Source organism: Brenneria izbisi, assembly GCF_025840185.1.
GTDB lineage: Bacteria > Pseudomonadota > Gammaproteobacteria > Enterobacterales > Enterobacteriaceae > Brenneria > Brenneria izbisi.
The window spans coordinates 230,687-288,357 of sequence record NZ_JAMPJU010000004.1; the positions used below are offsets into that span (position 1 = coordinate 230,687).

The window sequence follows — 57,671 nt, forward strand, 5'->3', positions numbered from 1 at the left end:
CGCACGCTGAAGCTGGCGCAAGGCAGTACGGTTGAACAGGCAATCATCGCGTCAGGGTTACTGGAACTGCGGCGTGATATCGATCTGCAAAGCAATAAAGTCGGCATTTACAGTCGCACGGTAAAACTGACGGATGTGTTAAATGATGGCGATCGCGTCGAGATCTATCGTCCTCTGATTGCCGATCCGAAAGAACTGCGCCGCCAGCGTGCTGAGCGCTCAAAAAAATAAGGCACTGTGTGCCTTATTGCTGTCGCCAGCCACCGGGTAGCCAAATCCTAGCTTATCAATCCGAGTCATTTACTCTCTCTGTGCGGGCGACCAACAAAATCGTGACGGATTAGTTCAGTGCCGGTTTGTTATCGATATTGATCAGCGCGCCGTCACCACTGAACGTCAGCGTTAACGTTTGCTGTTTTACTGACTCATGACCAGGCTGCTGGCGGAATATATAAAACCAGGTATCACTGCCGAACGGATCCTGCATCATGGGCGTACCCAGGGTATAAGCGACCTGTTGTTTGGTCATCCCGGTGTGAATTTTTGCGACGTCACCCGGTGCCAGATAGTTTCCCTGATTGATGTCTGGCCGATAGACCACTTTTTCCAATGTGGAACAACCGGCAGTCAGCATAACAACAACCACCGCAGCGACGACAGTCAGCGTTTTACAGCGCATAGTGATTTCATTCCTTAAGGGCATAGGTTGCCGATGATAATAGACCTTGCCTGACTTGAAAACCTGCAAGACCCCAGTATGACCTCAGGATTGCAAAAAAGTTGAGCTTTTTTACCTGTCATTGGCTTTGCAAACTGTTGTGACCCGTCAGGTTTATGCCGCCAGCAACTCTTTGGCATTTGCCAGCGTATGTTTGGTGACGGCGCTGCCGCCGAGTAAGCGTGCGAGTTCCTGTAGCCGTGCACGTTTGTCCAGCGGCTGCATCAGTGTTTCGGTTGCCGCGCCGTCTGTTTGCTTGCTGACAAAGAAATGGTGATGACCGCAACCTGCAACTTGTGGCAGGTGAGTGACACACATGACCTGTGTTGACTCCCCAAGCTGACGCAGCATTTTACCGACAATCGCCGCCGTCGGGCCGCTGATACCCACATCGACTTCATCAAAAATCAATGCCGGCGTATCCATTTTACGCGCGGTGATGACCTGAATAATCAGGGCAATACGTGACAGTTCCCCGCCCGACGCCACTTTCGCCAGTGATTGATGAGGTTGGCCTGGGTTGGTGGTGACGCAGAACTCAATGTTGTCGGCGCCGCTGGCGGTCAGGTATTCAGGAGTGAATTTCACGTCGATAGTGAAGTGGCCGTGCGGCATGGCCAGTTCATGCATATTGGCGGTGATAAGCCGCGCCAATTCGCCGGCATGATGCTGCCGGCGAATATGCAATTGTTCCGCGGCATGTAATGCCTGTTGATGATAGGCGCTGACTGCCGCGCTGAGCGTTTCATGGTCGCTTTCCTGTTGTTCCAGCAAGCGTTGCTCCTCCAACAGTTGCTGATAGAATGCGGGTAAGGCTTCCGGCGCGACATGGTGCTTACGAGCTAACGCCAGTTGGCGGGATAATCGTTGTTCAAGTTCGTATAGCCGGATGGGATCGAGATCCATCTGATCGCTATAGTGACGCAGTTCATCACTGGCTTCACTGATTTGGATCCCGGCTTCTTCGAGCATATTGAGCACGCCCGACAGTTTTTCATCCATGCTGATCAACTCACCAAGCTGGTTTTTTACGTTGTAGAGCATGCTGAGTATGTTCTGCTCTTCATTTTCGCTGAGCAATTGCAATGTTTGCTGGCTCAATGACAGTAACTGACCACTGTTCGACAGCCGCTTGTATTCGACATCAATCTGTTCATATTCGCCAGACTGAGGGGCGAATTCATTCAGTTCTTTCAATTGGTATTGCAGAAGTTCACGACGTGCTTCCCGCTCGATTGCCGCCTGCTGCAATTGCGCCAGTTCACGGCAGCTTTGATGCCATTGCTGCCAGATTTGCTGCATTGCCCGCAGCAAGTCGGGTTCGTCCGCATAGGCATCCAGCAGATGCTTTTGATGATCGGGTTTGAGCAGTAACTGGTGAGCGTGCTGGCCGTGAAGCTGAATCAGCGCTTGACCGAGTTCGCGCAACTGTGACAAAGGTACGGCTGTACCGTTGATAAAGCCGCGCGAACGCCCATCCGCGCCAATTACCCGTCGCAGCAGACATTCATTGCTGTCATCAAGTTGATTTTCCTCCAGCCATTGGCGCGCGGTGGGCGTATCGGCCAGAGAAAAACGGGCGCAAATATCGGCACGCGCCGCGCCGGGCCTGACCATGCTGGCGTCGGCGCGATTTCCCAGACAAAGGCCGAGGGCATCAATGGCAATGGATTTCCCGGCGCCGGTTTCGCCGGTAATCACGCTCATTCCTGCCTGAAAATCAATTTCCAATTCGCGCACGATGGCGAAGTTACTGATAGTGAGTTGCGCCAGCATGATGGTTTCCTGTATGTAATGACAATATGTAATTACATACAGTATAAACTGGTTTTATATACAGTAAAGTGGTGTGCGAAAATTTTAGAATAATTTTTTTGACCAGCCGAGTTTTGTGCTTAACGTATTGAAATAGCTGTAGTTTTTTGGGTGAATTAGATTCAGGTGATGCGCGCTGCGACGGATGAGCACCTCTTCACCTTGTTGCACCGGGAGTGAAATCTGGCTGTCGCAACTGATTTCCAGGTCATGGGTGATATGGGAAAACTTCAATCGAATCGTACTATTGTTGCTGATAACCAGCGGACGGGCCGAAAGCGTGTGGGGGAACATCGGCACCAGTGCAATGGCATCAAGCGAAGGGGTGAGGATCGGGCCGCCGCCGGAGAGTGAATAAGCGGTCGAACCGGTGGGCGTAGAGATGATCAAACCATCCGAACGCTGCGAAAACGCAAAGTTGTCGTCAATATAGACTTCAAATTCGATCATGTGCGCTACTTTGCCGGGATGGAGCACCACTTCGTTGATGGCGGTGCTGATGCTGTTTGGTTGGTCGGCGCGGCAGATATGCGCTTCCAGCATAAAACGTTGTTCGCTCAGATAATGGCCGTCAAGCACTTCCGAAAGCTGTTGCTGGGCGTGGTCAGGATCGAGGTCGGTCAGAAATCCGAGGTTGCCGCGATTAACGCCAATGACCTTGATGCCATAGCGGGACAGAACGCGGGCGGCGCCGAGCATATTGCCATCGCCGCCGACCACTACGGCGAGATCGGCGCGTTGTCCGATATCGGCCAGGCTGCCGGTTGGCGCGCCTTGCAGATTCAATTCACTGGCAATCTGTTGTTCAATCAGTACCGAATAACCTTTGCCGGTAAGCCAGTGATAAAGCATTTCATGGGTAGCCAGCGCGGTAGGATGTCGTGGATGGCCGACGATACCAATACAATTAAACGGTTTATTCATTGCTGTTATTATCCCAAGCGTGGTGTGCCGACGGTCTGCGGGACCAATATGTGACTGGTTCCCTTGAAACCCCGGTTTTGATCCCCATAATAGCAACTAGCGAGATTAATGCTAAACCGCGGAGAATTTCATGAGTAGTAAAGAACAGAACACGCCTGACGAGCAAGTCTTGGATCAAATGGATGCAGCAAAAGGGCCGCAGGAGGAAGTCGTGCCTGAGACGACAGCAGACGTAGCGGACCCGCGTGATGAGCGTATTGCGGAATTGGAAGCACAACTGAGCGAACTACAGCAGCGTGAACGCGATAGCGTACTGCGCGTCCGTGCCGAAGCCGATAATATTCGTCGTCGTGCGGAGATGGACATTGAGAAAGCCCATAAATTCGCGGTGGAGAAATTCGCCAGCGAAATGCTGCCGGTGATTGATAATCTTGAGCGTGCATTGGATATGGCGGACAAATCCAATGATGCGCTGGTATCAATGGTTGAAGGTGTTGAACTAACGCTGAAATCCCTGCTGGATGCTGTGCACAAGTTTGGCATTGAAGTCATTGGGGACGTGAACGTGCCGTTCAACCCGGAAGTGCATCAGGCGATGACCATGCTGGAATCGACTGATCATCAGCCTAACTATGTCATGATGGTGATGCAGAAAGGCTATACGCTCAATGGACGTCTGCTGCGTCCTGCTATGGTGGCCGTCTCCAAAGCGAAAGAGTAATTTTTCTCGCGTTTCCTCAATTGCTTCACGTCATTATCAACCCCATGCTTCAGGCGTGGGGTTTTTGTTTATATATTGTTAATATTTATTTGTTAAAAAAGGTGTTTTTGATTTAGCGATGGCTCATCATCTTTAGCTATTGGAAGAATTGGTATTGTCACTCTAGATGCGCTTGATAATCATTATCATTTGTGTGAGAGTGGATAAAACAATAGCGTTAGAAGGGACATACTATGCCGAATAGCCGTGTCGTCGGGTCAGTCAGTCGTACATCAAGAAAGGTCAAACTTTCTTTGATGGGGCCTGCGTTTATTGCGGCGATTGGGTACATTGATCCGGGTAACTTCGCCACCAATATCCAGTCTGGTGCGGCTTATGGCTATACCCTGCTGTGGGTGGTGGTGTGGGCCAACATCATGGCCATGCTGATTCAATTACTGTCCGCCAAACTTGGGATCGCAACCGGTAAAAATCTGGCTGAACTGATCCGCGATCGTTTTCCCCGGCCCGCAGTCTGGGCCTATTGGGTGCAGGCCGAGATTATCGCGATGGCAACCGATCTGGCTGAATTCATTGGCGCCGCCATTGGCTTCAAACTGTTGTTGGGCGTATCGTTGCTTGAAGGCGCTATCCTGACGGCTATCGCCACTCTGTTGATTTTAATGCTGCAAAAACGTGGGCAAAAGCCGCTGGAAATGGTGATTGGCGGGTTGCTGTTGTTTGTGGCTGCGGCTTATATCGTTGAACTGGTTTTCTCTCGCCCTGAGTTATCCGCGCTGGCCAAGGGGATCGCCATCCCCAGCCTGCCGACGTCGGAGGCGGTGTTGCTGGCGGCGGGGGTGCTGGGCGCCACCATCATGCCGCATGTGATTTATCTGCATTCTTCTCTGACGCAACATGAGGGAAAACATACCCGCGCGGAGCGTTATGCGGCGACCAAGGTTGATGTCGCTGTCGCCATGACGATTGCCGGTTTTGTTAATCTGGCGATGATGGCGACGGCAGCGGCGGCCTTTCACTTTAGCGGTAATCAGGATATTGCCGATCTCGATCAGGCTTATCTGACGCTTGAACCCTTATTGGGACAAGCCGCCGCCACTATTTTCGGGCTAAGTCTGGTGGTGGCGGGATTGTCCTCGACGGTTGTCGGCACGCTGGCCGGGCAAGTGGTCATGCAGGGATTTGTACATTTCCATATTCCGTTGTGGGTGCGGCGGGTAGTCACGATGTTGCCATCGTTCATCGTTATTCTTTCTGGTATGGACCCGACCCGCGTGCTGGTCATGAGCCAGGTGGTGCTGAGTTTCGGTATTGCGCTGGCGCTGGTTCCGCTGCTGGCTTTTACCGGCGACCGGACGCTAATGGGCGAGATGGTGAACGGTAAATGGATTCAGCGTATTGGTAAGGTGATTGTTGTGCTGGTGGTTTCCCTGAATCTTTACCTGTTGCTCGGCAGCGTGCTTGACATATAGAAACGGACGGCGTTTTATCGGCCCATATTCTGAATATATTATTGTTGTGAGGGGGGGAGATGTCATCGCCAATTACGCTCATTGAAAAGAAACTCCTGTCTGATCACTGGTTTATTCTGCATAAATATGTGTTTGATTTAAAAAGAAAGAATGGCGGCGTTATCCGTCAGATCCGTGAAGTGTATGACCGCGGCGATGGCGCGACCATCCTGTTGTACAACCGGGCGAAAGGAACGGTCGTGTTGACGCGACAGTTCCGCATTCCCACTTATGTCAACGGTAATGAGAGCGGTATGTTGTTGGAGGCCTGCGCCGGATTGCTGGATGATCATTCGCCGGAAGAATGTATCCGCAACGAGGCGATAGAAGAGACGGGCTATGCGATTGCCAACGTCGAGAAGTTGTTTGAGGCTTATATGTCGCCCGGCGGCGTCACTGAGCGTTTGCACTTCTTCGCGGCAGAGTATGACGAATCGCTGCATGACAACGCGGGCGGCGGCGTTGAGGACGAAGATATCGAAGTGCTGGAACTGCCGTTCACACAGGCAATGGCAATGATCAGCGATGGTCGGATCAAAGACGCCAAGACCATCATGTTGTTACAACATGCGCAAATTCAGGGATGGTTTGCAACGTAGCGCGCCATCGAACCTGTTTTTCCATCACGCGCTCCAGCGCTTCGGCTTCCTGACATTACTGTTAAAAATGGCTTATTTTCTGAACAAAAAACCATCAAATAAAATAACTATATTAATCAGTATTCACATCCGGTTTTTGTCATCCTTCATAGTTTCACAATTCTCAAACACTATACTGGGTAGTCTTGACCCTACATTCATGACACAACAAAAACCGATAAAGGATTAAATGATGGATGAGCAACTAAAGCAAAGCGCGCTTGATTTTCACCAGTATCCGGTTCCGGGGAAAATTCAGGTTTCGCCAACCAAGCCTTTGGCGACCCAGCGCGATCTGGCGCTGGCCTACTCTCCTGGTGTGGCGGCACCCTGTCTGGAAATTGCTGAAGATCCGCTGGCGGCATATAAATATACCGCGCGCGGCAATCTGGTCGCGGTTATTTCCAACGGAACCGCGGTTCTCGGCCTCGGTAATATCGGCGCGCTGGCCGGTAAACCAGTGATGGAAGGCAAGGGCGTTCTGTTTAAAAAGTTCTCCGGTATCGACGTATTCGATATTGAAGTGGATGAGCTTGATCCAGACAAATTGATCGACGTTATTGCGGCTCTGGAGCCGACGTTTGGCGGCATCAATCTGGAAGATATTAAAGCGCCGGAATGTTTCTATATTGAGAAGAAACTGCGCGAGCGTATGAAGATCCCGGTGTTCCATGACGATCAGCACGGCACCGCCATCATCTGTACCGCCGCGGTGCTCAACGGGTTGCGGGTGGTGGAAAAGAATATCTCCGATGTTCGTTTGGTGGTATCCGGGGCGGGGGCGGCGTCAATCGCCTGTCTGAACCTGTTGGTGGCGCTGGGACTTCAGAAGCACAACATCGTAGTTTGTGATTCTCGCGGCGTGATTTATCAGGGCCGTGATGAAAATATGGAAGAAACCAAAGCCGCCTATGCGATTCAGGATAATGGTGCCCGTAAGCTGGCGGACGTGATCCCCGACGCCGATATCTTTCTCGGTTGCTCCGGCGCCGGCGTATTGACGCCGGATATGGTGAAGACCATGGCCCCGCGTCCGCTGATTTTGGCGTTGGCGAACCCGGAACCGGAAATCCTGCCGCCGCTGGCGAAAGAAGTTCGTCCCGATGCGATTATCTGCACCGGTCGTTCCGATTATCCGAATCAGGTGAATAACGTCCTGTGTTTCCCGTTCATCTTCCGGGGCGCGCTGGATGTGGGCGCGACCACCATTAATGAAGAGATGAAGCTGGCCTGCGTTCATGCTATCGCTGATCTGGCGCTGGCGGAGCAAAGCGAAGTGGTGGCCTCGGCCTATGGCGATCAGGATCTATCATTTGGCCCGGAATATCTGATCCCGAAACCGTTCGATCCACGTCTGATCATCAAGATTGCTCCGGCTGTCGCAAAAGCGGCGATGGAATCCGGGGTGGCGACGCGTCCGATTGAGGATTTCGATGCTTATATCGAAAAACTGACGCAGTTTGTCTACAAAACCAACCTGTTTATGAAGCCGATTTTCTCTCAAGCGCGTCAGCAGCCCAAACGCGTGGTGTTTGCCGAGGGTGAGGATTCGCGCGTGCTGCATGCGACACAGGAACTGGTCACGCTGGGGCTGGCGTTCCCGATCCTGATCGGCCGTCCAAGCGTGATTGAGATGCGTTTGCAGAAACTGGGTTTGCAACTGACCATTGGCAAGGATTTCGACGTGGTCAACAATGAGTCCGATCCGCGTTTCAAGGAATACTGGAGTGAGTATTTCGAGATCATGAAGCGCCGCGGCGTGTCGCAGGAGCAAGCGCAACGTGCGGTGATCGGCAATCCGACGTTGATCGGCGCTATCATGGTGTTGCGCGGCGAAGCCGACGCATTGATTTGCGGAACCATCGGAACCTATGAAGAACATTTCGATGTAGTGGAGAAAGTCTTTGGCTACCGCGAAGGCGTCCATGTTGCCGGCGCGATGAATGCGTTGTTGTTGCCGAGCGGTAATACCTTTATCGCCGATACCTACGTCAACGCCGATCCAACACCGGAGCAACTGGCGGAAATCACTCTGATGGCGGCGGAAACCGTGCGTCGTTTCGGTATTGAACCTAAAGTGGCGTTGCTGTCTCATTCCAGTTTTGGCACATCTGACTCGTTGACGGCGCAGAAAATGCGCGCCACCCTGAGTTTGGTCAACAAGCTGGCGCCGGAACTGCAAATTGATGGCGAGATGCACGGCGACGCCGCGCTGGTGGAAGCGATCCGCCGCGAGCAAATGCCGGATAGCCCGCTGAAAGGTTCGGCCAACATTCTGATCATGCCGACGATGGAAGCGGCGCGAATCAGCTATAACCTGCTGCGTGTTTCCTCTTCCGAAGGGGTAACGGTGGGGCCGGTACTGATGGGCGTAGCCAAACCGGTACACATCCTGACGCCGATCGCATCAGTACGCCGTATCATCAACATGGTGGCGCTGGCGGTAGTGGAAGCGCAAACACAACCGCTATAATGTGCTGCCAACCATAACGTCATCTCTGGCCCGGCTAACTCGCCGGGCTTTTTTTATGCCGCAACCATTTGTCCAACTCATTGGCAAACTGCTGTCGGTCCCGCTGATTCAGGGCATTCGGGCCGCCGGTTTGTACCCCGCTGGCGCGCATCGTATCCATGAAGTCCCGCATATTCAGCCGCTCACGAATAGTATCGGGCGTATAGCGCTCACCACGGGGATTTAACGCGACACCCCCTTTTTCGATCACGTCGGCGGCCAGCGGAATATCGCTGGTGACCACTAAATCGCCGGCTGCAACGCGCCGTACAATTTCGTTATCGGCGACATCGAATCCGGCTGAAACGCGCAGCGTGCGAATAAAACGTGACGGCGGGACTTTCAGCGATTGATTGGCGACCAGCGTGGTCAGCGTCGCTGTACGCTCCGCCGCGCGATACAGCACGTCTTTGATGACATTGGGACAAGCGTCGGCATCCACCCAGATTTGCATAGGTATTACTCCGTTGCCGGGAGATTGCCGTCATCATCGGCCAGCCAGTCTCTGGCGGGCAGGAAATCCCGGTATAGCGCCGCTTCCGGGCTATCGGGCTGAGGATGATACTGATATTCCCAGCGCGCCAGCGGCGGCATCGACATTAAAATCGATTCGGTTCGCCCGCCGCTTTGCAGGCCGAATAACGTACCGCGATCCCAGACCAAATTAAATTCCACGTAACGCCCACGACGATATAACTGAAATTCGCGCTCCCGCTCCCCCCACGGCAACGCTTTGCGACGTTCGACTATCGGCAGATAGGCATCCAGAAACCCTTCTCCAACCGCACGGGTGAAGGCGAATGCGGTATCAAAGTCGGGCGTGTTCAGATCGTCAAAGAACAATCCGCCAATACCGCGGGCTTCATTACGGTGTTTCAGGAAGAAATAGTCATCACACCATTTTTTATAATGCGCATAGATCTCCTCGCCGAACGGACGGCATAAATTGAGCGCCGTCTTGTGCCAGTACACTGCGTCTTCCTTGAAACCATAGAATGGGGTTAAGTCAAAGCCGCCGCCGAACCACCATACCGGATCTTCTCCCGGTTTTTCCGCGATGAAAAAGCGCACATTGGCATGACTGGTGGGAACATAGGGATTTTGCGGGTGAACGACCAGCGAGACGCCCATCGCCTGATAGCTGCGGCCCGCCAGTTCAGGGCGATGGGCGCTGGCGGATGGGGGAAGCGACTGGCCGTAGACATGCGAGAAGTTGACGCCGGCCCGCTCGAAGACATTGCCGCCGGTTAGCACGCGACTGCGTCCGCCGCCGCCTTCCGCACGCAGCCAGACATCTTCATCAAAATCGGCGCCGCCGTCCGCCGCGGCAAGCTGCTGACAGATAGCATCCTGTAAAGTAAGCAAAAATTGTTTTACAGCACTGATGTTTGACATGCGTACATCCTTTTATCCGGCGCAAGGTGAGGCAATAAATGCGGTCAGTATAACGATTATTGCCGCGCAATAAAGACAGCCGCGGCGCCAGCCCCGGATTATCTCTTGCTGGTGAGCCGCAATTTGAGATTGCGTCTGACAAAAATCACGCGATAATCAGAACAGGCCTAATTACAAGGTGGCAAACGCGATGGAAATCCGCATATTCAGGCAAGATGATTTTGAGGAAGTGATCACTCTTTGGGAACGTTGTGATCTATTGCGCCCATGGAACGATCCTGAGATGGATATTGAACGTAAGCTGAATCATGATCCCGATCTGTTTCTGGTTGCCGAAGTGAGCGGTGAAGTGGTGGGTTCGGTGATGGGCGGATACGACGGACATCGCGGCGCCGCGTATTATCTGGGCGTACACCCGGATTATCGGGGACGCGGCATTGCCAATGCGCTGATCAGCCGGTTGGAGAAAAAGCTTATCGCACGCGGTTGTCCCAAGATCCATCTGATGGTGCGCGAAGATAACGATGCGGTGATCGGCATGTATGAAAAGCTGGACTACGAAATCGTCGATTGCGTAACGCTGGGAAAACGGCTGATTGAGGATCAGGAGTATTGAAGCGTACTGGCTTCTCCCATGTTGCGATAATCGCTTTTCGCCGTCATGTTCTAGCACCGTTGTTTGATCTGTATAGGGGAGAACCAACGGATCGAGCAGTTTTCTCTGTGGTTTTATCCTTGTCATTCTTATCGCGATTATCCTATTTTTACGGCACTTTCCGTTGATCTCACACTCAAATTCCCATTCTGTTAAGGTGAGCCGTTCAATCTTGAGGAGTACATGTCATGAATTTTCGCCCGCTATTGCTGGTGTTGCCGCTGTTGCTGACCGGATGCGGCACATTATCCAATTTCTCCTGGTCCAGTCTGTCGCCGTTTAACTGGTTCGGCGGCGCGTTGCAGGTATCCGATACTGGCGTCGGCGGTATCAATGCCGGGACGCCGCTGGCGGAAAGCGCGTTGCAAAGCGCGCTGAATGGCGATTATCAACTGCGCAGCGGTATGGGGATGTCTAACGGTCAACTGATTGCCTTTTATCAGGCGCTGGATGGCGAAAACGTGAAGCTGGTGATTAGCGGCCAGCCTAAAGGCAGCGTTAAGAAAGTCGAGGTGATGGACGCGGCGATCGACAGCGTATGGGGCGTGAAGATTGGGGATGCTTTCAGCGACGCCTACAGCAAAGCATTTGACGCCTGCCAGTTGGGACAAGGGGAGGATGCGCAAAGCGTGGAATGCGCCGCACCGCAGAGTAAATACGTCAGCTACCTGTATTCCGGCAAATGGAGTGGACCGGAAGGTTTAATGCCCTCTGACGATATTCTCAAAACATGGCGGGTAAGCAAAATCGTCTGGCATGCGCAGGCCAGAAATTAATTTTGTTCTCAGGCAAAGTAAAAATCCGATTGCTTCCGGTATGATAACCGCACTGCGTCTGCATTTGTGCCACAGTGACCGCATGAAAAATAACAACAAGAGAAGCATTCGATATATTGAGGGAGCAGAAATGACACTAGTTCAAAGCGGCATTTTGCCGGAGCACCGCCGTTTTGCCATTTTTATGGAAACTATGGTGCAAGGGGAGTTTGACGCCATTCGGCAAGGATGCAAAAAGTTTTGTCAGGCGTTGTCAGATCTGCAACAACAGTTTCCTGATGCGGGATTAGGGGGCGTGTTGGCGTTTGGCAACGATATCTGGCGCGAACTGGATTGCCAAAACAGCGCATCCGAGCTTAAGCCTTTCACCCCATTGGGTAAGGGATTGGCGCCGGCAACCCAGCGCGATTTGCTGATTCATATCCAGTCACAGCGCCATGACGTCAATTTCAGTCTGGCGCAGTCCGCGCTGGCAGCGTTTGGCAATGCCATTCGTGTCGAAGAGGAAACGCATGGTTTTCGCGCAGTGGAAGATCGTGATTTGAGCGGCTTTGTCGATGGTACGGAAAACCCGCAGGGTGAGGCGCGTCAGGCGGTGGCGATTATTCCTGCGGATCAGCCCGATGCCGGCGGCAGCTATGTCTTTGTACAACGCTGGGAACATAATCTGAAACAGTTACAACGGATTAGCGTTGAGCAGCAGGAACAGATGATTGGCCGGACGAAACAGAATAATGAAGAGATTGACGCCGCTCAGCGTCCTGTCACTTCACATCTCAGCCGGGTCGATTTGAAAGAAGACGGGAAAGGGCTGAAAATCCTGCGTCAAAGCCTGCCTTATGGCACCGCCAGCGGTAAACATGGGTTGTACTTCATTGCTTACTGCGCGCGCTTGCACAACATTGAGCAGCAATTGCTGAGTATGTTTGGCGAGCGGGATGGCAAGCGTGACGATATGCTGCGTTTTACCCGCGCCGTGAGCGGCAGCTATTTCTTTGCGCCTTCCCTGAGCCGTCTGCTGACGTTGTAATTCATGCTGTGTTTTCCTGATGCCTGTTCCGCAGGCATCGGACGTTTTGCAGGAATCCATTCGTGACCACGCTTGAGCATTATATTGGTAATACCCCGCTGGTGAAGTTGCAGCGTTTGACGCAGGGGTTGGACAGTGAAATCTGGCTAAAGCTGGAAGGTAATAACCCGGCGGGATCGGTTAAGGATCGCGCGGTGCTTGCCATGATCGAACAGGCGGAAAAACGCGGCGAGATTAAGCCTGGCGATCGGCTGATTGAAGCGACGAGCGGCAATACCGGTATCGCGTTGGCGATGATTGCGGCGGTAAAAGGTTATCGCCTGCGTTTACTGATGCCGGAAAATATGAGCTATGAACGTCAGGCCGCGATGCGCGCTTATGGCGCGCAACTGGTGCTGGTAAGCCGACAGGCGGGGATGGAAGGGGCGCGTGATTTGGCTGGGAAAATGGTGCGCTCAGGGGAAGGCAAAACCCTCGATCAGTTTAATAATCAGGACAATGCGCTGGCGCACTTTCTCACCACCGGCCCGGAAATTTGGCAACAGACCGCGGGTAAGCTGACGCATTTTGTCTCTAGTATGGGCACCACCGGCACGATTTCCGGCGTCAGCCGCTATCTGAAGCAGCAAAATCAGGCAATTTGCACCGTTGGGCTGCAACCTGCGCCGGGGAGCCATATCCCCGGCATCCGCCGCTGGGCGGCAGGCTATCTGCCAGGGATTTTCCGCGCCGATCTTGTCGATCGCATCATGGATATTTCACAGTCGCAGGCGGAAAACACGCTGCGTCAGCTTGCCCGACAGGAAGGTATTTTCTGCGGCGTCAGTACGGGCGGGGCTGTATTCGGCGCATTATGTCTGGCGGCGGAATATCCCGGCAGTATGATCGTGGCAATCGCCTGTGATCGCGGCGATCGTTATTTATCCACCGGTGTTTTTGACTAAACCGCCTGTGCCCCTGAAGCGTGTTGTCGCGGCATTCAGGGACGATAGACGGTTATTCCCGTTCCAGCGCGTGAATGGGCTCCATGCGTGCGGCGTGACGGGCGGGAAAGAAGCCAAAGATAACGCCAATCAGACTGGAACACAGGAAAGCGGCAACAATGGATGAACTGGAATAGACCATTGAGAAGCTACTGCTGAATTGACCGAATATCACGCCGATAGCCAGAGAAAGCGCTACCCCCAATACGCCGCCAAACAGACAAACCAGTACGGCTTCGATAAGAAACTGCTGCATGATATCGCTGGTGCGGGCGCCGACCGCCATACGTACCCCGATTTCCCTGGTGCGTTCAGTGACCGAAACCAGCATGATGTTCATTACGCCAATCCCGCCAACAAGCAGGGAAATCAACGCGATCATGGAAATAAGCAACGTCAAGGTGGTGGTGGTTTTCTCAATCATCTGACGAATGCTGTCGGTATTCATGACAAAGAAATCTTTTGTGCCGTGCCGTTGCGTCAGCAGTTGGGTAATGCCTTGTTCCGCCACGCTCATATCGATATTGTCTTTAACCCGAATGGTAATGCTCTTGAGGTAGGATTGTCCGACCATACGTTTCATTACGGTGGTATAAGGCACCCAGACATTCAAATTTTCATCACTGCCGAATCCGCTCTGACTCTTACTGACTACACCGATAATCCGGCAGGGAAGCGATCCCAGTAAAATGATCTTGCCAATGGGATCCTCGCCATGCGGAAAAAGTTTATTGCGGGTATTTTCATCAATCACGGCATCCTGTGTCAGATTGTCAATGCTGCTGAGAGGAAATGTGATGCCGCGGCTGACCGTATAACCCCGCACGGTAAAGAACTGCTCGCCTACGCCGGAAACACTCGCTGTTAACGCATTATTGCCGTAACGGAGCGTAACGCTGGTTGAAATGGATGGCGTGACGCTGTGGACATAAGGCTGTTGCGACAAAGGTAAAATATCGCTGGCGCGCAAGGTTTGAATGGCGCTGGCGTTGATATCGCCAAAATCCTTGCCGGGGAAAATTTCCAACGTACTGGTGCCCATCGCGTTGATATCGGCGAGCACCCGTTCCTGAGAGCCTTTGCCTAGCGCGACGACTGAGACGACCGAGGCGATGCCAATGATGATGCCCAGCATGGTCAGAAAGGTTCGCATCCGTTGGGCGTTCATGGCCAGCAATGCCATTTTGAAGGCATCGAAGAAGCGATCCTTAAGTTGATTCAGCGCGGAAGTGGCGGGCTGCGTGGCGGCCTCCTGTAATGGAGGCGGGGGCATCGCGGGTTTTGTCTGGCGATCGGCGATAATCTCCCCGTCGCGCAGTTCAATGATCCGCTGAGCGTGCTCGGCAATTTGCATGTCGTGGGTGACGATAATGACCGTATTGCCTTGCGCATGTAGATCGCCCAGTATGTTGAGCACGTCATTGCCGCTTTGTGTATCCAGTGCGCCGGTTGGTTCATCCGCCAAAATGACGCCGCCGCCATTCATCAATGCCCGCGCGATACTGACTCGTTGTTGTTGACCGCCCGACAACTGGTTTGGGCGGTAATTCAGGCGATGTTCCAGCCCCAGACGAACCAGTAATTCCGCGGCTCGTTGACGGCGCGCCCCACGATCTTTGCCGGCATAAATCGCCGGTACTTCGACATTGCCTTGTGCGCTCAGATCGCTCAGCAAGTGATAGCGCTGAAAAATAAAACCGAAATGTTCACGGCGCAGTTCAGCCAGTTGATCATTATTCAGTTGCGCCACCGGGCGTCCGGCGACCCGGTAATCACCTGCCGACGCTTTATCCAGACATCCCAGAATGTTCATCAGCGTGGATTTCCCCGAACCTGATGCGCCGACGATCGCGACCATTTCCCCTTGATTGATCGTCAGGTTGATGTTTTTCAATACAGTGACGTCTTGTTCGCCGCTGGCGAAGCGCCGGGCGATATCGGTCAACTGGAGTAATGGCGTAGACATGCGTTACATCCCCATTGGCGGACCGGAGCGGGTCGCTGTCGTCGTTGACGGCTGGCCGATAACCACCTGTTCGCCTGCGGCGAGGCCGGACAGAATCTGGGTTCGGACATTATCGTTCAGCCCGATGCTCACCGTCCGGCGTTCAATCTTTTTATTGGCGTCAACCACCTGTACATACCACTTGCCATCACGCGTGCTCAGCGCGGTAGCGGGTACGACAACGGCGTTTTTAACCGACGACAGCAGAATGTAAACCTGAGCCGTCATGGAAATGCGTAATACGTTGTCTGTGTTTTGCACATCGAACAGACCGTTGTAGTAGATTGCGCTGCTGGAGGATGTTGTGCTGCTGGTACTTGATGAGGTCGTGGTGGTGTCATCATCAATAGCGTCGGGGGCCGGTTCAATTGAACTGAGCTTCGCCTCATAGCGTTTGCTTGGTTCACCCAGAATACTGAACCAGACCGGCATACCGGTTTTGACTTTAACGATATCGGCTTCTGAAATTTGCGCTTTGATGGTCATGGTGTTCAGATTGGCGACTTTGGCGATAGTGGGCGTACTTTGCGTCGCGTTGACGGTCTGTCCTTCTTCCACCGGAATGGAAACCACCGTACCGTCGATCGGAGAAAGGATCTTGGTATAACCCAGATTGACTTTGGCGGTGTTGACGGCGATCTGTGCCTGAACGATCTGGGCGTCCAGCGCGTCGATATTGGCTTTGGTGGCGTCCAGCGTCGCCTTCGCGCTGTCGTAATCGGCCTGTGCGCCAACGCCGCGCTTCATCAGCATTTGCTGACGCTGCCAACTTAATGTGTCATTGCGTAATTCCGCTTGTTTGGCCGCACGTTGCGCCTGCACATTTTTTAGCGCGGCTTCGCTGTTTTTCAGCGCATCCTGTTGGGTCAGATCGTCAATCTCCGCAATCAACTGCCCTTTTGTCACTTTATCTCCCAACGCGACATGCAGCGCTTTAATCTGCCCTGATGCCTGCGCGCCGACGCTGACCTGTTTTTGTGCTTCGATCTCGCCGTCTGCCAGTACCGTTTGCTCAAGATCAGCTATTTCCGCCGTCGCGGTGATAAGGTCTGGCGCAGGAGAGGATTTGGTTAAAAACAGGTAAATAAGTGCAACGATGAGCACGGCGCCAATCGTTATCGCAGTACGACGAAAGACTAAAAATCGTGATTGCATCCAGGTAATTTGTCCTTAATGACGATATCGGAACTCAAGTAACTATCAAAGGGGCTAATCTACTCTGAGTAGGTGCAAGTATCGGTAATTTTTTTTTCAAAAAATGGTAAGGATTCAGTAAATCCGGCTGCGAAGATTGATTGCAGGCCTGAGAATACACGATACATCTGAGAATGGGGACGGGATATGAAAATCTTACTGGTCGATGATGACGTAGAACTCGGCAATATGCTGGGAGAATACCTGAACGCAGAGGGGTTCGCGACATCAAGGGTGGTGACTGGCAAACAAGGGATTGATGGCGCGATGTCGGGCGAATACACCGCGATGATTCTCGATGTCATGCTGCCGGACATGAGCGGTATTGATGTGCTGCGGCAGATAAGGAAAAGCCAGCATTTGCCGGTCATTATGCTGACGGCAAAAGGCGACAATATCGATCGCGTGATCGGGTTGGAAATGGGCGCGGATGATTACATGCCAAAACCCTGCTATCCGCGCGAACTGGTGGCCCGGCTGCGGGCGGTGTTGCGTCGTTATGACGATCAGCCAAGCAGCAAGGTGGATGAAAGTCTGGCGATGTCCGGTGATCTGGTGCTCAACCCGGCGACGCGGACCAGCGAATGGCGGGGAAAGTCTTTTGATTTGACGGCCTCTGAATTCAATTTGCTGGAGTTGCTGCTACGTTCACCTGATCGAGTGGTGTCAAAAGATGAACTATCCGAAAAATGTTTGGGTCGTCGGCGTGAAGCTTATGATCGCAGCGTGGATGTGCATATCAGCAATATTCGTCAGAAACTCAGTGCGCTCGAGGGCAATAATATGACCATTGAAACTGTGCGCAGTGTGGGATACCGGATCCGTTGACCATGATACGCGGGCGGCTTTTCTGGAAAATACTGCTGGGGTTCTGGCTGACGTTTATTATCATCTCACAATTGCTGTGGTTGACATTTTCCTTCTATGGCGACCGCCATCGACCGCTGGAGGAAGTGGCGGTGATGCGTATTGCCAGTATGCAGACCGAGATGATGGCGACGGCATTGCGGCAGGGCGGGTTATCTGAGGTGAGCGAAGTGATGCTATTGTTGCCTGAACGTGAGCGGCACTATATTTCGGTCACCCTGTCGCCACTACCTGCGGTGGAAACCGCGCCGTCCCGCGAATTTTTGCGGCGGAATGGCCGTGGCGATGCGGATGTTAAGGAGATGATTGAGCGATTGCGTGGGCCGGACGGTGAGTGGTATCAAATTCGTTATGACGTGGAGCGGTTACGCCGTGAACTCCGTCCGCCGCCGCCGATGGCGTTTCTGAATGTTCCCGCGCCGCTGGTTTGGATCGCGGGCGTCGGCGGGCTGCTTTTCAGTTGGTTGCTGGCCTGGAATCTGGCGCGGCCATTGAGCCAACTGCGCGCCGGTTTCGGGCGGGTGGCGCAAGGCGATCTGGCTGTGCGGTTATTTCCGTTGATGCGCCGACGGCATGATGAGCTTAGTGCGGTCGCACGCGATTTTGATGCGATGGTCGAGCGCCTGGATGTTCTGGTCAGCACGCGCGAACAACTACTCCATGATGTATCGCATGAACTGCGTTCGCCGTTGGCTCGTCTGCAATTGGCGATTGGGCTGTCGCGTCAAAATACGGATAACGCGGAGAACTCGCTGCTGCGTATAGAGCGGGAGGCGGCGCGGATGGATAAAATGATCGGTGAACTGCTGACGTTATCGCGCACGCAAAACACCGGCGTCGAAGAAGCGTATTTTGATCTGCTTGGGCTGGTTGGCGCGGTGGTGAACGATGCCCGTTATGAGGCGCAGGTGCCTGGCGTGGAAATCCTGTTGCAGGCCGATGAGAATGAAGATTATACGGTTAAGGGCAATGCGGAACTGATGCGTCGCGCCATCGACAATGTTGTGCGCAATGCGCTGCGTTTTTCCGAACCGGCCCGGCAAGTGCGTGTGGTGTTGGAAGGTGATGAGAATCAATGGACGATCCGGGTATCCGATCAAGGGCCTGGCGTTGAGAAAAGTAAATTATCCAGTATTTTCGACCCCTTTATCCGCATCGAATCACCGGTTTCCGGGAAAGGATATGGCTTGGGACTGGCGATTGCCCGCAAGGTGGTGCTGGCGCATGGCGGCAGTATTGACGCTGAAAACGGCGAACAGGGCGGATTGACGATCCGTCTGTGTGTGCCGCGCTTCCGGCCACTTTGATTCACCGTTAAGTGACATAAACGAAAAACGGCGTCCGATCAGATCGGCGCCGTTTTTTGAGCTATTAATAATGATTAATAACGATATTTATTTCTTGATACGGATGATCGGTGTTTCGCCAACCACAACGGTGCCGCTCAGCTTAACCAATTCTTTGATTTCATCCATATTGGAGATGACGACAGGGGTCAGGGTCGACTTGGCTTTCTCTTCCAGCAGCGCCAGATCGAATTCGATGATGAGATCGCCTTTCTTCACCCGCTGGCCCTCTTCAGCAATGCGTTTGAAACCTTCGCCTTTCAATTCTACGGTATCAATACCAAAGTGAACGAATAATTCAATGCCATTGTCTGATTCGATGGAAAAAGCATGGTTGGTTTCAAAAATCTTGCCGATAGTGCCGTCTACTGGCGCTACAATCTTGTTGCCGGTCGGCTTAATCGCGATACCGTCACCCACGATTTTTTCAGCAAATACGACATCTGGAACATCTTCAATACTGACGATTTCGCCAGACAGCGGCGCAATGATTTCGATGCTGCCGGTGTCTTTCTTGTCATCAGAAACCAGAGATTTCAATTTATCGAACAAACCCATGATCTTTCTCCTAAGCATTAATATCGGGCCTGTATCTACCCGTCATTTTTCAAGTTGCCGCGACATTGGCATCCCTTAATTCCCCGGAACGGGATTGAGCTTCCGGGGCGGCGTTCGCTCGCCGCTTGTCTGCGCCCTGAAATCTGTCGGGTAGCGCGGAATCAGCAGAGCGTTTTTTCTTTAATGAATCGGCTCACCAGGTTGCTTAACCCTTCAGCTGTCGGTTCGGAGAGTGCCTGTTCCGCCAGCGCCTTCGCATCTTCGTAATTTGCATTACGGATAATTTTTTTGATGCTTGGGATAGAGATTGCACTCATGCTGAATTCGTCCAGACCCATTCCCAATAACAGTAGTGTAGCACGTTCGTCACCAGCGAGCTCACCACACATCCCTGTCCATTTACCTTCGGCATGGGATGCGTCGATAACCTGTTTGATCAGGGTCAGGACTGCTGGGGCCATCGGGTTATAGAGATGAGAAATCAACTCATTACCACGATCAACCGCCAGAGTATACTGGGTTAAGTCGTTTGTCCCAATACTAAAGAAGTCGACTTCTTTCGCCAGATGATGGGCAATCGCTGCGGCGGCAGGTGTTTCAACCATCACACCGACTTCAATGGACTCATCAAAGGCTTTATCTTCTTCTCTCAACTGCGCTTTCAACATTTCCAGTTCGGCTTTCAACTCACGAACTTCTTCGACGGAAATGATCATCGGGAACATGATGCGCAACTTGCCAAAGCTGGAGGCGCGCAGAATGGCGCGCAACTGGGCATGCAGGATCTCTTTGCGATCCAGACAAATACGGATGGCGCGCCAGCCAAGAAACGGGTTCTCTTCCTTCGGCAGATTCATGTATGGCAGATCTTTATCTCCACCGATATCCATGGTGCGAACGATCACCGCCTGAGCGCCAATGGCCTCAGCGACGGCTTTGTATGCCTGGAATTGCTCTTCCTCGGTAGGCAGCGAGTCGCGGTCCATAAACAGGAACTCGGTACGGTACAGGCCTACGCCTTCCGCGCCGTTACGTTCGGCGCCGGCAACGTCGCGTACCGTGCCGATGTTAGCGCATACCTCAACCTGATGACCATCCAGCGTGACCGCTGGCAAATCTTTCAGTTTGGCCAGTTCATGTTTTTCAGAAAGATATTGCTGTTGAACAGCCTTGAGCTCTTCAATGATCGCAGTCGTCGGGTTCTGGTAAATTTTGTTGTTAACCGCGTCCAGAATCAGGTAATCGCCGTTTTTAACCTGTTTGGTGACATCGGTTGTACCTACGATAGCGGGTAGTTCCAGCGAACGGGCCATGATGGAGGTATGGGAAGTACGGCCACCGAAATCGGTGATAAAGCCCAGCACCTTGTCCAGATTCAACTGTGCGGTTTCAGAGGGCGTCAGGTCGGTTGCGACCAGAATGACTTCCTCCTGAATGCCGCTCAAATCGACAATAGGCATATTCAGAATGTTTTTCAGCAAGCGCTTGCCGATATCGCGCATGTCCGCCGCACGTTCTTTCAGATATTCATCGTCCAGTTCTTCCAGTGCTTTTGCCTGATTTTCAATAACTGAATAGGCGGCAGCATCAGCAGAAGCGTGTTCATCTTTAATCAGGGCTATGATTTCCTGCTCGAACTCTTCATCTTCCAGCAGCATGATGTGACCTTCGAAGATGGCTTCTTTTTCTGCGCCCAGAGTTTCGCCAGCCTTGGTTTTAATCACTTCCAATTGCTCGGAGGCTTTGGCCCGCCCCGTCAGAAAACGTTCAACTTCCTGTTCTACCTGATCCGCGGAGATTTTTTTCCGGTTGATGATTATTTCATCTTCTTTAAGTAATAATGCCTTACCAAAAGCAATGCCCGGTGATACTAATATGCCTGAAATCATAACCCTACCTTACTCAATTCTGATGCTCACTAAAAAAGCTCGCCTGTCTGTTACTCAAGCTCTGCCATCAGTTTAACCAGATGTTCCACGGCTTTTTGCTCATCTTCGCCTTCTGCGGCGATGGTCACGACCGTTCCTTGCGTCAAACCGAGGGTTTGCAACTTGAACAGGCTCTTGGCGCTGGCGCTTTTACCATTGGAGGTAACGGTGATTTCTGAAGCAAAGCCTTTGGCTTCTTTGACAAACTGGGCGGCAGGACGGGTGTGCAGGCCATTAGGCGCGGTAATAGTCACTTCTTGCTGGAACATTCTGTTTTCCCCAACTTATGGATTAGATTAATGTTGTGGAACTAAAGTCTAGTGTATTCACTGAACTTTAGCCTGTTTGGTTAGCACCTGCGTTCATGTTACAGGGGCAGGCCGGGATGCGGCAAGGAAACAACGAAACCTGTTTCCAGAATAAAATACCATCAAACATCACGATGTTCCTGCATCATTATTTGAATCCGGCTCGAAAAACGATGATTGATTGATCGTGCGTCGGTTTCCATTGAACGATAAAGCGTGATCGCTGGCGGATATTAATTTCGCGCATCAAAATAATTGTCCGGTTAAATACTAAACCTACTTCAGAAAAGCAATCTATCTCTAGTGGAAAGTTTGAACTAAACCACAAAAAAGCACCTGAACAGGTGCTTTTTTTACAATTTAGTAACTTTTTATACCGCTAACAGGAAAGATTACTGTTGTAACTCCTGCTCGGTAAAGAGGTCGGCGAACAAGGCGGTGCTCAGATAACGTTCGCCGGAAGAGGGTAGGATGACGACGATGGTTTTGTCTTCGAATGCTTGTTCTTTCAGAAGATTAAGCGCGGCAGCTACCGCGGCGCCAGAAGAAATTCCTGCCAGAATGCCTTCTTCCTCCATCAGACGACGCGCCGTGCTGATGGCATCTTCGTTGGTGATCTTCTCGACGCGGTCGATCAGCTTGAGATCCAGGTTATCCGGGATGAAGCCGGCGCCGATGCCCTGAATTTTGTGCGGACCAGGTTTCAGTTCTTCGCCTGCCAGCGCCTGGCTGATAACCGGAGAGTCGGCAGGCTCCACCGCAACGCTGGTGATCGCTTTGCCTCTGGTGTTTTTAATATAACGGCTGACGCCGGTTAGCGTACCGCCCGTGCCTACGCCGGCAATGAACACGTCAATGGCGCCGTCAGTATCATCCCAGATTTCCGGGCCGGTGGTTTTTTCGTGGATTTCCGGGTTGGCGGGGTTGCTGAACTGTTGCAGAAGCAGGAAACGATCAGGAGCGCTGGCAACAATTTCTTCCGCTTTGGCGATGGCTCCTTTCATGCCTTTCGCCCCTTCGGTGAGAACCAGCTTCGCACCCAGCGCCTTGAGCAGCTTACGGCGTTCGATACTCATGGTTTCCGGCATAGTCAGCGTCAATTTATATCCGCGGGCGGCGGCGACATAGGCCAACGCGATACCGGTGTTGCCGCTGGTGGGTTCAACCAGTTCAACACCCGGTTTTAACACGCCGCGTTTTTCCGCATCCCAAATCAGATTGGAACCGATACGGCATTTGACGCTAAAACTAGGGTTGCGAGACTCTATCTTAACCAGAATGCGTCCGTTGCCGATACGGTTCAGACGAACCAGCGGCGTATGGCCGATTGTAAAAGAATTGTCTTCATAGATCTTGCTCATAGCCTGTCCTTATAACTGTATGAAATTTTTGCGAACATACAGAGAATACTCGTTCGCGTCCGACAGTGAAGTAAAGAATTGCTATATCGTTATGTTCTTAAGAAATATCTTTTCATTACAATAGACAGCATGGTTGCTTGTGCGACAACACTCATTCTTGTTTTGATAAAGCCTGCTTTGGCAGCGTCGCCGACAGACTCCGATAGCGGTCTACCCACAATGCTGTCGCGCCGCAAACCGCGATCGGCATAATCACCAGATTGAGAAAAGGAATCAGGGTAAACAGACTAATCAACGCCCCAAACTGCATATTGACGATTTTGTGCTGACGCAATGCCTGTCGCATGGTCGGGAACGCGACCTTGTGGTTATCAAACGGGTAATCGCAGTATTGAATGGCCAGCATCCAGGCGCTGAACAGGAACCAAAGCACTGGCGCCACGGTCTGTCCGATACCGGGAATAAAATATAGCGCGAACAGCACGGCGGCGCGCGGCAGATAATAGGCCAGCTTCTGAACTTCGCGTTTCATGATGCGCGGGACATCTTTGGCGATGCCGAGAATACCGCTGTCCGGCAACGCTTGTCCTGTCAGGCGGGCTTCCAGTTGCTCAGCCAGCAGACCGTTAAACGGCGCGGCGATAAAATTGGCAAGCGTGCTGAACAGATAACTGAAAACCAGCAGGATCGATAATACGGCAAGCGGCCAGATGAGATAGCTGAGCCACTGAAGCCAATTCGGGATATGGGACATCAACTGCGGGATCCAGTCATTGAGGCGGGTGAACAGCCACCAGAATGCGCCGCCCATCAGCACGAAATTCACCAGTAGCGGCAGGATGACGAAACGCCGGATGCCTGGCAGTGAAATCAGACGCCATCCTGCAACAAAATAGTGGATTCCGTTATGCGATTTAGTCCTGGGTTTTGTGTAAGACATGTTGTGATTATTCTCAGCCAGTTGTTTGTTAGAGCATCATATCGGTATGATTTTATGCTGACCAGTCTGCATTTGGATGAAAAAACAGCAAAAAAGTGCGTTGTATCTATCTTTATTGTCATAATGTACCGCACAGACTTGCACTTGTGTACGCAGGCAAATAGAGTTAGGGATATAAGTATTTGCCGTGTCGGCAATGTATTGGAACAACTGGGATAGCAATGATGCAGGACTTGCGTCTGATATTAATCGTCGTTGGCGCGATCGCTATAATAGCGCTTTTACTGCACGGCTTGTGGACCAGCCGTAAGGAGCGCTCGTCCCTTTTTCGTGATCGCCCGGTTAAGCGCTTGAAAAAAGAGCGTGATGAAACCCCGCTTGAGGAACTCGATGAGGGCGTTGGTGAAGTGCGTGTCAGAAGCGCGCGTGCGCAAAATGAGCCTTCTTTCGGGGCTTATGACGCCAAAGAGCCTCCTCGCGCCGAACCTTTGTCTCCGTTTGAGCGTCCAGTTCAGCCGTCGTCCTCTTACGATCCGTTACTGGGGGAAGAGACGTCCGATGCGGCGTCGCCTCCACAAGTTCAACCCGAACCTCAGCCTCGCCCGGTTGCTGCGCGTACCGCGCCATCGCGTGAGCCTTCTGTTTTCGCTGATGATCCGATGCCTGCTGATGAACCTCATTTGCAGCATGAGGAAGCAGCGTCAGCGCCAATCGATGCTTCTTCACCTGTTGAAGATAAAAGCGCTGAGGCGGCGCAGCCAAAAGAAGCGGTTCTGGTTGTGCATGTCGCTGCGCATCATGGTGGTGTTATCGGCGGCGAGTTGCTGCTGCAAAGTGTGTTGCAGGCAGGTTTCCAATTCGGCGAGATGAATATCTTCCATCGTCATGTAAATCCAGCTGGCGCCGGGCCTGTGTTGTTCAGTCTGGCGAATATGGTGAAACCCGGTTCGTTCAACCCGGATGAGATGTCTGAGTTTTCCACGCCGGGGGTGTCCATCTTCATGATGGTGCCGTCTTATGGTGATGCCGGTCAGAACTTTAAACTGATGCTGCAATCTGCTCAGCGTATCGCGGATGATGTCGGCGGCGTGGTATTGGATGATGAACGCCGGATGATGACGCCGCAGAAAGTAGAATCATACAAAGCACGTATCCGCGACGTGCTGAAAGCCAATAACTGATACTGACGTGACGCGATTGCAGCCGAAAGCCTCCAGCCTGGAGGCTTTTTTTATCTGACCTACCTGACCAGTGGTTGCGTGAAAACGGCACGGCGTCTGGATATAACGAAAATAAGGTGAGTGGCGGTGAGTAAGACTCAAGGATTAAAACAGGAACTTGGGGTGATTCAGGGCGTAGGGCTGCTTTCTACCTCATTACTGGGAACCGGCGTATTCGCCGTACCCGCGCTGGTTGCGCAACTGGCGCAGCAGGATAGTCTGTGGGCATGGCCGCTGTTAATCCTGTTTGTTTTCCCGATTGCGATTGGATTTGCGGCATTAGGTCAACATTTTCCGCATGCCGGCGGCGCCGCCCATTTCGTCAAGATGGCGTTTGGGCCGCGTCTGGCGCGTGTCACCCGTTGGTTGTTTCTTTCGGTGATCCCGCTGGGGCTTCCTGCGGCGTTACAAATTGCGGCGGGCTTCTGGCAGGCGGCATTAGGCTGGAACGATCTGGGATTGCTGATGGTGCAGTTACTTACGTTAGGCGGGATCTGGGTGCTGGGGCTGCGCAGCGCTGGCTCCAGCGCCAATATTCAAATTATTATCGCCCTGTTGGTGGTCGGCCTGGTGGCGGCTATCTGGTGGCAAGGCGATATCACGCCAGCCCACATTCCCTGGCCTGCCGTTGGCGAGCTTTCCTGGTCGAATACCTTTAGCGCGCTGGCGGTGATGTTCTGGTGTTTTGTCGGGCTGGAAGCATTCGCGCATATGGCGACGGAATTTCGCACGCCGGCGCGTGATTTTCCACGCGCCTTGCTGATAGGCATGTTACTGGCTGGCGCCGTCTACTGGGGATGCACGGTCGCTGTTTTACATTTTAAAGCTTACGGCGAAGGGATGGCGGCGACAGCTTCCCTGCCTGGCATTGTGGTGCAATTGTTCGGTGAACATGCCTTGTGGATCGCCTGTCTGGTGGGATATCTGGCCTGTTTTGCCAGTGTCAATATCTACACGCAAGGGTTTGCCCGGCTGGTGTGGTCGCAAGCGCCGGAAGGAAGCGCATTGGCGAAATTATCTGACGGGCAAGCGCCAGTGAATGCCTTATCTATCGTGGTGGCATGCTGCCTGGTGTGCTGCCTGCTGATTTACTGGCTGCGGTTGCCATTGGAAACGCTCATTGTGTACGCCAATGGCATTTTCGTTTTGGTTTATCTGCTGTGCATGTTGGCCGGATGGCGTTTACTGCAAGGGCGAGCCAAAGTCATGGCGGCGGCGGGCAGCATTTTGTGTTGCGCATTGTTGTTGATGATTGGCTGGAAATCGCTGTATGCGCTGACCATGCTGGCGCTATTGTGGGTTTTCCTGCCTCGCAGACGAACCGAACTGGTATCCCATTCAAATTAAAGCAATGCCTCCAGCCGTTCGTTGGAGAGAGGCATTGGCGGGCGAAACGATTATTCGGCGTCTGGCGTGACTGTCGTTTGTTCTGGCGCGGGCAGTCTGGCTTCCAGTTCGCTCAAGCGCTGTTCCAGCTGCGCGATTTTTTCGCGGGTACGCAACAGCACCTGGGTTTGAATGTCGAATTCTTCGCGGTTAACCAAATCAAGCCGGGTAAACTGGGACTGTAGTACCTGACGGATTTTCTTCTCCACATCATCGCCCAATTCCCGGATACCTTTTGGCATGGACTCATGCACTTGACGGGCAATCTGCTCAATCTTCTTCGGGTCAATCATGGCGTTTTCCTGATAGGTTGTGTCGGATAATCATATTGGTAAGTGTAATGCTAGTTGAGTATTGGATAAACTAAAACATCGAACTTGCCCCGTGAGATCCATTGTTTCCATGTCACATTTCCTGTGGCTAATCAATTGCCCTGCAACTTCATTAGCGTTATAGTTATTTCGCTTATTCTCAGGGCGGGGTGTAATTCCCCACCGGCGGTAAACCAGTCGTATACAACGTAGAGACATTTACAATGTATAGGAATTGGAAGCCCGCGAGCGCTCACATCGTTTGATTTACCGGCGAAACCGCCTGGTTTTTCAGCGTGAGGTCAGCAGATCCGGTGTAATTCCGGGGCCGACGGTGATAGTCCGGATGGGAGAGAGTAACGATACCTGTCGGGCATAGCGCCCGCTCGCGTTATTTTTGTTAGCTATTATCATGCAACCGGTGGTAATGGTTACTCCTCAAGTTCGCCCTGATTCTGGTAATCCATAAAAATATTGAGGTTTTTTTACCATGAATCAGACATTACTTTCTGAATTTGGCAATCCTACCGAACGTGTGGAACGTGCTCTTGATGCTTTGCGTCAAGGTCGTGGCGTTCTGGTTCTGGATGATGAAGATCGCGAAAATGAAGGTGATCTTATTTTTGCGGCTGAAAACATGACCGTAGAACAAATGGCGCTGACTATTCGCCACGGTAGCGGCATTGTTTGTCTGTGCCTGACCGAAGCGCGTCGTCAGCAGTTGGCATTACCGATGATGGTGGAGCATAACTCCAGCGTTTATCAGACTGGTTTTACCATCTCTATTGAAGCCGCAAAAGGGGTCACCACCGGCGTTTCCGCCGCTGACCGTATTACCACTATCCGGGCGGCAATTGCAGATGATGCGAAACCAAGCGATCTGAATCATCCCGGTCACGTTTTCCCGCTGCGCGCGCAGCCGGGCGGCGTGTTGACGCGTGGCGGACACACGGAAGCCTCGGTCGATCTGGCGATGCTGGCGGGGCTGAAGCCAGCGGGTGTGCTGTGTGAATTGACCAATGATGATGGTTCTATGGCCCATGCGCCGGAAGTTATCGCGTTCGCCAGACAACATCATATGCCGGTATTGACCATCGAAGATCTGGTGGCTTACCGTCAGTCGATGGAGCGTAAAGCAGGCTAAGTGAGCAAGCTTTAAGCGAAATAAAGGGCCGGCATTTCCGGCCCTTTGTTATTTTCCGTATTACAGTTTTTGGCGTCAGCCGCTGTCTTATCAGGCAGTCTGTCGTTTTCTCGCCAGCATCGTGGCGAAACGCAGCTTGATGCGGTTGCCGTTGACGTCTGTTTTGTGCAATTCGCCGAGATCTTCGTTGTATTTGATGATATCCCAGTCGGCATAATACTGCTTCAATTCGCCTTGTTTAAAGGTGAAGGAGAAGGGGAGTGGACACGGATAGTCATCGGTCGACATGGCGGCGATAATCAGGTTATAGCCGCCGTTTGTGGTGCTTTCCTGTATGTTGTTAATGACATGTGGAATGCGATCGCGCTCCAGGAACATCAACACCACCGTTGAGAGAATAAAGTCATATTGCGCTTTGATTTCAGCCAGATTGATGTCGTAAACGTCAGCCCGAATAGCCGTCAACCTTTCACTGCTGATGATGTTATTGAGTGAGGCAATGCTCTGCTCATTCTTGTCGCAGGCGGTGACGTCAAACCCGCGCAAGTTCAGATACAGTGAGTTACGCCCGCCGCCACAGCCCAAATCCAGCGTTTTACAAGGTTTGATGTATTGCATGGCGTCAATGACGTCGGAATGCGTGCGCGTCAGCCCGTATTTTTTGTTGTAAAAATCTTCTGGCGCGCAGAAAAAACTCAGTTCACATTCGAGATCATCAGAAAAAGAGAGGATCTGATGCCATACTTGCGGTGCGACAATCGGTGGCTGATTTTGTGGCGAGAAATGAAACGTTTGCTGAATGTCGCCATTTTCATGTAGCAGAGCGAGGGTCATTTCCCCGCGCAGAAGGGAGAGTTTGGCCCAGGTGCCTGCTTTGGTATTGTGTTTTTCCTGAAAGGCGGCGGGTAATGTCTGGCTATTCCACGGTGAAATCTTTTTATAACAAATGAGATCTTGCATCTTTACCTCTGCGTATACTTGCTATCACCGCATCTTATAAACCAGTGCGATGATTACCAATAAATATTTGTTTTAAATGCAATATTTTTTGAAGTAAAAAAATAACAGCCAAAGGAATGGATAGCGTGCTCAATGATGGCTGAGAGCGCCGTCCAATCAGGGTAAACGAAGAGGAAGAAATCCCCGGCGTGGTGCGCCGGGGAGGGTATTATGCACATTTAGTACATTTGGAATTCTGAATAATTTGAAAGAAATCATTCCCTTTATCATCCACCAGAATGAAGGCCGGGAAGTCTTCCACTTCGATTTTCCAGATGGCTTCCATACCCAGTTCCGGGTATTCCACGCAGGTCAGACTCTTGATGCTGTTTTGCGCCAGAATCGCCGCCGGGCCGCCAATGCTGCCAAGGTAGAAGCCACCGTGTTTCTTGCACGCGTCGGTAACCTGCTGGCTGCGGTTGCCTTTTGCCAGCATGATCATGCTGCCGCCGTTGGCTTGCAGTAAATCAACATAAGAGTCCATCCGACCTGCGGTAGTCGGGCCTAATGAACCGGATGCATAACCAGCCGGGGTTTTGGCCGGACCAGCGTAGTAGATCGGATGATCTTTGATGTACTGCGGCAGACCTTCACCGTTATCCAGACGCTCTTTTAGTTTGGCATGTGCAATGTCACGGCCCACGATGATGGTGCCGGTCAAGGACAGTCGAGTCGATACCGGATACTGCGACAGCGTTTTCAGGATCTCGGCCATAGGACGATTCAGGTCGATTTTGACCGCATCGCCTTCACCGGCCTGACGCAAATGTTCAGGAATATACTTGCCGGGATTCTGTTCCAGTTGTTCCAGCCAGATCCCTTTACGGTTGATCTTGCCCTTGATGTTGCGGTCAGCCGAACAGGATACGCCCATCCCTACTGGGCAGGATGCGCCGTGGCGCGGTAGACGGATAATCCGCACATCATGAGCAAAGTATTTACCGCCGAATTGCGCACCCAGGCCGAGATCACGCGCGGCTTGCAGAATTTCCTGCTCCAGCGCCACATCACGGAAGGCTTGTCCGTGCTCGTTGCCCTCAGTCGGTAGTTCGTCATAGTAGCGGGTGGACGCCAGTTTGACGGTTTTGAGCGTGCTTTCCGCCGAGGTGCCGCCAATGACAAATGCAATGTGATACGGCGGGCAGGCCGCCGTACCCAGCGAACGCATTTTCTCAATCAGGAAACTTTTCAGCTTTCCTGGCGTTAATAACGCTTTGGTTTCCTGATACAGGTAGGTTTTGTTGGCGGAACCGCCGCCCTTGGAGACAAACAGGAATTTATAGTCTTCGCCCTCGGTGGTGTAGAGGTCGATCTGAGCTGGCAGGTTGGTGCCGGTGTTCACCTCTTGGTACATATCCAGCGCCGCGTTCTGTGAATAGCGCAGGTTATCTTCGATAAAGGTGTTGTACACGCCGCGAGACAGCGCTTCGGCATCATTGCCGCCGGTCCATACTCTCTGTCCTTTCTTACCGACGATGATCGCCGTACCGGTGTCCTGACAGGTAGGTAAAATACCTTTGGCGGCAATTTCCGAGTTACGCAGAAATTGCAGGGCGACGTATTTGTCGTTTTCACTGGCTTCCGGGTCGTGAAGGATATCGGCGACTTGCTGTTGATGGGAAGGGCGAAGCATAAAAGAAGCATCGTGGAAGGCTTGTTGAGCGAGGATGGTAAGGGCTTCCGGCTCAATCTTGAGAATATCCTGACCTTCGAATTGCGTCACAGAAACAAAATCACTGCTCAGCAGACGATACTCGGTGTCATCTTGACCTAATGGAAAAGGTTCTTGGTAATGGAAGGGTTTATTTGACATTGTTTTCTCACTCGCGTTCGCATTATTAGTAGGCTTGTATCTTGTGTGATTCAATCTCAGTTAAAGACTTTTGTATCAGGTTGAATACCTGTCTCGCGGGGGAATTGAGCGCGGCTTTTTCATTGTGGCATTCTCATCCTGGACAAACACAAAAGTAATAATCCCTATAATAGTATGGTTTTGCGGCGGCAAGTACCACTTTGGTACATCACATAATTGGCAATAAATAACAGGATTATTTGCTCGTCCGCGTCATGATGAAGAAAAGTAAAATCATTGTAATCAAATAGGTCTGATTATTGAGATAAGAAGATATTAAATCATTTAAGTAAATTACTTAATTAAAGTAACCGATGTGGTTAGGGATAATAACTATTCAAGTAATACTGTTATTTTTTTAAACCGATTGTGTAAGGCGAAAATAATATCAGCACGGCGCTCGCACTGTGGCGATTAAAGCAGTTTCAGTCTGAACGCCTGATAATCCGGCAGTTCAGGCGCACGCCATAAGTACCATGATGCAATGGTGCGATAAGGCTGACAAGGTTCGCTCAGTTCACGCAGGAGATGGCGAGTCGGCATCTCTTGTAAATGGTAGACATAGCGTAGCCCTTGTCGAATGCCTAAATCGTCGAGCGGCATAATATCCGTCCGTTCCAGCGAGTAAATCAGAAAAATTTCCACCGTCCAGCGGCCAATCCCTTTTAATGAACACAACTGCTTGATCAGCGTTTCATCATCCATACCGACAGCATGTTCAAGGCTTGGCACCAGACCGCTCAAGGCGCCGTGGGAGATGGCGTGCAGGGTGTCAATCTTGCGCGCGGAAAAACCGCATTGCCTCAGGGTTTCGCTGGAACAGGCGGCCATTTGTTCTACGCTGGGAAATTGCCCATCGTGGATGTTCATCAGTTTCGTCACCATCGCATCACCGGCGCGGGTGGTTAACTGTTGGTGAGCGACCGCTCGGATCAAGGCTTCATAGGGTTCTCTGTGAGGAGCCGTCTGATGGCGACATGCTCCCACCTGCGATATCAGGTTGGCCCAGCGTTCGCTAATGGCGCTGAGGTGTGCTGCGGCTTTACGATCAAAATCCCGTTGGCGGTTGGGCGTCATCACTGTTTTCCCTGGTTTACATATTTTGAAAGACCATGAACCGGTCAGGCAATCGAACATAGGTGATTATATGATGATCCGCTACGCTATGGATGATCTTGAGCGATGCTCTGAATTAAAAAGCAAGGTTTGGGCGTGTGCGCCACGTCTTTTTATCCTTACCGACGATGCAACCAGATGCTATCCGGCAGACGAAAAGGGAGCGGCCCGTCATGAATCTTGATTTATTTGCGCATGAAATCCCGCAGCAACGAACGGAAACGCTGGCGCCGGGCGCGGTTATCCTGCGTGGCTTCGCCTATCCAGAGACGGCGGCGTTGATGACGGCAATCAGCGAGGTGACGGCGTGCGCGCCGTTTCGCCATATGGTGACGCCGGGAGGCTATGTTATGTCGGTGGCGATGAGCAACTGCGGGCCGCTGGGCTGGATCACCGATGACAGCGGCTATCGCTATTCGCCGATCGATACGCTTACCGGGCAGCTGTGGCCGGCAATGCCCGACGTTTTTTCTCAATTGGCGCATCGCGCTGCCAGCGTCGCCGGTTTTGAGGATTTTGCCCCTGATGCCTGCCTGATCAACCGCTACGATGTGGGGGCGCGAATGTCGCTGCATCAGGACAAGGACGAACATGATTTCAGTCAGCCCATCGTTTCGCTCTCGCTGGGACTGGGCGCCACCTTTCTATTTGGCGGCTTGAAGCGCCACGATCAGGTTCAACGCTGTTCGTTGCTGCACAGTGATGTGATTGTCTGGGGCGGCGCGTCGCGGCTGCGTTACCATGGCGTATTGCCGCTGAAAAGCGGCGTCGTGCCAGACGGTATTACGGGAGAACACCGTTTTAATCTGACGTTTCGTAAAGCGGGATGATAGGGATGAAATAAAGCCAGCCTGTATCCGCATTGGCTGGATAGACGGGCTGGCCGGGATCCCCCGCCGTGTTTCAGGTTGCAAAACGAAATCAGGCTGGGGCTGGCATTTTACTTCCTGGAAAAACTGATATAGTCGAGCGCATTTTCTGCCGCGATACGGCCAGAGTTCAGTGCAAAGCCGAAGGTGCCGCCGCCCAGCAGTAAATCGTAGGTATCGCCATACATCCCGGCGGCGTCGTTGCCGGTGACGTACAAGCCGGGGATCGCGTCGCCTGTTTTATCCACCGCCTGCATTTTTTCGTTGATCTTCACGCCGCCCAGCGTCCCCAACGCGGCGGGTTGCATTCTGACCGCATAGAATGGCCCGGTTTTTACCGCACGCAGGTAATCCATGTTTTTGTTAAACACTTCATCCCGTTTCTGGGCGGCAAACATGTTGTTTTGCTCCAGGGTTGCCTTGAGCACGTTGACCTCTACGCCCATCTCTTTCGCCAGTCCTTCAATAGTGGCGGATTTGAAGACAAAACCGCGGTTCTTCTGGCTTTCTTTATTAAATTCGTCATCGAATTTGGTGAGTTTCGTGTTGGCGATAACCCATTCGCCGATCGGCACGTCAATGCCATCTTCGACGTAGTGCTGACGGGATTGTTCATCGAAAATGGAGTACATGACGCCGCCTGCTTTCGATAGCGCGTTACCGGAGTGCGGCCAGATAATGACGTTGGATTCATCGGTGAAGCGACGTCCGTGTTGGTCGACCCACAGATAAGGCTGACGGGCGGCGGCCAGCAAATGAGAGTTGGGCGCGTAATCCGGCAGACCGGGGCGATAGGCTTGCAGAACGCCCATACCGTCTGGTTTGGCGCCCGCTTTCCATGCCATATTGATGCCATCGCCGTCTTTACCGGTGTTGCCGACCATGATGGTATCCGGGAATTCGGCATATTTTTGCAGCATTTCCTTGTTGTTGGCATAACCGCCGGTGGCGATAATGACGGCGCTGGTCGCGATCTGGAATGGACGGCCTTCACTATCCTGCGCGGCGACGCCGGCTATTTTGCCGTCTTTAATGATCAAATCCTTCCCCGCTGTTTTGACCAGCGTGGTGACATCCATATTTTTAAATTGCTCATGGAAGGTCTTGATCAAATGACGCCCGTGGCCGGGGCCGTCAATCACGTGCCAGGTCAGCATACCGCCAGGACCGCCGGGGCCGATGTATTCAAACTTGATGCCTTTTGATTTCACCCATTCGATGGTATCCGCGGAGCGGTTGACGAAAGCGCGTACCACGAACGGGTTTGCCATCCAGTGGCTGTATTCCATGATGGTTTTGAAGGCCATATCCGGCGTAACAATAATCCCTTGACGTTTTTGCATGGAACTGTTGGCCGCGAAAATGCCTTCGGCAAAATTACCGGTGCCGCCAACGACGGACTGTTTCTCCAGCAAGACAATTTTTGCCCCTTTTTCGGCGGCGGCCATCGCCGCCGCTGTTCCGGCCGCGCCTGCGCCGATGATCACTACATCGGCACGCTTAGGTATTTCTGGTTTTGCGGTTTCAGCCGCCTGTACGACGGATAACCCCATTATCGATATACACAGGGGCGCCAATAAACGTTTTCTGAATATTTTCATGGTATTTTCCTAAGCCGTAATAAAATAAATATATTGCGAACGCAATAGACGGCGGTTGATGTGCTATTCATTGATTTTTGCTTGTAAATACGCCTCTTCCGCGGCTTCAAGTACTGCGCCGCTGGTAACACTGGCCCCGGAGACGCCATCAACCTGGATGCTCTGTTTTTCAACCATCGCGTTGGCTAATTCTTTCGCGGCCTCGCCCCCAACTTCCGGGGTTTCGTCAGGCGCATTAATCGTGGCTTTGATTATTTTTCCCTGGGCATCAACGTCAATAGTGACGGCGACATCCCCGCCCATACCGGGTTTGGTTGCGGAATAGGTTCCAGCCTTAAAATTATTACTTTCTTGTGCAATTACCGTCCCCGTAGCCAAAAAAAGGCAAAGGAAGAGCGCACCTGAAGATGTTTTCATATCAACTCCCATTCAGATTGGTTAAATTAAAAATTAATGACGGACAAAAACGAATAAATTTTCTCTTTTATCTATCTCCCATGAATAAATTGATGGCCATCGTCGTCATTCAATGATTTAAATACCAGGCAGCAAGTGGGTAATCCCACTCCCAGCAATAAAAATAACAAGCTAAAACTGTTTAAGTTAAAGACGATTTCAAATTGAGAAAGAAATCGTAATATTGGAAACGTCAGAGCCATGCTGACCATAACGGAAATAAGTTGCGTAATAGTCAACATATTATTGCCGCTGTTATACGTGGCGTGATTCAGATTACTAAAGGCCAGCGTACTTTCTGCCGAATGCAGCGTTGAAATCAATATGCCCAGAATGGCCGCGATAATCCCAATCTGCATCATCGATTTTTCCTGCACGGCGACACTCAATGCCAGGATGCTTAGCGAGGTGAATCCGGTGGTCAACATCAGCAGTCGTCGATAGCCTGTACGTTTTATCATCGGTTCAAACAGCACTTTCGACAGTAACGCTCCGCCGGAAAACAGCAACAGAATAATACTGGTTTCGACTGGCTGACACGCTAATGTCGTTTGCAGCATCAATGACAGCACAACCGGCGTCGATGACAGCAGGATGCGGGTTAACATGCCGCCGAGCACCCCCACCGAGAATGTCCTTATTTCAAACAGCGCGGTCGGAAATAATGCCTCTTTCCTGGTGATGTCTTGTTTGAAGTAAAGAAATGCCAGCCCAATGCCAGACAAGCACAGTAACAGGGCGACCGGGGCGGGAATAATATTTTTTGGCATGGCGGTCAGGATAAATGCCGTCAGAAATAGCATCACCACCAGCAATATCAGTCCATAAGGATCGGTGCGTCGCGCCGCTAGCCGATTTTCGTTGGGAATATATTTCCTGGCGAAAAAAAGGCAGAACAATGACAGCGGTATATTGGCGATAAAAATAACCCGCCATGAAAAAAAATTAATCATAAAGCTGCCTAATACCGGACCAACCATGGTGCCCAATAAACCCAGCAAGGTGATCCGATTGAGAAAGGTCAGTTTCATGGTTTGCGGCGTCGTTCTTAATATCACAGTTCGAATGATGGGCAACATCAAGGCGCCGCCGATCCCCTGAATAAAGCGAAAGGCGCTTAAGCTGACAACGGAATTCGCGGTGATACATAACAGCGAGCCCAACATAAAGATAGCTATCGCCAGCAGATAGGTTTTCCTTTCTCCCAGACGTTCCGCCAGCCAGCCATTGACTGGCGTAAACGCCACCACGGTAATGACATAGGAAATGACGATCATTTCCATCCGCAACACTGGTTGGCGCAAAGAATCCGCGATAGCCGGGATCGCGATGTACAGCATGGTGGTATCCATGGATTGCATGAAAAAGGTGACGGACGCAATCCAGAATAGGATCCATGACGTATTCATCGGCTAGGCTACCGTCATTTGTCCGGCATAGAGCACGAACAGGCGTAGCAAGAACACACCGAACAGGCTCAGCGCCGCCATGATAATCAGGCGTCCTTTACCGGGATTACGTATAAAACCGGCCGTCAGGGGCATGGCGATGCCGACACCGATAATACCGATCCAAAAGACGCCGCCCCAAAAGCCACTGAGCGCCGTATAAGCGGCCACGGTTTTCTGCCCGCCGCCCAATAACAAGCCGATAAAGAAGGCAAACAGCAGGAACAGTTCTGCATAGACCACCGGGTTTTCTATGCGGTGAATGAAGCGCAATGTTGCGCTGCTGCCAGAGGCGTGGCGGCTTATAGCGCTGACAAGCATTATCACGGCGATGCCGGACGTGGTGCCTGATGCCAGAAACAGCACCGGGAGAACCGGGTTATTCAGCAGCGGGAATGATTTCAGCGCCGAAAGCAGAAAACCGGTATAGCAGCCGAGCAGGATAGCCAGCACCAGCAGCACGTTTTCAATCAAAGCGGATTTTTTGGCGATGATGGCGGTTATGCTCCGCATCAGTGACGTCAACGCCGGACGCCGCAACCGGGTTTCAATCAGGTTAAGCAACCCTTCCCGATAGAGGTTGACGATCCATAGCAGGATGACTACGAAATACACCTGAAAGAGCATCACTCCCAGCGACATAATGGACATCGGGTTATAGAACACCATCAGATACCAGAATGTCATTGGCCGCGTCAGGTGAAAAATCAGAATCACCAGACCGATAATCACCGACAGCGGAGCAATGATGGCGGTGGATTTCACCACGATATTGCCGCCATGATATTCTGCGGGAACGTAATACTTAATCAGAATCGACAGCGAAACCATGCCTGCCGAAATTCCCACCAGCAAGAGATAAATGGCGATGGGCCAATCCCAGACCAGAGTGTCAAACTGGAAGGCGCTATGCATTGTCGATTTCCCCCCGTCTACCCGGAATTCGATAGAGTTGTGGTTCGGTGCCAAGATAGACTTTTGACCGATAGGTTGAATTGCCCTTAATCATTTTGGAAATATCGCTGTCGGGATCGTTCAGATCGCCAAACACCAGTGCTTTGGTCGGGCATATTTCCACGCAGGCCGGTTGTTTCCCTGCGGCCAGATTGGTTTCCCGGCAAAAGTTGCATTTATCCGCCGTCTTACTGACCGGGTTGATAAAGCGAACGTGATAAGGGCAGGCGGCAATGCAATAGCGGCAGCCGACGCAGCGTTTATCGTTGACATCGACAATGCCGGTTAAGGCATCCTTGAAAGATGCCCCGGTCGGGCATACCGTGACACACGGCGGATTCTCGCAATGCTGGCAGGATTTACGAAAATACTGTTTGAATGCGCGTGATTTTTCCTGTGGCGGAATATCGACCGTTTTCAGTATTTCCAATCGGGTAACGCCATCAGGTACGTTATTGGTGGTTTTGCAGGCCCCGATACAGGCGTTACAGCCAATACAGCGTTGTTCATTGTGTAACAGACCATATTTCACAGCGGCGGGTTTGGCGGTTTGCGCGGGTTCGCTCTGCGCCCGTGCAAGGCTGGTATTCCCGGTGACGACAATCGCGCTGCCCATATAGGCAAGAAAACGGCGGCGAGAAAATTCTTCCATAACATAGACCTTCACAACATAGAACTTCACATTGAAGCAGTAACGGCGCTGATGCGGCGTCGGCATAAGAAGTCAGCTATTCCCGTCAGTTTTCAAATCACAGGACGCCGGCGTCCCGCACCGTGAAATCTGGCCGGGGATATTGACTGAAAATATTGCCTTTCAGACAATCTATTTACTCGTAATCCCTATTCTTTTTATTGTTTTTATTTGACCATAGGGTAGGAGGAGTAATTGTGCACTTAGTCACATTTATTTCTTTGTATATCTATATAAATCACATATCTATTTATTATAAATACCTGTTAGCAGAACAATGCAGTGAATTATTTATTGTGATCAAGTTTGAATAATTACATGTATAACCACTGTTCTTTTCATAATGAATTTTGAGATGAGGTGCATTTTTATTAATGGCGTTTTCATATTAATTGATTCATATCGTATTCTTCGGTTTTCATTAAACTTAATTTCCGCCAAAAATTGATTTATATCTGTTTTTTCTGTCCACAAAATCCAACGTGAGCACGCAGAGCATACTCACGTTGGATGCACAGAGAGGATTGAATGTCAGGGCTTCAGATGTTTATCAAGAAAACGCAGGGTGATTTTCATGATATCCGGTTGTAACCAAACCGAACCGCCGTGTTCCGCCCCCTTGACGACATAGTAGGTGGAATCGATGTTTTTCGCCGTCAGCGCCTGATGTAGTCTTTCCGTTTGGCGAGGTGAAACCAGCGTATCGGCTGAACCGTGCATAATCAGAAAAGGCGGGGTTGCCTGGCTGATATAATTTATCGGGTTGGCGGCGGCGGTCTTATCGGGGTAGCGGGTGATCGGGCCGCCTTCATTGAATATGGCGGAGCCGTTAACCCACAGGGCTTCGGTGGAGGATGCCGAAGTATGCTTCTGGACAACCTCATCGGGGAAACCTTCTCCCACCAGCGTCAGATCGGAGAGGCCATAAAAGTCGATAACGGCCTGAAAATCACTGTTTTGATCGAGGTGATCGCCTTTGTCGAACTGTCTGGTGCCGTTGGTCGTACCGGCAAACGCGGCCAGATAGCCACCTGCCGATTCCCCGAAAACGGCGGCACGCTTGCCGTCAATCCCGAACTTGTCAGCATTGGCGCGCAGATAGCGAATGGCGGATTTTACATCTTCCAGCGGCGCGGGAAAAAGCACCATCGGCGCGACGCGGTATTCTATGCTGGCCACCACATAACCGGCCTCGGCAATGCTGAGTCGCTGTTGCAGATAGCTGTCTTTGTTAGCATGAATGAAGCCACCGCCAGTGATGAATAACACGACAGGCAGCGGCGTTTGCGCATTTGGCTGAAGAATATCCATCTTTAATGCGACATTGGGATAGCCAAGATCTGATGTTTGTGAATACACCACATTGGAAATCAGTCTCACCGACGTGATTTCCGGTTTAACCGTGATTTCATGCTGGTTGGTGGCTGCTATCGTCGCATTTCCGCTGACGGCGCCGGTGAGGATAAGCGATGCCAATACTATTTTCCGGGGTTTCATCAGAGTCATCTTTTCTAATCCTGTTGTTCGCCATTGGTAAAGGGTTTATGGTCGGGTGAGATGTCTAAAAATAATGAGAGAGATATTGCCTATCCTCTATAATAAAAAATTAACGTTATTGTTGTGATTATATCAGTTTTTTGTTAAATAACAGGTAATTTAATTTGAAAGACTAATGAGTTAAGCATGCTGGCTAAAAACCAAGTGTGCATTGGATCACATTTGTTTTTTTGTATATACATATAATTGTTATCTTAATATATTATAAACGATCAATAATGTCGTAAATATGATTAGTATAAAACGGATCATTTATTATCAGGAACTCCTCAGAGTCAGGAGTTTTACCAAAGCGGCTAAGGCGCTGAATATATCACAGGCTTTTCTGTCTCAGGAGATAGCACGGCTGGAGATTGAAACGGGGAGAAAGCTGATTAATCGAACCACCCGACAGTTTTCCGTGACGCCATTCGGCCAGCTTTTCGCCGAAAAAATGCATACCTTGATTAAAGAACATTATGAGCTGGAGCAGTTTGTCAGCAGCTACGAAGAGAGTTCGGACGGGGCGTTGTTGGTGGGGGTAATTCCGATTTTTAACCGTTTGAGCTATTACAATATTTTTAGTCAGTTTCAAAAACGCTACCCGAATATCGATATCTCCTTTATTGACGGCGTCAGTCGCGATTTACTGGAGAGAGTGCGCACCACCGACATTCATATTTCCTTTTCGACGCCGTTTGATGAGTACCTGAATGATCCGTTGTTTAATCATTCCGTTTTTCTGATCGATGAAATCGTCGCGGTGGTGGCCGCAGCGCATCCACTCTCTGCCTGTACGACATTGCAACTGTCACAACTGACGGCAGAAAAACTGATTGTGCCGCAAAAAGGAACAGGCGAGCATGCCGTGGTTTCTGCGGCATTCGCCAAACAGGGCATCAGCCCCTGTTATTTTCGGGAATGCAGCAATATGGAGATCATCATGGATCTGGTGATGAACCTGTCGGGTGTGGTATTCCTCTGCTCTTCCGTTGCCAAAAGCCTGACCGCTTATGACGTGGCAATCATTCCGCTGGAAGTGAAACTGGAAAGAACGTTTGCCGTCAGTTATCTGAAGCGCAGCGTCAATATTCCGATGGTGCGTTTGTTTCTGGATTTTTTACAACAAAATGGCGACACACTCCCACAGTATGAATCATCCTGATGTATCAGTGGGTTAACGCTTTATCGTTTTCTTTGCTCGTATTGTCCTGGCGATGAATTGCCGCATTAATCCGCGTCCGTTTATTTCTCTGCTTAGCCTGATTCATCCGCATCATGTCGGGCGCCGTAACGACACCCGAATAACAAAATCCAGGCCGGATAAAAATGGCGCGCCTCCTTCGTTTGACGATAAAAACCGGTTCGATCCTAATGCGCGAAAAAAAGCCTCACCAGCGTATTAGCGGGTTTATAGAGAAGTTGTATATAAGCAATAGTGTTATTAACTGGATTTAATAAGAATTGGCGTTTTTTAACCTATTGATAGCCTAACATTCGTACAGATTAATTATCTGATAGCATTGATCGCGGACGTTTACGCTGGTATCGCGGTGTGGGCATCCTTGCCGATCATCTCTGGTTATCACAACACTGACGCAATGGCTTTCCCCAGGGTTTCCGTATTACCGGCGCCGCCCAAATCCCCGGTAAGCGGCGCCTGTTCAGGCCCCTGTGACAGCACGGCCTCAATCGCGCGCAACACCGCCGATCCCGCCTCAGGATAGCCCAGATGTTCCAGCATCATGCCGCCACACCAGATCTGTCCGATGGGGTTCGCCAGTCCTTTACCGGCAATATCGGGCGCAGAGCCATGAACCGGTTCAAACAGGCTGGGGAAATTGCGCTCCGGGTTGATGTTGGCAGATGGCGCGATGCCGATAGTTCCGGTGCAGGCTGGCCCCAGATCCGACAGAATGTCGCCGAACAAATTGCTGGCTACCACCACGTCGAACCAGTCGGGATGCAGCACAAAATTGGCGGTCAGGATATCGATGTGAAATTTATCAACGTTAATTTCTGGATATTGTTTTGCCATTTCAGCAACCCGCTGATCCCAGTACGGCATGGTGATGGCAATACCGTTGGATTTAGTGGCGGAGGTAAGGTGTTTTTTCGGGCGTTTCATCGCCAGTTCGTAAGCGAATTTAAGGATTCGATCGACGCCGACGCGCGTCATCACCGTCTCCTGAATGACAACTTCACGATCGGTGCCTGCAAACATGGTGCCGCCGACGCTGGAATATTCTCCCTCGGTATTTTCCCGTACCACATAGAAATCAATGTCGCCGGGATATCGTCCGACCAACGGCGCTTTGAGGCCGGGCATCAACCGGCAGGGACGCAGATTGACGTACTGATCGAACGCCCGGCGAAATTGCAGCAGCGAGCCCCATAAAGAAATGTGGTCTGGCACGCTATCCGGCCAGCCAACCGCGCCGAAATAGAGCGCATCGTACTGGCTAAGGGTGGAAAACCAGTCATCCGGCAGCATCTTTCCATGCTTCAGGTAGTAGTCGGCGCTGGCGAAATCAAACCAGTCCCAGTGGATAGTGATATCAAATTTTTCGGCGGCGCGTTGCATGACGCGTACGCCTTCCGGCATCACTTCTTTGCCAATGCCGTCACCGGGGATCACGGCGATGCGGTGCTGTTTTCCAGACATTAAACGTTCCTTTTCACACAAGGGAGGAGAATTGAGTGTATTTCCCTGGCAAATGGTGAACAATTCGTCTTGCTGGCAAGGCATTGTTAAATTTAAGAGAAGAATTTATGTCGACGGTAAACGATCTACGCTTTTTCAGCCGCATAGTGGCGTTGGGCAGCCTGACTGCCGTCGCGCGTGAACTGGGCCTCTCTTTGCCTGCGGTTAGCAAGCGGCTGACGCAACTGGAAAAACGGCTTGGCGTACAGTTGATCCAACGAACCACCCGGCGGCTGGATCTCACGGCGGAAGGTATACTTTATGCGGAAGGCGCATTGCCGATACTCAAGGAAATTACCGAACTGGAAAGCGCGGTGGCTAAAAACCAGCGCTTGCTCGGCGGCAAGCTCAACATCAATGCTTCTTTCGGCTTTGGTCGTCGCCATGTGGCGCCGCTGATTTCATCTTTTTCACGCTTACATCCCGGTCTTGAGGTTCAGCTTCAGCTTTCCAGTCAACCCATCAATCTGCTGGATGCCGCCATTGATATTGATATTCGTGTGGGCGAGCCGCCTGATTCACGTTTGATTGCGCGCAAGCTGTTGGATAACCCGCGTATTTTGTGTGCCTCGCCCGCTTATATTGAACGTACCGGTATGCCGCGAACCGTCGCTGATTTGTCCGCACATAATTGCATTGTGCTCAGGCAATATGAAAGCGACTACGCGCTGTGGCGTTTCTATCAGTCGGGCAAAGAGTTTACGCATAAAGCCTATGGCAGCCTGTCGAGTAATGATGGCGAAGTGATCATGTACTACGCACTGGATGGACACGGGATTATTCTGCGTTCGTTCTGGGATGTGAAAACGTATCTGGCGCGGGGCGAGTTGGTTGCGCTGTTGACCGATTTTGAGATACCGGCAGCGGATATCCATGCGGTTTACCAATATCGACGTAATGTGCCAGCCAGAATTACCGCGTTTATTGATTATTTAACCGAGCACTTGGTATGAAGCATCTGATATGAAAAGAAACTAGCCTACCTGAGCATGAAGGTTTTGAGTTCATTTATGTTGTAACGCGTCCTGATGTCTCTCCCGTCTGTTTAATTCCTTCTTTCTATTCATTTATTTGGCGTTAATGATTTATTGAAATGATAAATACAATGCGTATAGTTATCATTTTCTTTTCCATGTATAGATTGGCGTCCCGATTCGCCAAACATCCCGCTCCAATAATCGTTGATTAATTGAGGATATATTATGTCTTGCGTAACTTACGCTGGGGAAACGCGCATGGGTGATGCTTCAGTGGCGAGAATAAAACCTTTCGCCGCCTCTCTTCTCACTGTTCTGATTTCCGTGTCGTTATCGCTCACTCCGGCATTCGCAGCGGATAAATCACCCTCGGACGCTAAAGCGGATACGCTGGTGGTCAGCGCGGATGCGAACGCCGATGCTGACGTTGGCGAAGCACAGGATTACAGTGTAAAAGTTACCCGCGCCGGCACAAAAATGTCGCTGGTGCCGCGCGATATTCCCCAATCGGTGAGTATTATCAGCCAGCAGCGTATGCAAGATCAGAACCTGCAAACCATTGGCGAGGTCATGGCCAATACAACAGGGGTGACCGCCAGGAACATTGATTCCGACCGTTCCACCTATTTTTCCCGCGGCTTCCTCATCAATAATTATCTGTTTGATGGTATTCCGACCGTCGTTGATGACATTTGGGATTTTGGCGATGCGGGATCGGACACGGCTATCTATGAGCGCATCGAAGTAGTGCGCGGCGCGGCGGGGTTAATGACCGGGACGGGCAACCCCGCCGCGGCGGTGAATATGATACGCAAACATGCGGACAGCCGTGAGTTCACAGGCGCCGTTTCCGGGAGCTACGGCAGTTGGGATCAGCCGCGCATGGTCGCCGATCTGTCCGCGCCGCTGACGGAGAGCGGCAATGTGCGCGGACGGATGATTGCGGGATATCAGGACAACGATACCTGGCTCGATCGTTATCACAAACGCAAAAAATTCCTCTATGGCGTGATTGATGCCGACCTTACGGACGCCACAACGCTTTCCCTCGGTTACGATTATCAGGAAAGCGATGTCGATAGCCCTACGTGGGGCGGCCTGCCGACGTGGTTCACCGATGGCAGCCGCACGCATTTCGATCGCAGTTTCAATCCGGCGCCGAATTGGAGCTATTCCAATAAAACCTCGAAAAAGGTATTTGCCGATCTCGCCCAGCGGTTTGATAACGGCTGGCAGGTGCGTCTGAACGGCACACACGCCGAAACGGAGTTCGACTCCAAACTGATGTATGCCAATGGATTTCCGGATAAAGATAGCGGACAACTCGTCGATCCTTATGGCCTGGGGATTGGCGCCTATGGCGGATGGAATAAGGGAACGCGCAAAGTCGACGCCATCGATACTTACGCTTCCGGCCCGTTCGAGCTATTGGGGCGCCAGCATGAGTTGGTGGTAGGCGGCGGCTACAGCAAACAAAGTATCCAGTTCTACAATTCTCAATCCACCATTAGCTCGTCCGATATGGGTAACTACTTTCAGTGGAATGGCAATATTCCCGATCCAAGCTGGGGTTCCTGGACGGATTATGAGCACTCCACCACGCGTCAAAAATCGCTCTATGCCACGGCGCGTTTCTCGCTGGCCGATCCATTGCATCTGATTGCCGGCGCGCGTTATACCGACTGGCGCATCATCGGTTCGACAGGTGACACCAGCAACAACCGGGTAACCCCGTATGTCGGACTGGTCTATGACATTAACGATACCTGGTCTGCCTATGCCAGCTATACCGACATCTTCCAGCCGCAAACCAGAAAGGACATTAACAACCAATATCTGGCGCCGACGACCGGTAAAAACTATGAAGCGGGCATCAAAGGCGACTGGTACAACAGCCGTCTGACTGCCTCGGTATCGGTATTCCGCATTGAGCAGGATCACCTGGCGCAGTCGACGGGGCAATATATTTCCGGCTCAACGGACATCGCCTACAACGCCGTGGATGGCGTCGTGAGCAAAGGGGTAGAGTTTGAGGTGAACGGTGCGGTAACGGACAACCTGCAAATGACGTTTGGCGGCTCACGCTTTGTGGCTGATGATAAAGACGGCAAATCGATCAATCCGAATCTGCCACGCACGTCACTTAAACTTTTTACCCGCTATCAACTGCCGATGTTGCCTGATTTAACGTTAGGCGGGGGCGTAAACTGGCAGAATAGCATCTGGGAAGAAGGCGCGGGGCCTCAGGGAATGGGAACGCTGCGAGCGGAGCAGGGCAGCTATGCGCTGGTTAATCTGTTTGGCCGCTATCAGGTGACTAAGCAGCTTGCTGTACAGGCCAATATTAATAACCTGTTCGATAAAAACTATTATGACTATCTCGCGCCTTATGCTGTCTACGGCACGCCGCGCAGTGTCTCCATGACGGTCAATTATACCTTCTAAATGTGTTGATACCCCCGGTGGTTTGCCGCCGGGGTTATCGATTGTCGCGCTTCGGAAAAACAGCCACTATTTATGTTATGCGTACTGGCGTACCGGTTGGTACATGATTTTAGCCAGCCAGTACATTACGCTGGCGGCGATCAGGGAATTGATGGAAGGCACGCCCCATTCGATGGCGAAACCGACAATAGCGCCGATAAGACTGGCGCCAATCGCCGCCCAACCGATAAAAGGCGTCGCCGCCATTTCCGGCAGTTTACCTTCGCATCGGCTGTCATCGAGCACCTTCCTATGGGTGCGCAAAATATAATAATCCACCAGCATGATGCCGATGATTGGCGGGAACAGGACGCCAAGCAGAGTCAGAAAATCGACAAACCTGTCCAGAATACCTATAACGGAAAGCGAGGTGCCGATAAAACCAATCACCAGCGTTATTGACAAGTAACTGAGCTTTTTACCGGTGATCCCTTCGATGGCGTTGGCGATGCCGAGCGTGGAAGAGTAAAGGTTGATGTCATTGATCCTCAACGTGGAAAAAATGACCACAATAAGGCCGACTCCGCCTGCCGTCTGGGACATGATGGTCACCACGTCCGCGGTATTCAACGCACGCGCAATCAAGATGGCCAGACCGTTTACGATAAATTCGCCGACAATGATCGACATCATGGTCAACCAGAAAACGTGATTGCCTTTTCGGGAGTAGCGGGTCATGTCCGGGGTGATCAAGCTTGCCACAATACAACCGCCCACCACCATCGTCGCGCCTGCGCTGATTGAAATGGCTGCACCGCTCGGCGCCGAACTGAGTAGCTCGCCAATATTATGCCCGGTCAGGGTCATCACCGAAATATACCCGACAATCAGAATAAATAGCGGCACCGCGATTTTTGCGGTCAATTTCAATGCTCTGAAGCCGAAGGCGACGAGGATGGTCAGCGCCGCGCCTGAAATGGCGGCTGACCAGCCAAACCCCAGTTTATCGCCCATCGCGAAATTAAGCGCTTTGGCGAAAACGGCGTTTTGCACCCCGAACCAGCCTAACAGACTGACGGCGATCACCAGGCCGATCATCACGGAGCCCACTCGCCCAAATCCGCACCACCTTGCCAGCAGACTGCCGGACAACCCTTCGCGCATCCCGGCATAGCCGAGCCCCACTGTGACAACGCCAAAAATCGCGCTGCCGATGAAAATGGAGATAAACGCATCGGTTAATGTCATCGAGTTACCCAACACCGCGCCGAGCATAAACTGATCCAGCGCGGTCAACATACCGATGTGGACTAACGCCACATTAAAAAAAGGCAATCTCACATTCATCGGCACTCGGCTGACCGGGTAGTCATCAATATTTTCCATTCTGCATATCTCTCCTTGTATTTAAATGAATTGAACGCCTTTTGAAATAAGCGAATCGGGAATGTAATTGTCTAATCCTAAATGATGACAGAATGCCTCAAACTGACTAAAAGAATGTACGCCCGCTTTCTGGTACATACTATGAACTCTATTTTCGATGGTTTTATATGAGACATTCATTCTTCGCGCGATTTCTTTATTTGAAAACCGTTGAAGAATAAGGAAAACAATATCCAGTTCAGATTTGGTAAAAAGAGAGGTGGTTAACTCCGTGGTTAATGTTGAGGGCTTTCTTTGATTGATATAGACCAATGGCGATAATGTATTGAGTTGCTTTGAATTCCAGATAGTGCCGATGCAGACTTTATGCTTATCGAAGATGGGGATCTTTTCACAAACAAAAGGCATCAGCGTTTCATTACCATACCAATAATGCGTTTCAATCACAGCGACGCGCTGCGCGCTACTCTCTGTGCGTCGATCATGCTCTATCATATCATCGGCCATCTCTGTCCAACTGGCAGGAAACTCCTCATCCAATCGTCCCTCGACATCAAAACTATGTGGTGTATTGGTATAGCGGTACGCCGCCTTGTTCATATAGACATGCCGTGATTCTAAATCTTTAATACCCCACGGTTCGTCCAGGCCCTCCATCATGGTAATGAGACTACGGATATAATCAGCGTTATCATCAAATGATGATGCCATCCCGCCCTCCTTGTTTATACAGTTGATGCTGCGCTCAGCCGATGGCTTTTGATAAATAGTGCCGGGTATGCCTGTGCGCATATCCCGGCAGACTTCCATACTCCCGGTATCCCAATTTTTGGTAGAAACCGCGAGCCTGAAAACTGAACGTATCGACATAGGCCAAATGACAACCACGTTTCAGCGCCGCTTCTTCCGCTTGCTTCATCAACTGACCGCCCAGCCCGGTTTTCCGGTGTGCTTCACTCACCCACAGATACTGGATTTCCAGCGCACTCCACCATGTTCTTGCCACCAGACCGGCAACGATATGACCGGCAGCGTTCTTGATATTTAAAAACAGCGGATGAATATCGACAGCGTCGTATTGCTCGTTATGTTTCCAGAGAGATTGAATAACAAAATTTTCTTCATCTTTATCAGGGGTGTCAGTAATATTCAAATACATTTTATTTGCTGTCATGTTATTATTAGCTTCCTATGTTTATGTTGTGGAATAGATAAACGCATTGGCTAATAACATAATACTTTGTGCTAAACAAGAGTGGTTTTTACCTCTTCTAATATAGGTGCATTACGCTACTGTTAATACGCGGTCACATCTGATTTATCGCGTAAGATGGTTATATCGTCTCGATTCACAGGATTGATTGAATAATGTCATTCACCAGGGAAATCTTATCAGAATTAGTGATTCTGTTATCGTATTGAGCCAGGATGAGACGTCGGTTGACGAAGTAATCTAATAATTTTTGGCAAATTAGCATGTTGTTTTACTGGTTCAATTCACCTGTATCCTCTCACCCGTCGCGTCGCATGCCGGGGGTAATCATTCGAGTCGCAGGAAGGCGGCGATGTAACGAATTCCCCCGGACGCAGACGCCCGCATGTGACCGGAATGCGCGACAAATCCGTCCGGCGCAGATTTGGACGCTGTTCACAGCGGTTCTTCAAGCTGGGTAACAAGAGGCAACGTGAAACAGGACGAGAATAAACGCTCTTTGATAGCTTTCACATTTAATGCAGTGCATTTTCGCTATAGTGGTGACAATGCATAGGATTCATTTTAAATGTGAAGAGTGTCGTGATGAAAATACAACTGCTATATGAATTTATTCTGTTGTCAGAGTTGCTTAACTTTAGCCGGGCCGCACAGAGAATGAATATTACTCAACCGGTGTTAAGTCGTCATATGAAATATCTTGAAGAGCAATTTGGCGTTGAATTATTCAGACGTGATACGCACCGTGTTGAATTAACCTCTACCGGGAAATTGTTTTCTGTGGAAGCGCGAAAGATAATTTATCAGTATGAAAGCTCTCTCTCGATCATTAATACATTTACCGGTAAAAGTCGCCGCCGCTTGACCATCACGTTTCTGGGCGAAGCGATTCAACATGTTTTAATTAAATTCTTAAAGCAGTTTCAGCAGAATAATACCGATATTGTTATCGAGTGCCGGGATAGTGAACTGGATGAAGCACTACTTTTTCTGGAAGATCATAGTTGCGATTTAGGTTTTCTGATTAGACCTAATTTTCTGGAGAATACACGCTTTTGTTCCCTGTCGTTTCAGACGGATCCCCTTTGCGTCGCGGTCAATAAGAATCATCCGCTGGCTGGCCGGGAACGCGTGTCATTAAAAGAGGTCAGCGAGTGGCCCATCATTCGCATCGATCCCAGGGAATTCCTGCTGTCCGAAGCGTACAGCACCCGCTTTTTTGATTGCTATAACATTCCGTTTACGCTGGATAAAGAGTATCCCAATCTTAAAACGTGTTGTTTTAATCTTGAGTTCAGGGATCGGGTGGCATTACTCATGCCGAAACATCGGGGATATTTATTGGGTCACAATAGCGTATTACTGGAAGTGATTGAAGAGGATTATTGGTTTAATCTGGAACTGGTATGGGATAATAAAAACGCCAACCCTTGTATTACTCATTTCTTGAATACCTTTAAAGTATTTTTAAATAATAAACCCCTGCCAAACTGATTATTCATTAATCTCCCTCTCTCTCTTTAGTTTTTTTAATCTTTCCCCATCAGCATGGCTCGTCGTGTATGACGACTTGATAAAATAAACCGGGCAGTCATGTTCGCGTAATGGTTATGTTGAAAATGCATAATAGAAAAAATAAAAAGAATTTCTCCCGATTTTGGGGCGGTGATAGGTTTTTCATGTCGGGAAAAAACAGAAAAATACGCATCACGTCATTTTTCACCCATTACAGAAAAGAAATAAAGGAGTTACTCATGGTGATTAAAGCCAATTATGAGTCTGACCACGACAAGCGTAAAGAAATGTCACATAAGGAATTGGGGACGATCCCCCATATGCCCTTTGAGGAATATTCAGAAAAGCTCAAACATTGCTTCACCATGAAGCGCAAGAATGGAATTCTCGAAGCCCGGCTCCATACCAATGGCGATAGTTTGCAGTGGGGCGCGCCCGCACATCAGGCCCTTCATTACTTCTTCGACTGGGCCGGCAGGGACCCGGATAATGAAATCATCATTCTGGGCGGTAGCGGCAAGGACTTCATGAAGGGCATCGGCCGGCTGGATGATAAGGGAAACTGGTTGCCGGCTACCGAGTTTGCCTCTGCGCCGGAACAAGCATGGAAAATGTATGAATATCAGTATTATGACGGCACAAATGATATCGAAGGACAGGTTTTCGACGTGGAAGTGCCGACGATTGGCGTATGGAACGGCGCCGCTTTCCACACGGATCTGGTGCTTTTCAGTGACATCACCCTGTGTACCGAAGACGCATGGACAACGGAGATGCATTTCCGGGTCAATATGGTGCCCGGTGACGGCATCCAGATCGCCTGGCGGGAACTGATGGGCCGCAAGCGATACGCCTACGCGGAGTTAACCGGTGAAATTATCACTGCGCGCAAGGCTCTGGCCCTCGGCATGGTGAATGAAATCTGTCCTGATACCGAATCCTGCTACGACAGAGCCTGGGAAATTGCTGAACTGATCATGCGTACCGGCACGCGAGTCACTCGTCGCATTACCACTCAGCAACTGCGCAAAGCCTGGAAAGAAGATATTGCTAACGAACTGCGCAATGCTTTCGCCGCCGAAATGTTCGTGACGGCCACCGAACACTCTCCTCACGAAGTCGACTACTGGAACCGGGCGCATGAAGAAGCCGAACTGGTCAAGGCGGCGGAGAAACGAGGCAAAGTCGTGCGTCCGCGCATCGGCGGCGGTCAGGAAGAAGACGAAATAAAGTAAGAACCGGCTGATCTCAACGGATTCGGTGTCGTCGCTTATTGCGCGCGCGGCGCTGATCCAAATGATTATTGTCTTATTAATACTTTGATTTAAATAAAAATAAAATGTGATCGGGGTAGTTCATGAACACAGGCAACGATGTCATTATCTCCGCCGCCCTGACCGGTGCGGTAACACCGAAAGATATCAACGAAAATATTCCGCTGACGCCAGAGGAGATTGCCGCGGATGCTTACCATTGCTGGCAACAGGGCGCTGCCATCGTCCATCTCCATATGCGCGACGAACAGGGAATGGGGACGATGGATTGCGATAGGTTCGCTGAAACCATCCGTTTGCTGCGCGGCTACCGTGATTGCGATGTGATCATCAACTGTACGACATCCGGCGATCATCGGGCCAGCGATGCGCAACGCATGGAACACGTTTCCCGGCTGGACGGAATTGAAATGGCATCCTGGGATGCCGGGTCGTTTAACTGGATGCCCGGCGGCGTTTTCGTCAATTCCCCGCAGTTTCTGGGCAAACTGGGTGAAATCCTGGCGGAACGGACGATCAAACCGGAAGTGGAGATCTTCGACAGCGGCATGTTGGGCGTCGCTGGCTATTTCGTCGAGCAAGGCAAGCTACTGTCCCCTTTGCATTATCAATTCTGTCTCGGCGTGCCGGGGGGAATGCCCGCTACGGTGGAGAACCTGAATTATTTGGTCGCGCATCTTCCTGCGGATGCGACCTGGTCGGCCTTTGGCGTGGGTAAACATCATCTGCCGATGCTGCTCGCTACGTTGGCGCTGGGCGGACATGTGCGGGTGGGGCTGGAGGACAACGTTTATTTCAGTAAAGGCGTGAAAGCCAGCAATCCACAGTTGGTGGCGCGCGCGGCACAGTTCATCCAATTGTCGGGCAAACAGGTCGCCACGTCCGCCAGCGCCAGAAAAATCCTGGGGATCCGTCCTTTGTAGTTATCTCCTTATGTCGTTATCCCCTTATGCGGCCACATTGGGAAAAGATTATGAAAGAAGCTGTGATTGTTTCGGCGGTTCGCACGCCGATCGGCAGATGCCGCGGCACGCTGGCGTCGGTTCCGGCGCATAGGCTAGGCGCGCGGGTGGTGGAAGACGCGGTGCGTCGGGCCGGTATCGTGCCGGAAAGCATTGATGACGTTATCTTTGCCAATTTGATGAATAACGAAATCAACAATATGGGACGTATGGTGGCGCTGGAGGCGGGGCTGCCGATCTCGGTGCCGGGCATTACCCTTGATCGTCAGTGCGCCGCCTCGCTTAACGCGCTGGCCTATGGCGCGATTCAGATTATGGCGGGCTTTGCCGCAACCGTGGTCGTTGGCGGCGTGGAGAGCGATTCGCGTCGCCCCTGGTCGCTGGAGAAGACCGAAACGGCGTATTCGGTGCAACCGCCGCGCTTTGTGGATATTCATACCTCGCCGGATCGCCTGGGCAACCCTTCCATGGGGATGACGGCGGAAAATATTGCCCGGCGCTATGCGCTAAGCCGCGAAGAACTTGATGCGTTTGCGCTGCGCAGTCACCGGCTGGCCACCGCCGCCTGGCGGGAAGGACGTTTTGACGGACAACTGGCGCCGATTTCGCTGCCAGACAGAAAGGGCCAGGAGATCATTGTGCGCAACGATGAATCGGTGCGTCCCGACTGTTCGCTGGCGGCGCTTTCCGCCCTGCGTCCCTGTTTTTGCGATGACGGCGTGGTCACCGCGGGCAATAGCTCGCCGATGAGCGATGGCGCCGGGGCGCTGGTGGTGATGGCGCGATCGCTGGCGGAACAACAGGGGCTGGAAACGCTGGCGGTATTTCGCGGCTATGCCGTCGCCGGCGTCGATCCCAATTTCATGGGGCTGGGGCCGGTGCCGGCGACCGCCAAATTACTCAAACAGACCGGATTGACGGTCAACGATATTGACCTGTGGGAACTGAACGAAGCCTTCGCCGCCCAGTCGCTGGCCTGCATTCGGGATATCGGCATGGATGCGGATCGGGTTAACCCGAACGGTGGGGCGATTGCCCTGGGACATCCGCTTGCCGGCAGCGGCGCGATCCTGGCGACCAAAGCGGTTTATGACATGCAACGCCGTCACCTGAAAAACGCGGTCATCACCTTTTGCGTCGGTGGCGGTCAGGGTGTGGCGGTTCTGCTGACGAGGGAATGATGATGCCGGGAAAATTCGTTTCAACAGATGAAATCATCAGCTTGTTTCAGGACGGGCAAACGCTGATGTGCGGCGGCTTTGCCAATCATGGCGTACCTAATCGCCTGATCCAGTGCGTGATCGACAGCGGTGCGCGGCACTTTACGCTGATTGCCAACGATAGCGGCGATGCGGATCTGACGGTGGGGCGTCTGGTGCATCACGGTCTGGTGGACAAACTGATTGCTTCGCATATCGGACGTAATACCGAAACCGTCGCGCTGGTCGCCGCTGGCAAGCTGGAACTGGAACTGGTGCCGCAGGGCAGTCTGGCGGAGCGGATGCGCTGCGGCGGATCTGGATTGGGCGGGATACTGACCAAAACCGGCATCGGTACCTCGGTGGAGGAGGGCAAGCAATGTGTCATGGTCGATGGCGAACGCTATCTGCTGGAAACGGCGCTGCGGGCGGATATCGGTCTGGTGCGCGCCCGTACCGCCGATCCTCTGGGAAACCTCACTTATCGCGGCACGATGCGTAACTTCAATCCGCTGGTGGCTAAAGCTTCGCGTCTGACGTTGGTGGACGCCGATATGCAGGTGGACGTTGATGAGCTTGGCGTGGACAGCATCATTACTCCCGGCGTGTATGTCGACAAGATTTTGACGATGCAAGGAGAACGGTTATGAACCCTCGCGACAGAATAGCCCGCCGCGCCGCGCAATATTTCTCGAACGGCGACGTCATCAATCTTGGCATCGGTATCCCCAGTTTATGCAGCGACTACGCCCCGCCTGGCGTGATGTTCCATACCGAAAACGGTCTGGTTGGCATGGGGCCGCTGGTGTCCGGGCTCATGGCGGTGGAGGGGTTTTCCAATGCGACGGCGCTGCGCTTTACGCCGGTTCCCGGCGCCTGCGCGTTTGACAGCGCCGAATCCTTTGCATTGGTGCGTTCCGGCAAACTAGCCGCGACGGTACTGGGCGGATTACAGGTGGCGGAAAACGGCGATCTTGCTAACTGGGCGCAGCCTGGCCGCGTATTTGGCATGGGCGGGGCGATGGATCTGGTTAACGGCGCCCGCAACGTGATTATCACCATGGAGCTTTGCACCAAAGAGGGAAAACCCAAAATCGTCAAAGAATGCAGTTATCCACTGACGGGCAAAGGCTGTGTCAATCATATCGTCACCGAACAGTGCGTGATTGACATCACGCCGGATGGACTGCTGCTGGTGGAATTGCTGGCAGGGATGACGCCCGAAGATATTCAACGACAGGTCGAACCCCGGCTGCTGGTCGCCGAACGGTTGGCGACCATGGCGGCTTAACGATGCCGCTTAATAATCGCGGCTTAACCATTGCTGTTTAACCGCGGCTGCGGTTCCACATTCGCTGTTTGCGCCGTAGGAGCACATCTTTATGACTGGGCAAAAAAACGATATGGCGTTAAATAAAGTCACCACATGTTCAGCCAATGATGCCTCGCCTCGCAGCGCCGCTGACCGCAAAGGTTTCGGCCTGCGCGGTTGGACTGTCATCGTCTTTCAGGCGGTGATGTTCTGGATCGCCGCCGGGGCCGTAACCCACGGTCTGAACGTGATGTTGCCAGCATTGTCGCAGACCTACGATCTGGACTACAGCACCTTGCTGGCGCTGGCGACACCCGCTTCCTGGGCCTCGATCCCCGCAGGGCCGATATGTGCCTGGTTATGTGAAAAGAAAGGCCCCAGATTCAATGTTATTTTCTGCCTGATCGCCTGCGGATTTTGCTTCGGTCTGTTGGGATATAGCGGTTCGCTAATCGGCTTCACTCTGCTGTTCGCTGGCGTCTGTTTCTTTGGCACGGGATTCGCCTATGTCGGCGGCACCGCGATTATAACCAGTTGGTTTGTACGCAAGGCGGGGCTGGCGTTGGGATGGTGTACGGTGGGGCAGACATTTTCCAGCGCGTTTTTCGTTCCCGCGCTGGCCGCGCTATTCATGTGGCTGGGAGTCCGACATGGTTTCTGGGGCGTCTCGATCATGATGTTTATCATGGCCTTACTGGTGCGGCTGTTCGTGACCAACAAGCCAGAGGATATCGGTCTGGCGCCCGATAACGATCCCCTGACCGCCGCTGAACTGAGCGAGCGGCGGCGCGAACATGACCGTTATGTCTGTTCGCTCAGTGTCCGGCAATTACTGCGAATGCGGGATGTCTGGTTTATGGGCATCGCCACCGGCGCCATCTATATCATGCTGGTGGGCGTCGTCAGCCAGATCGTTCCCCGGCTGATGGAGATGGGGTATGAGCTAAACACCGCCATCTTCTACATGACCTTGTCGGCGCTGTTCGGCACATTGGGCGCATACGGCTGGGGCTGGCTCAATCACCGGCTTGGCGTCAAACAGGCGCTGCTGATTTATACCCTCTGGTGGATGGCGGCGGTGGTGATCAACCTGTTCGCCCACCAGACTGTGCTGCTGTGGATCTCGTTGCTGATGATCGGCTTCAGTCTGCCGGGCGCCACCAATTTAAGCACCGCGCTGATCGCCACCAAATTTCCCCGTCGTTTGTATGTTCGCGCGATCGGCATTGTGCACCCGATTCAATCGGTGGTGCGCTGCTTTGCATTTTCCATTCTGGCTTTCGGTCTGGCGTATCTGGGGGGATACACCGGCGCTTATCTCTTGTTGGTCGGAGTTGGCGCCGTCGCGTTGCTGCTGATCTGGCAGACCGACGTGACGCCGGTGGCCGTCATCGATCAGCCATAAAACGCATGGCGGCAGGCGCGGATAAGCAAGGCGTTATTTTCTATTACGAGAGGCATATATGACATCACTTGTTATTGCCAGTGCGGTGCGGTCGGCTATCGGTAAATTCGGCGGCAGCCTGAGCGCCTTCAGTGCGCCGCAGTTGGGCGCGTTGGTGATGGATGCGGCGATCCATCGGGCAGGGATTGAGCCGACGGCGGTCGATGAGGTGATTTTCGGCAACGTCCTTCAGGCCGGGCTGGGGCAGAATCCCGCGCGCCAGGCTCTGTTGCACGCCGGTTTGCCACATACCACGCCAGCCACCAGCATCAATATGGTTTGTGGCTCTGGTCTGCAAAGCGTGATCTTCGCCGCGCAAAGCATCGCGTCCGGTCAGACGGACGTGGTGCTGGCTGGCGGAATGGAGAATATGTCGGCTGCGCCCTATCTGCTGCATCAGGCCCGTTGGGGATACCGGATGGGGAACCAGACGCTGACCGATAGCATGGTTAATGACGGCCTGTTCTGCGCCATCAACCGTTATCACATGGGCGTGACGGCGGAAAATGTCGCAAAGCGCTGGCATATCAGCCGTCAGGAGCAGGATGACGTGGCGTTGCTCTCCCAGCGGCGCGCGGCGGCGGCGATTGCGCGTGGCGCATTCCAGCGGGAAATTCTGCCGGTGACGCTGAAAAGCAAACAAGGTGAAACGCTATTTGCCGTTGATGAACACCTTCGGGCGGATACCTCGGCGGAAAGTCTGGCAAAACTGACGCCGGCGTTTGATCCCGCGGGTTCAGTCACGGCGGGCAACGCGTCGGGCATTAACGATGGCGCCGCGGCGCTGATGGTCATGAGCGAGGCATGGGCGAAACGGCAAGGTATTAAACCGCTGGCGCGGATCCGCGGGTATGCCGTCAGCGGCGTCGATCCCGCTGTAATGGGGATCGGCCCGATCCCCGCTACCCGGCAGGCGTTAAGCAAGGCCGGATTGACGATGGCGGATATTGATCTGATTGAAGCCAATGAAGCCTTCGCCGCGCAGTTTGTCGCTGTCAGTCATGAACTGAATTTTGATATGGATAAAACCAACGTCAATGGCGGCGCCATCGCGCTGGGCCACCCGATTGGCGCCTCCGGCGCACGCATCCTGGTCACGCTGTTGCATGCTCTGGCTGACAGGGATCAAACGTTGGGGCTGGCGACGCTGTGTGTCGGCGGCGGACAAGGCGTGGCGATGATTGTCGAACGCGTCTAGTCGTAGCGATAGCGCATGAAAAAAACGTAACCCTACACACCAGATATAAGAAAAATATCCCGATAAAAGGGGGAGTCATGATAACTAAAAACAGAGTCAATACAGGCCGCTGGCGGCTTGCCATAATGTTGTTGATCTGCGGGATGATGGGCTCGGCGCAGGCCGCCATCACCGCCGGTCAGTACAGCGCCACGGAAAAAGGCAATGAAGGGATGGTCAGCGTGACGGTTACCATCGATGAGCAGGGCGTGATCAAGGATATCGCGGTGGATGCCAGTCAGGAAACGCCGGAGTT

At 51.9% G+C, this 57,671-nt stretch carries 53 protein-coding genes and 1 riboswitch (2 of these 54 running past the window's edge); of the genes, 27 read left to right on the top strand and 26 right to left on the bottom strand.

What is annotated here, in order from left to right; genetic code table 11:
* On the top strand, positions 1 to 231 hold the 3' portion of the coding sequence (locus NC856_RS07920) for an RnfH family protein (RefSeq protein WP_264089882.1). The gene continues 54 nt to the left of window position 1, outside the view; only the last 231 of its 285 coding nucleotides appear in the window; the start codon falls outside the window, past its left edge; the stop codon is at positions 229 to 231.
* Positions 232 to 340: 109 nt separating this feature from the next.
* On the opposite strand, the gene bamE is transcribed toward NC856_RS07920, so the two are convergent.
* The 3 genes from bamE to nadK form a co-directional block, all read right to left on the bottom strand.
* Positions 341 to 679, bottom strand: a complete 339-nt coding sequence (gene bamE, locus NC856_RS07925) for an outer membrane protein assembly factor BamE (protein WP_264089883.1) — start codon at positions 677 to 679, stop codon at positions 341 to 343.
* 153 nt (positions 680 to 832) lie between these two features.
* Complete coding sequence (recN, locus tag NC856_RS07930; protein WP_264089884.1) at positions 833 to 2,494, bottom strand: DNA repair protein RecN; 1,662 nt, start codon at positions 2,492 to 2,494, stop codon at positions 833 to 835.
* An 84-nt stretch (positions 2,495 to 2,578) separates the two neighbouring features.
* A complete protein-coding gene (gene nadK / locus NC856_RS07935) occupies positions 2,579 to 3,457 on the bottom strand; it encodes an NAD(+) kinase (RefSeq protein WP_264089885.1) in 879 nt (292 codons plus the stop codon).
* A gap of 130 nt (positions 3,458 to 3,587) precedes the next feature.
* Between nadK and grpE the strand changes: the two genes are divergently transcribed.
* The 4 genes from grpE (at position 3,588) to maeB (ending at position 8,800) form a co-directional block, all read left to right on the top strand.
* Positions 3,588 to 4,178 (top strand): nucleotide exchange factor GrpE, encoded by a 591-nt coding sequence (grpE, locus tag NC856_RS07940; RefSeq protein WP_264089886.1) that lies wholly within the window; start codon positions 3,588 to 3,590, stop codon positions 4,176 to 4,178.
* Between the two features lie 233 nt (positions 4,179 to 4,411).
* Positions 4,412 to 5,650, top strand: coding sequence for an Nramp family divalent metal transporter (locus NC856_RS07945; protein ID WP_264089887.1), 1,239 nt, complete (start codon positions 4,412 to 4,414; stop codon positions 5,648 to 5,650).
* Positions 5,651 to 5,709: 59 nt separating this feature from the next.
* A complete protein-coding gene (nudK, locus tag NC856_RS07950) occupies positions 5,710 to 6,288 on the top strand; it encodes a GDP-mannose pyrophosphatase NudK (protein WP_264089888.1) in 579 nt (192 codons plus the stop codon).
* A gap of 232 nt (positions 6,289 to 6,520) precedes the next feature.
* Positions 6,521 to 8,800 (top strand): NADP-dependent oxaloacetate-decarboxylating malate dehydrogenase, encoded by a 2,280-nt coding sequence (maeB, locus tag NC856_RS07955; protein ID WP_264089889.1) that lies wholly within the window; start codon positions 6,521 to 6,523, stop codon positions 8,798 to 8,800.
* A 34-nt stretch (positions 8,801 to 8,834) separates the two neighbouring features.
* Here maeB and NC856_RS07960 read toward each other — a convergent pair whose 3' ends face one another.
* Together NC856_RS07960 and hemF are read right to left on the bottom strand one after the other, a co-directional pair.
* Positions 8,835 to 9,293: a YaiI/YqxD family protein gene (locus NC856_RS07960; RefSeq protein WP_264089890.1), complete on the bottom strand. Its 459-nt coding sequence runs from the start codon at positions 9,291 to 9,293 to the stop codon at positions 8,835 to 8,837.
* Between the two features lie 5 nt (positions 9,294 to 9,298).
* Positions 9,299 to 10,234, bottom strand: coding sequence for an oxygen-dependent coproporphyrinogen oxidase (gene hemF, locus NC856_RS07965; RefSeq protein WP_264089891.1), 936 nt, complete (start codon positions 10,232 to 10,234; stop codon positions 9,299 to 9,301).
* Between the two features lie 190 nt (positions 10,235 to 10,424).
* On the opposite strand from hemF, the gene NC856_RS07970 reads away from it, so the two are divergent.
* The 4 genes from NC856_RS07970 to cysM all read left to right on the top strand — a co-directional run bounded on the left by NC856_RS07970 (position 10,425) and on the right by cysM (position 13,639).
* Entirely contained in the window at positions 10,425 to 10,850 is a 426-nt protein-coding gene (locus tag NC856_RS07970) for a GNAT family acetyltransferase (protein ID WP_113868810.1), read from the top strand.
* Positions 10,851 to 11,077: 227 nt separating this feature from the next.
* Positions 11,078 to 11,665 carry an RpoE-regulated lipoprotein gene (locus tag NC856_RS07975; RefSeq protein ID WP_264089892.1) on the top strand — a complete coding sequence of 196 codons (588 nt, stop codon included), beginning with the start codon at positions 11,078 to 11,080 and terminating at the stop codon, positions 11,663 to 11,665.
* 130 nt (positions 11,666 to 11,795) lie between these two features.
* Positions 11,796 to 12,695, top strand: a complete 900-nt coding sequence (locus tag NC856_RS07980; protein WP_264089893.1) for a Dyp-type peroxidase — start codon at positions 11,796 to 11,798, stop codon at positions 12,693 to 12,695.
* Between the two features lie 62 nt (positions 12,696 to 12,757).
* Positions 12,758 to 13,639, top strand: coding sequence for a cysteine synthase CysM (gene cysM / locus NC856_RS07985; protein ID WP_264089894.1), 882 nt, complete (start codon positions 12,758 to 12,760; stop codon positions 13,637 to 13,639).
* A 52-nt stretch (positions 13,640 to 13,691) separates the two neighbouring features.
* Here cysM and NC856_RS07990 read toward each other — a convergent pair whose 3' ends face one another.
* Complete coding sequence (locus NC856_RS07990) at positions 13,692 to 15,644, bottom strand: MacB family efflux pump subunit (RefSeq protein WP_264089895.1); 1,953 nt, start codon at positions 15,642 to 15,644, stop codon at positions 13,692 to 13,694.
* Between the two features lie 3 nt (positions 15,645 to 15,647).
* Positions 15,648 to 16,838, bottom strand: coding sequence for an efflux RND transporter periplasmic adaptor subunit (locus NC856_RS07995; protein WP_264089896.1), 1,191 nt, complete (start codon positions 16,836 to 16,838; stop codon positions 15,648 to 15,650).
* A 186-nt stretch (positions 16,839 to 17,024) separates the two neighbouring features.
* Here NC856_RS07995 and NC856_RS08000 point away from each other — a divergent pair, with 186 nt between their 5' ends.
* Both NC856_RS08000 and NC856_RS08005 read left to right on the top strand, forming a co-directional pair.
* On the top strand, positions 17,025 to 17,705 hold the full coding sequence (locus NC856_RS08000) for a response regulator transcription factor (RefSeq protein WP_264089897.1): 681 nt from the start codon (positions 17,025 to 17,027) through the stop codon (positions 17,703 to 17,705).
* Positions 17,706 to 17,707: 2 nt separating this feature from the next.
* A complete protein-coding gene (locus tag NC856_RS08005) occupies positions 17,708 to 19,051 on the top strand; it encodes an ATP-binding protein (protein WP_264089898.1) in 1,344 nt (447 codons plus the stop codon).
* Positions 19,052 to 19,138: 87 nt separating this feature from the next.
* Here NC856_RS08005 and crr read toward each other — a convergent pair whose 3' ends face one another.
* From crr to cysZ, 5 genes are all read right to left on the bottom strand, one after another.
* Positions 19,139 to 19,648: a PTS glucose transporter subunit IIA gene (gene crr / locus NC856_RS08010; RefSeq protein WP_264089899.1), complete on the bottom strand. Its 510-nt coding sequence runs from the start codon at positions 19,646 to 19,648 to the stop codon at positions 19,139 to 19,141.
* Between the two features lie 161 nt (positions 19,649 to 19,809).
* On the bottom strand, positions 19,810 to 21,537 hold the full coding sequence (gene ptsI, locus NC856_RS08015) for a phosphoenolpyruvate-protein phosphotransferase PtsI (protein ID WP_264089900.1): 1,728 nt from the start codon (positions 21,535 to 21,537) through the stop codon (positions 19,810 to 19,812).
* Between the two features lie 50 nt (positions 21,538 to 21,587).
* Positions 21,588 to 21,845, bottom strand: coding sequence for a phosphocarrier protein Hpr (gene ptsH, locus NC856_RS08020; RefSeq protein WP_009114311.1), 258 nt, complete (start codon positions 21,843 to 21,845; stop codon positions 21,588 to 21,590).
* A 431-nt stretch (positions 21,846 to 22,276) separates the two neighbouring features.
* Positions 22,277 to 23,245 carry a cysteine synthase A gene (gene cysK, locus NC856_RS08025; protein ID WP_264089901.1) on the bottom strand — a complete coding sequence of 323 codons (969 nt, stop codon included), beginning with the start codon at positions 23,243 to 23,245 and terminating at the stop codon, positions 22,277 to 22,279.
* Positions 23,246 to 23,396: 151 nt separating this feature from the next.
* Positions 23,397 to 24,185, bottom strand: coding sequence for a sulfate transporter CysZ (cysZ, locus tag NC856_RS08030; protein WP_264089902.1), 789 nt, complete (start codon positions 24,183 to 24,185; stop codon positions 23,397 to 23,399).
* A gap of 221 nt (positions 24,186 to 24,406) precedes the next feature.
* Between cysZ and zipA the strand changes: the two genes are divergently transcribed.
* Positions 24,407 to 25,366: a cell division protein ZipA gene (zipA, locus tag NC856_RS08035; RefSeq protein ID WP_264089903.1), complete on the top strand. Its 960-nt coding sequence runs from the start codon at positions 24,407 to 24,409 to the stop codon at positions 25,364 to 25,366.
* A 126-nt stretch (positions 25,367 to 25,492) separates the two neighbouring features.
* The gene (gene yjeH / locus NC856_RS08040; RefSeq protein ID WP_264089904.1) at positions 25,493 to 26,752 is read left to right on the top strand and encodes an L-methionine/branched-chain amino acid transporter; all 1,260 of its coding nucleotides are present in this window, start codon (positions 25,493 to 25,495) and stop codon (positions 26,750 to 26,752) included.
* Positions 26,753 to 26,802: 50 nt separating this feature from the next.
* On the opposite strand, the gene ubiK is transcribed toward yjeH, so the two are convergent.
* A complete protein-coding gene (ubiK, locus tag NC856_RS08045; protein ID WP_264089905.1) occupies positions 26,803 to 27,084 on the bottom strand; it encodes a ubiquinone biosynthesis accessory factor UbiK in 282 nt (93 codons plus the stop codon).
* Between the two features lie 170 nt (positions 27,085 to 27,254).
* Positions 27,255 to 27,464, top strand: a riboswitch (FMN riboswitch).
* A 128-nt stretch (positions 27,465 to 27,592) separates the two neighbouring features.
* Here ubiK and ribB point away from each other — a divergent pair.
* Entirely contained in the window at positions 27,593 to 28,246 is a 654-nt protein-coding gene (gene ribB / locus NC856_RS08050; RefSeq protein WP_264089906.1) for a 3,4-dihydroxy-2-butanone-4-phosphate synthase, read from the top strand.
* 90 nt (positions 28,247 to 28,336) lie between these two features.
* Here the strand turns inward: ribB and tehB are convergent, their stop codons facing one another.
* The 3 genes from tehB to NC856_RS08065 all read right to left on the bottom strand — a co-directional run bounded on the left by tehB (position 28,337) and on the right by NC856_RS08065 (position 32,174).
* The gene (gene tehB / locus NC856_RS08055; protein WP_264089907.1) at positions 28,337 to 29,206 is read right to left on the bottom strand and encodes an SAM-dependent methyltransferase TehB; all 870 of its coding nucleotides are present in this window, start codon (positions 29,204 to 29,206) and stop codon (positions 28,337 to 28,339) included.
* Positions 29,207 to 29,414: 208 nt separating this feature from the next.
* Complete coding sequence (fumA, locus tag NC856_RS08060; protein ID WP_264089908.1) at positions 29,415 to 31,058, bottom strand: class I fumarate hydratase FumA; 1,644 nt, start codon at positions 31,056 to 31,058, stop codon at positions 29,415 to 29,417.
* 453 nt (positions 31,059 to 31,511) lie between these two features.
* The gene (locus tag NC856_RS08065; protein ID WP_264089910.1) at positions 31,512 to 32,174 is read right to left on the bottom strand and encodes a DNA-3-methyladenine glycosylase family protein; all 663 of its coding nucleotides are present in this window, start codon (positions 32,172 to 32,174) and stop codon (positions 31,512 to 31,514) included.
* 212 nt (positions 32,175 to 32,386) lie between these two features.
* On the opposite strand from NC856_RS08065, the gene alkB reads away from it, so the two are divergent.
* Positions 32,387 to 33,043, top strand: coding sequence for a DNA oxidative demethylase AlkB (alkB, locus tag NC856_RS08070; RefSeq protein ID WP_264089911.1), 657 nt, complete (start codon positions 32,387 to 32,389; stop codon positions 33,041 to 33,043).
* 110 nt (positions 33,044 to 33,153) lie between these two features.
* Here the strand turns inward: alkB and NC856_RS08075 are convergent, their stop codons facing one another.
* From NC856_RS08075 to NC856_RS08100, 6 genes are all read right to left on the bottom strand, one after another.
* Positions 33,154 to 34,683, bottom strand: coding sequence for an FAD-dependent oxidoreductase (locus NC856_RS08075; protein WP_264089912.1), 1,530 nt, complete (start codon positions 34,681 to 34,683; stop codon positions 33,154 to 33,156).
* A gap of 63 nt (positions 34,684 to 34,746) precedes the next feature.
* Positions 34,747 to 35,100, bottom strand: coding sequence for an FMN-binding protein (locus NC856_RS08080; RefSeq protein WP_264089913.1), 354 nt, complete (start codon positions 35,098 to 35,100; stop codon positions 34,747 to 34,749).
* A gap of 71 nt (positions 35,101 to 35,171) precedes the next feature.
* The gene (locus tag NC856_RS08085; RefSeq protein ID WP_264089914.1) at positions 35,172 to 36,548 is read right to left on the bottom strand and encodes an MFS transporter; all 1,377 of its coding nucleotides are present in this window, start codon (positions 36,546 to 36,548) and stop codon (positions 35,172 to 35,174) included.
* A gap of 3 nt (positions 36,549 to 36,551) precedes the next feature.
* Entirely contained in the window at positions 36,552 to 37,502 is a 951-nt protein-coding gene (nrfD, locus tag NC856_RS08090) for a cytochrome c nitrite reductase subunit NrfD (protein ID WP_264089915.1), read from the bottom strand.
* Positions 37,495 to 38,193 (bottom strand): 4Fe-4S dicluster domain-containing protein, encoded by a 699-nt coding sequence (locus tag NC856_RS08095; protein ID WP_264089916.1) that lies wholly within the window; start codon positions 38,191 to 38,193, stop codon positions 37,495 to 37,497. Before NC856_RS08095 ends, nrfD begins: the two co-directional genes overlap by 8 nt.
* A 570-nt stretch (positions 38,194 to 38,763) precedes the next feature.
* On the bottom strand, positions 38,764 to 39,738 hold the full coding sequence (locus tag NC856_RS08100; RefSeq protein ID WP_264089917.1) for an alpha/beta hydrolase: 975 nt from the start codon (positions 39,736 to 39,738) through the stop codon (positions 38,764 to 38,766).
* Positions 39,739 to 40,018: 280 nt separating this feature from the next.
* Here NC856_RS08100 and NC856_RS08105 point away from each other — a divergent pair, with 280 nt between their 5' ends.
* A complete protein-coding gene (locus tag NC856_RS08105; RefSeq protein WP_264089918.1) occupies positions 40,019 to 40,933 on the top strand; it encodes a LysR family transcriptional regulator in 915 nt (304 codons plus the stop codon).
* Between the two features lie 420 nt (positions 40,934 to 41,353).
* On the opposite strand, the gene NC856_RS08110 is transcribed toward NC856_RS08105, so the two are convergent.
* A complete protein-coding gene (locus tag NC856_RS08110; protein WP_264089919.1) occupies positions 41,354 to 42,433 on the bottom strand; it encodes a tartrate dehydrogenase in 1,080 nt (359 codons plus the stop codon).
* A gap of 107 nt (positions 42,434 to 42,540) precedes the next feature.
* Between NC856_RS08110 and NC856_RS08115 the strand changes: the two genes are divergently transcribed.
* The gene (locus tag NC856_RS08115; protein ID WP_264089920.1) at positions 42,541 to 43,425 is read left to right on the top strand and encodes a LysR family transcriptional regulator; all 885 of its coding nucleotides are present in this window, start codon (positions 42,541 to 42,543) and stop codon (positions 43,423 to 43,425) included.
* Positions 43,426 to 43,674: 249 nt separating this feature from the next.
* A complete protein-coding gene (gene fhuE, locus NC856_RS08120; RefSeq protein ID WP_264089921.1) occupies positions 43,675 to 45,894 on the top strand; it encodes a ferric-rhodotorulic acid/ferric-coprogen receptor FhuE in 2,220 nt (739 codons plus the stop codon).
* Between the two features lie 75 nt (positions 45,895 to 45,969).
* Here fhuE and NC856_RS08125 read toward each other — a convergent pair whose 3' ends face one another.
* The 3 genes from NC856_RS08125 to NC856_RS08135 are packed head-to-tail and all read right to left on the bottom strand — an operon-like array spanning position 45,970 to position 48,418.
* Positions 45,970 to 47,259: a cytosine permease gene (locus NC856_RS08125; protein ID WP_264089922.1), complete on the bottom strand. Its 1,290-nt coding sequence runs from the start codon at positions 47,257 to 47,259 to the stop codon at positions 45,970 to 45,972.
* 21 nt (positions 47,260 to 47,280) lie between these two features.
* Positions 47,281 to 47,970: a helix-turn-helix transcriptional regulator gene (locus NC856_RS08130; protein WP_264089923.1), complete on the bottom strand. Its 690-nt coding sequence runs from the start codon at positions 47,968 to 47,970 to the stop codon at positions 47,281 to 47,283.
* Positions 47,971 to 48,004: 34 nt separating this feature from the next.
* On the bottom strand, positions 48,005 to 48,418 hold the full coding sequence (locus tag NC856_RS08135) for a GNAT family N-acetyltransferase (RefSeq protein WP_264089940.1): 414 nt from the start codon (positions 48,416 to 48,418) through the stop codon (positions 48,005 to 48,007).
* A gap of 639 nt (positions 48,419 to 49,057) precedes the next feature.
* Here NC856_RS08135 and NC856_RS08140 point away from each other — a divergent pair.
* The 9 genes from NC856_RS08140 to NC856_RS08180 form a co-directional block, all read left to right on the top strand.
* Positions 49,058 to 49,966 (top strand): LysR family transcriptional regulator, encoded by a 909-nt coding sequence (locus tag NC856_RS08140; RefSeq protein WP_264089924.1) that lies wholly within the window; start codon positions 49,058 to 49,060, stop codon positions 49,964 to 49,966.
* Between the two features lie 260 nt (positions 49,967 to 50,226).
* Positions 50,227 to 51,222: an enoyl-CoA hydratase/isomerase family protein gene (locus tag NC856_RS08145; RefSeq protein ID WP_264089925.1), complete on the top strand. Its 996-nt coding sequence runs from the start codon at positions 50,227 to 50,229 to the stop codon at positions 51,220 to 51,222.
* 122 nt (positions 51,223 to 51,344) lie between these two features.
* Positions 51,345 to 52,184: a BKACE family enzyme gene (locus NC856_RS08150; protein ID WP_264089926.1), complete on the top strand. Its 840-nt coding sequence runs from the start codon at positions 51,345 to 51,347 to the stop codon at positions 52,182 to 52,184.
* Between the two features lie 50 nt (positions 52,185 to 52,234).
* A complete protein-coding gene (locus NC856_RS08155) occupies positions 52,235 to 53,404 on the top strand; it encodes a thiolase family protein (RefSeq protein WP_264089927.1) in 1,170 nt (389 codons plus the stop codon).
* Positions 53,405 to 53,406: 2 nt separating this feature from the next.
* The gene (locus NC856_RS08160) at positions 53,407 to 54,072 is read left to right on the top strand and encodes a CoA transferase subunit A (RefSeq protein WP_264089928.1); all 666 of its coding nucleotides are present in this window, start codon (positions 53,407 to 53,409) and stop codon (positions 54,070 to 54,072) included.
* Positions 54,069 to 54,713: a 3-oxoacid CoA-transferase subunit B gene (locus NC856_RS08165; RefSeq protein ID WP_264089929.1), complete on the top strand. Its 645-nt coding sequence runs from the start codon at positions 54,069 to 54,071 to the stop codon at positions 54,711 to 54,713. Before NC856_RS08160 ends, NC856_RS08165 begins: the two co-directional genes overlap by 4 nt.
* A gap of 91 nt (positions 54,714 to 54,804) precedes the next feature.
* The gene (locus NC856_RS08170) at positions 54,805 to 56,139 is read left to right on the top strand and encodes an MFS transporter (protein WP_264089930.1); all 1,335 of its coding nucleotides are present in this window, start codon (positions 54,805 to 54,807) and stop codon (positions 56,137 to 56,139) included.
* 58 nt (positions 56,140 to 56,197) lie between these two features.
* A complete protein-coding gene (locus tag NC856_RS08175) occupies positions 56,198 to 57,376 on the top strand; it encodes an acetyl-CoA C-acetyltransferase (protein ID WP_264089931.1) in 1,179 nt (392 codons plus the stop codon).
* A gap of 77 nt (positions 57,377 to 57,453) precedes the next feature.
* Positions 57,454 to 57,671, top strand: partial view of an FAD-dependent oxidoreductase gene (locus NC856_RS08180; RefSeq protein WP_264089932.1) — the 5' portion only. It continues 1,702 nt past the right edge of the window; only the first 218 of its 1,920 coding nucleotides appear in the window; its start codon is at positions 57,454 to 57,456; its stop codon lies beyond the right edge, outside the window.

Excerpts from the sequence above, each read along its gene's own strand:
- bamE (WP_264089883.1), bottom strand. The coding sequence starts at position 679 with ATGCGCTGTAAAACGCTGACTGTCGTCGCTGCGGTGGTTGTTGTTATG.
- recN (WP_264089884.1), bottom strand. The coding sequence starts at position 2,494 with ATGCTGGCGCAACTCACTATCAGTAACTTCGCCATCGTGCGCGAATTG.
- nadK (WP_264089885.1), bottom strand. The coding sequence starts at position 3,457 with ATGAATAAACCGTTTAATTGTATTGGTATCGTCGGCCATCCACGACAT.
- grpE (WP_264089886.1), top strand. The coding sequence starts at position 3,588 with ATGAGTAGTAAAGAACAGAACACGCCTGACGAGCAAGTCTTGGATCAA.
- NC856_RS07945 (WP_264089887.1), top strand. The coding sequence starts at position 4,412 with ATGCCGAATAGCCGTGTCGTCGGGTCAGTCAGTCGTACATCAAGAAAG.
- nudK (WP_264089888.1), top strand. The coding sequence starts at position 5,710 with ATGTCATCGCCAATTACGCTCATTGAAAAGAAACTCCTGTCTGATCAC.
- maeB (WP_264089889.1), top strand. The coding sequence starts at position 6,521 with ATGGATGAGCAACTAAAGCAAAGCGCGCTTGATTTTCACCAGTATCCG.
- NC856_RS07960 (WP_264089890.1), bottom strand. The coding sequence starts at position 9,293 with ATGCAAATCTGGGTGGATGCCGACGCTTGTCCCAATGTCATCAAAGAC.
- hemF (WP_264089891.1), bottom strand. The coding sequence starts at position 10,234 with ATGTCAAACATCAGTGCTGTAAAACAATTTTTGCTTACTTTACAGGAT.
- NC856_RS07970 (WP_113868810.1), top strand. The coding sequence starts at position 10,425 with ATGGAAATCCGCATATTCAGGCAAGATGATTTTGAGGAAGTGATCACT.
- NC856_RS07975 (WP_264089892.1), top strand. The coding sequence starts at position 11,078 with ATGAATTTTCGCCCGCTATTGCTGGTGTTGCCGCTGTTGCTGACCGGA.
- NC856_RS07980 (WP_264089893.1), top strand. The coding sequence starts at position 11,796 with ATGACACTAGTTCAAAGCGGCATTTTGCCGGAGCACCGCCGTTTTGCC.
- NC856_RS07990 (WP_264089895.1), bottom strand. The coding sequence starts at position 15,644 with ATGTCTACGCCATTACTCCAGTTGACCGATATCGCCCGGCGCTTCGCC.
- NC856_RS07995 (WP_264089896.1), bottom strand. The coding sequence starts at position 16,838 with ATGCAATCACGATTTTTAGTCTTTCGTCGTACTGCGATAACGATTGGC.
- NC856_RS08000 (WP_264089897.1), top strand. The coding sequence starts at position 17,025 with ATGAAAATCTTACTGGTCGATGATGACGTAGAACTCGGCAATATGCTG.
- NC856_RS08005 (WP_264089898.1), top strand. The coding sequence starts at position 17,708 with ATGATACGCGGGCGGCTTTTCTGGAAAATACTGCTGGGGTTCTGGCTG.
- crr (WP_264089899.1), bottom strand. The coding sequence starts at position 19,648 with ATGGGTTTGTTCGATAAATTGAAATCTCTGGTTTCTGATGACAAGAAA.
- ptsI (WP_264089900.1), bottom strand. The coding sequence starts at position 21,537 with ATGATTTCAGGCATATTAGTATCACCGGGCATTGCTTTTGGTAAGGCA.
- ptsH (WP_009114311.1), bottom strand. The coding sequence starts at position 21,845 with ATGTTCCAGCAAGAAGTGACTATTACCGCGCCTAATGGCCTGCACACC.
- cysK (WP_264089901.1), bottom strand. The coding sequence starts at position 23,245 with ATGAGCAAGATCTATGAAGACAATTCTTTTACAATCGGCCATACGCCG.
- cysZ (WP_264089902.1), bottom strand. The coding sequence starts at position 24,185 with ATGTCTTACACAAAACCCAGGACTAAATCGCATAACGGAATCCACTAT.
- zipA (WP_264089903.1), top strand. The coding sequence starts at position 24,407 with ATGATGCAGGACTTGCGTCTGATATTAATCGTCGTTGGCGCGATCGCT.
- ubiK (WP_264089905.1), bottom strand. The coding sequence starts at position 27,084 with ATGATTGACCCGAAGAAGATTGAGCAGATTGCCCGTCAAGTGCATGAG.
- ribB (WP_264089906.1), top strand. The coding sequence starts at position 27,593 with ATGAATCAGACATTACTTTCTGAATTTGGCAATCCTACCGAACGTGTG.
- tehB (WP_264089907.1), bottom strand. The coding sequence starts at position 29,206 with ATGCAAGATCTCATTTGTTATAAAAAGATTTCACCGTGGAATAGCCAG.
- fumA (WP_264089908.1), bottom strand. The coding sequence starts at position 31,058 with ATGTCAAATAAACCCTTCCATTACCAAGAACCTTTTCCATTAGGTCAA.
- NC856_RS08065 (WP_264089910.1), bottom strand. The coding sequence starts at position 32,174 with ATGACGCCCAACCGCCAACGGGATTTTGATCGTAAAGCCGCAGCACAC.
- alkB (WP_264089911.1), top strand. The coding sequence starts at position 32,387 with ATGAATCTTGATTTATTTGCGCATGAAATCCCGCAGCAACGAACGGAA.
- NC856_RS08075 (WP_264089912.1), bottom strand. The coding sequence starts at position 34,683 with ATGAAAATATTCAGAAAACGTTTATTGGCGCCCCTGTGTATATCGATA.
- NC856_RS08080 (WP_264089913.1), bottom strand. The coding sequence starts at position 35,100 with ATGAAAACATCTTCAGGTGCGCTCTTCCTTTGCCTTTTTTTGGCTACG.
- NC856_RS08085 (WP_264089914.1), bottom strand. The coding sequence starts at position 36,548 with ATGAATACGTCATGGATCCTATTCTGGATTGCGTCCGTCACCTTTTTC.
- nrfD (WP_264089915.1), bottom strand. The coding sequence starts at position 37,502 with ATGCATAGCGCCTTCCAGTTTGACACTCTGGTCTGGGATTGGCCCATC.
- NC856_RS08095 (WP_264089916.1), bottom strand. The coding sequence starts at position 38,193 with ATGGAAGAATTTTCTCGCCGCCGTTTTCTTGCCTATATGGGCAGCGCG.
- NC856_RS08100 (WP_264089917.1), bottom strand. The coding sequence starts at position 39,738 with ATGACTCTGATGAAACCCCGGAAAATAGTATTGGCATCGCTTATCCTC.
- NC856_RS08105 (WP_264089918.1), top strand. The coding sequence starts at position 40,019 with ATGATTAGTATAAAACGGATCATTTATTATCAGGAACTCCTCAGAGTC.
- NC856_RS08110 (WP_264089919.1), bottom strand. The coding sequence starts at position 42,433 with ATGTCTGGAAAACAGCACCGCATCGCCGTGATCCCCGGTGACGGCATT.
- NC856_RS08115 (WP_264089920.1), top strand. The coding sequence starts at position 42,541 with ATGTCGACGGTAAACGATCTACGCTTTTTCAGCCGCATAGTGGCGTTG.
- fhuE (WP_264089921.1), top strand. The coding sequence starts at position 43,675 with ATGTCTTGCGTAACTTACGCTGGGGAAACGCGCATGGGTGATGCTTCA.
- NC856_RS08125 (WP_264089922.1), bottom strand. The coding sequence starts at position 47,259 with ATGGAAAATATTGATGACTACCCGGTCAGCCGAGTGCCGATGAATGTG.
- NC856_RS08130 (WP_264089923.1), bottom strand. The coding sequence starts at position 47,970 with ATGGCATCATCATTTGATGATAACGCTGATTATATCCGTAGTCTCATT.
- NC856_RS08135 (WP_264089940.1), bottom strand. The coding sequence starts at position 48,418 with ATGTATTTGAATATTACTGACACCCCTGATAAAGATGAAGAAAATTTT.
- NC856_RS08140 (WP_264089924.1), top strand. The coding sequence starts at position 49,058 with ATGAAAATACAACTGCTATATGAATTTATTCTGTTGTCAGAGTTGCTT.
- NC856_RS08145 (WP_264089925.1), top strand. The coding sequence starts at position 50,227 with ATGGTGATTAAAGCCAATTATGAGTCTGACCACGACAAGCGTAAAGAA.
- NC856_RS08150 (WP_264089926.1), top strand. The coding sequence starts at position 51,345 with ATGAACACAGGCAACGATGTCATTATCTCCGCCGCCCTGACCGGTGCG.
- NC856_RS08155 (WP_264089927.1), top strand. The coding sequence starts at position 52,235 with ATGAAAGAAGCTGTGATTGTTTCGGCGGTTCGCACGCCGATCGGCAGA.
- NC856_RS08160 (WP_264089928.1), top strand. The coding sequence starts at position 53,407 with ATGCCGGGAAAATTCGTTTCAACAGATGAAATCATCAGCTTGTTTCAG.
- NC856_RS08165 (WP_264089929.1), top strand. The coding sequence starts at position 54,069 with ATGAACCCTCGCGACAGAATAGCCCGCCGCGCCGCGCAATATTTCTCG.
- NC856_RS08170 (WP_264089930.1), top strand. The coding sequence starts at position 54,805 with ATGACTGGGCAAAAAAACGATATGGCGTTAAATAAAGTCACCACATGT.
- NC856_RS08175 (WP_264089931.1), top strand. The coding sequence starts at position 56,198 with ATGACATCACTTGTTATTGCCAGTGCGGTGCGGTCGGCTATCGGTAAA.